General features: G+C 71.7%; 46 protein-coding genes (1 of these 46 only partly in view). 22 read left to right on the top strand and 24 right to left on the bottom strand.

Annotation, left to right across the window (positions count from 1 at the left end; all coding sequences use genetic code 11):
- A protein-coding gene (locus tag ACH4TP_RS02390) for an ABC transporter ATP-binding protein (protein WP_389231953.1) crosses the window boundary here: on the bottom strand, positions 1-528 show its 5' portion. Its footprint begins 156 nt before the window's first position; 528 of the gene's 684 nt are visible here — the first part of the coding sequence; it begins with the start codon at positions 526-528; the stop codon falls past the left edge of the window.
- The gene (locus tag ACH4TP_RS02385) at positions 525-1049 is read right to left on the bottom strand and encodes a PadR family transcriptional regulator (RefSeq protein ID WP_389231950.1); all 525 of its coding nucleotides are present in this window, start codon (positions 1047-1049) and stop codon (positions 525-527) included. The genes ACH4TP_RS02390 and ACH4TP_RS02385 overlap by 4 nt, the downstream gene beginning before the upstream one ends.
- A 275-nt stretch (positions 1050-1324) precedes the next feature.
- Here ACH4TP_RS02385 and ACH4TP_RS02380 point away from each other — a divergent pair, with 275 nt between their 5' ends.
- Positions 1325-3547, top strand: coding sequence for a transglycosylase domain-containing protein (locus tag ACH4TP_RS02380; protein WP_398435308.1), 2223 nt, complete (start codon positions 1325-1327; stop codon positions 3545-3547).
- A 63-nt stretch (positions 3548-3610) separates the two neighbouring features.
- Here ACH4TP_RS02380 and ACH4TP_RS02375 read toward each other — a convergent pair whose 3' ends face one another.
- The 3 genes from ACH4TP_RS02375 to ACH4TP_RS02365 form a co-directional block, all read right to left on the bottom strand.
- Positions 3611-5665, bottom strand: coding sequence for a SpoIIE family protein phosphatase (locus ACH4TP_RS02375; protein ID WP_398435306.1), 2055 nt, complete (start codon positions 5663-5665; stop codon positions 3611-3613).
- Between the two features lie 311 nt (positions 5666-5976).
- A complete protein-coding gene (locus tag ACH4TP_RS02370; RefSeq protein ID WP_398435304.1) occupies positions 5977-6642 on the bottom strand; it encodes a DUF402 domain-containing protein in 666 nt (221 codons plus the stop codon).
- Between the two features lie 102 nt (positions 6643-6744).
- Positions 6745-8145 (bottom strand): class II fumarate hydratase, encoded by a 1401-nt coding sequence (locus ACH4TP_RS02365; RefSeq protein ID WP_389231940.1) that lies wholly within the window; start codon positions 8143-8145, stop codon positions 6745-6747.
- A gap of 106 nt (positions 8146-8251) precedes the next feature.
- Between ACH4TP_RS02365 and ACH4TP_RS02360 the strand changes: the two genes are divergently transcribed.
- Together ACH4TP_RS02360 and ACH4TP_RS02355 are read left to right on the top strand one after the other, a co-directional pair.
- Positions 8252-9781 carry a ricin-type beta-trefoil lectin domain protein gene (locus tag ACH4TP_RS02360; RefSeq protein ID WP_398435303.1) on the top strand — a complete coding sequence of 510 codons (1530 nt, stop codon included), beginning with the start codon at positions 8252-8254 and terminating at the stop codon, positions 9779-9781.
- Positions 9782-9947: 166 nt separating this feature from the next.
- Entirely contained in the window at positions 9948-10454 is a 507-nt protein-coding gene (locus ACH4TP_RS02355; protein WP_389231934.1) for a dirigent protein, read from the top strand.
- Positions 10455-10459: 5 nt separating this feature from the next.
- Here the strand turns inward: ACH4TP_RS02355 and ACH4TP_RS02350 are convergent, their stop codons facing one another.
- Complete coding sequence (locus ACH4TP_RS02350; protein ID WP_389231931.1) at positions 10460-11080, bottom strand: HAD family acid phosphatase; 621 nt, start codon at positions 11078-11080, stop codon at positions 10460-10462.
- 168 nt (positions 11081-11248) lie between these two features.
- Positions 11249-12919, bottom strand: coding sequence for a fumarate hydratase (locus ACH4TP_RS02345; protein WP_389231928.1), 1671 nt, complete (start codon positions 12917-12919; stop codon positions 11249-11251).
- 291 nt (positions 12920-13210) lie between these two features.
- On the opposite strand from ACH4TP_RS02345, the gene ACH4TP_RS02340 reads away from it, so the two are divergent.
- The gene (locus ACH4TP_RS02340; RefSeq protein WP_398435300.1) at positions 13211-13930 is read left to right on the top strand and encodes a DUF1707 domain-containing protein; all 720 of its coding nucleotides are present in this window, start codon (positions 13211-13213) and stop codon (positions 13928-13930) included.
- 192 nt (positions 13931-14122) lie between these two features.
- Positions 14123-14494, top strand: a complete 372-nt coding sequence (locus ACH4TP_RS02335; protein ID WP_389231922.1) for a WhiB family transcriptional regulator — start codon at positions 14123-14125, stop codon at positions 14492-14494.
- Positions 14495-14596: 102 nt separating this feature from the next.
- On the opposite strand, the gene glpX is transcribed toward ACH4TP_RS02335, so the two are convergent.
- On the bottom strand, positions 14597-15631 hold the full coding sequence (glpX, locus tag ACH4TP_RS02330) for a class II fructose-bisphosphatase (protein ID WP_352023716.1): 1035 nt from the start codon (positions 15629-15631) through the stop codon (positions 14597-14599).
- 117 nt (positions 15632-15748) lie between these two features.
- Between glpX and ACH4TP_RS02325 the strand changes: the two genes are divergently transcribed.
- A complete protein-coding gene (locus ACH4TP_RS02325; RefSeq protein ID WP_389231919.1) occupies positions 15749-16282 on the top strand; it encodes a DUF4245 domain-containing protein in 534 nt (177 codons plus the stop codon).
- 99 nt (positions 16283-16381) lie between these two features.
- Here ACH4TP_RS02325 and ACH4TP_RS02320 read toward each other — a convergent pair whose 3' ends face one another.
- The 4 genes from ACH4TP_RS02320 to ACH4TP_RS02305 all read right to left on the bottom strand — a co-directional run bounded on the left by ACH4TP_RS02320 (position 16382) and on the right by ACH4TP_RS02305 (position 20160).
- Entirely contained in the window at positions 16382-16972 is a 591-nt protein-coding gene (locus ACH4TP_RS02320; protein ID WP_389231916.1) for a malonic semialdehyde reductase, read from the bottom strand.
- Positions 16973-17202: 230 nt separating this feature from the next.
- Positions 17203-17487, bottom strand: a complete 285-nt coding sequence (locus ACH4TP_RS02315; protein ID WP_398435298.1) for an exodeoxyribonuclease VII small subunit — start codon at positions 17485-17487, stop codon at positions 17203-17205.
- Positions 17488-17533: 46 nt separating this feature from the next.
- Positions 17534-18751: an exodeoxyribonuclease VII large subunit gene (gene xseA, locus ACH4TP_RS02310; RefSeq protein WP_398435297.1), complete on the bottom strand. Its 1218-nt coding sequence runs from the start codon at positions 18749-18751 to the stop codon at positions 17534-17536.
- Between the two features lie 56 nt (positions 18752-18807).
- Complete coding sequence (locus ACH4TP_RS02305) at positions 18808-20160, bottom strand: APC family permease (protein WP_398435295.1); 1353 nt, start codon at positions 20158-20160, stop codon at positions 18808-18810.
- A gap of 54 nt (positions 20161-20214) precedes the next feature.
- Here ACH4TP_RS02305 and ACH4TP_RS02300 point away from each other — a divergent pair, with 54 nt between their 5' ends.
- Both ACH4TP_RS02300 and ppgK read left to right on the top strand, forming a co-directional pair.
- Complete coding sequence (locus ACH4TP_RS02300; protein WP_398435293.1) at positions 20215-21246, top strand: 4-hydroxy-3-methylbut-2-enyl diphosphate reductase; 1032 nt, start codon at positions 20215-20217, stop codon at positions 21244-21246.
- Between the two features lie 30 nt (positions 21247-21276).
- On the top strand, positions 21277-22020 hold the full coding sequence (ppgK, locus tag ACH4TP_RS02295; protein WP_389231901.1) for a polyphosphate--glucose phosphotransferase: 744 nt from the start codon (positions 21277-21279) through the stop codon (positions 22018-22020).
- 231 nt (positions 22021-22251) lie between these two features.
- Here the strand turns inward: ppgK and ACH4TP_RS02290 are convergent, their stop codons facing one another.
- Entirely contained in the window at positions 22252-22989 is a 738-nt protein-coding gene (locus ACH4TP_RS02290; protein WP_398186754.1) for a DUF6542 domain-containing protein, read from the bottom strand.
- Positions 22990-23151: 162 nt separating this feature from the next.
- Here ACH4TP_RS02290 and ychF point away from each other — a divergent pair, with 162 nt between their 5' ends.
- Positions 23152-24240, top strand: a complete 1089-nt coding sequence (ychF, locus tag ACH4TP_RS02285; RefSeq protein ID WP_389231895.1) for a redox-regulated ATPase YchF — start codon at positions 23152-23154, stop codon at positions 24238-24240.
- Positions 24241-24335: 95 nt separating this feature from the next.
- On the opposite strand, the gene ACH4TP_RS02280 is transcribed toward ychF, so the two are convergent.
- The 4 genes from ACH4TP_RS02280 to ACH4TP_RS02265 form a co-directional block, all read right to left on the bottom strand.
- Positions 24336-27860 carry an NB-ARC domain-containing protein gene (locus tag ACH4TP_RS02280; protein WP_398435291.1) on the bottom strand — a complete coding sequence of 1175 codons (3525 nt, stop codon included), beginning with the start codon at positions 27858-27860 and terminating at the stop codon, positions 24336-24338.
- A 126-nt stretch (positions 27861-27986) separates the two neighbouring features.
- Positions 27987-28619, bottom strand: coding sequence for a DUF6000 family protein (locus ACH4TP_RS02275; protein WP_398435290.1), 633 nt, complete (start codon positions 28617-28619; stop codon positions 27987-27989).
- Between the two features lie 3 nt (positions 28620-28622).
- Positions 28623-29354: a HEAT repeat domain-containing protein gene (locus ACH4TP_RS02270; RefSeq protein ID WP_398435288.1), complete on the bottom strand. Its 732-nt coding sequence runs from the start codon at positions 29352-29354 to the stop codon at positions 28623-28625.
- Positions 29351-29737 carry a CPCC family cysteine-rich protein gene (locus ACH4TP_RS02265; RefSeq protein WP_398435286.1) on the bottom strand — a complete coding sequence of 129 codons (387 nt, stop codon included), beginning with the start codon at positions 29735-29737 and terminating at the stop codon, positions 29351-29353. The genes ACH4TP_RS02270 and ACH4TP_RS02265 overlap by 4 nt, the downstream gene beginning before the upstream one ends.
- Positions 29738-30055: 318 nt before the next feature.
- Between ACH4TP_RS02265 and ACH4TP_RS02260 the strand changes: the two genes are divergently transcribed.
- Positions 30056-32701, top strand: coding sequence for a BTAD domain-containing putative transcriptional regulator (locus ACH4TP_RS02260; protein WP_398435284.1), 2646 nt, complete (start codon positions 30056-30058; stop codon positions 32699-32701).
- 117 nt (positions 32702-32818) lie between these two features.
- Positions 32819-33598 (top strand): DUF4232 domain-containing protein, encoded by a 780-nt coding sequence (locus ACH4TP_RS02255; RefSeq protein WP_398186716.1) that lies wholly within the window; start codon positions 32819-32821, stop codon positions 33596-33598.
- Between the two features lie 10 nt (positions 33599-33608).
- Here the strand turns inward: ACH4TP_RS02255 and ACH4TP_RS02250 are convergent, their stop codons facing one another.
- On the bottom strand, positions 33609-34733 hold the full coding sequence (locus ACH4TP_RS02250; protein ID WP_398435282.1) for a threonine synthase: 1125 nt from the start codon (positions 34731-34733) through the stop codon (positions 33609-33611).
- 182 nt (positions 34734-34915) lie between these two features.
- Between ACH4TP_RS02250 and ACH4TP_RS02245 the strand changes: the two genes are divergently transcribed.
- From ACH4TP_RS02245 to ACH4TP_RS02210, 8 genes are all read left to right on the top strand, one after another.
- Positions 34916-36490, top strand: coding sequence for a S8 family peptidase (locus ACH4TP_RS02245; protein WP_389231840.1), 1575 nt, complete (start codon positions 34916-34918; stop codon positions 36488-36490).
- Positions 36491-36661: 171 nt separating this feature from the next.
- Positions 36662-37798: a septum formation family protein gene (locus ACH4TP_RS02240; RefSeq protein ID WP_398435280.1), complete on the top strand. Its 1137-nt coding sequence runs from the start codon at positions 36662-36664 to the stop codon at positions 37796-37798.
- Between the two features lie 133 nt (positions 37799-37931).
- Positions 37932-38684: a GntR family transcriptional regulator gene (locus ACH4TP_RS02235; protein WP_389231834.1), complete on the top strand. Its 753-nt coding sequence runs from the start codon at positions 37932-37934 to the stop codon at positions 38682-38684.
- Between the two features lie 178 nt (positions 38685-38862).
- Entirely contained in the window at positions 38863-40572 is a 1710-nt protein-coding gene (locus tag ACH4TP_RS02230) for a purine-cytosine permease family protein (protein ID WP_398435278.1), read from the top strand.
- A gap of 155 nt (positions 40573-40727) precedes the next feature.
- On the top strand, positions 40728-40907 hold the full coding sequence (locus ACH4TP_RS02225) for an SPOR domain-containing protein (RefSeq protein WP_388844658.1): 180 nt from the start codon (positions 40728-40730) through the stop codon (positions 40905-40907).
- Between the two features lie 40 nt (positions 40908-40947).
- Positions 40948-41433, top strand: a complete 486-nt coding sequence (locus ACH4TP_RS02220) for a (deoxy)nucleoside triphosphate pyrophosphohydrolase (protein WP_398435276.1) — start codon at positions 40948-40950, stop codon at positions 41431-41433.
- Between the two features lie 260 nt (positions 41434-41693).
- Positions 41694-42116, top strand: a complete 423-nt coding sequence (locus ACH4TP_RS02215) for an ATP-binding protein (RefSeq protein WP_389231825.1) — start codon at positions 41694-41696, stop codon at positions 42114-42116.
- A 144-nt stretch (positions 42117-42260) separates the two neighbouring features.
- A complete protein-coding gene (locus ACH4TP_RS02210) occupies positions 42261-44831 on the top strand; it encodes a SpoIIE family protein phosphatase (protein WP_389231822.1) in 2571 nt (856 codons plus the stop codon).
- Positions 44832-44848: 17 nt separating this feature from the next.
- Here the strand turns inward: ACH4TP_RS02210 and ACH4TP_RS02205 are convergent, their stop codons facing one another.
- The gene (locus ACH4TP_RS02205) at positions 44849-45559 is read right to left on the bottom strand and encodes a PspA/IM30 family protein (protein WP_398435274.1); all 711 of its coding nucleotides are present in this window, start codon (positions 45557-45559) and stop codon (positions 44849-44851) included.
- Positions 45560-45588: 29 nt separating this feature from the next.
- The gene (locus ACH4TP_RS02200; RefSeq protein WP_398435272.1) at positions 45589-47682 is read right to left on the bottom strand and encodes a TPM domain-containing protein; all 2094 of its coding nucleotides are present in this window, start codon (positions 47680-47682) and stop codon (positions 45589-45591) included.
- Between the two features lie 208 nt (positions 47683-47890).
- Between ACH4TP_RS02200 and ACH4TP_RS02195 the strand changes: the two genes are divergently transcribed.
- The gene (locus ACH4TP_RS02195) at positions 47891-48895 is read left to right on the top strand and encodes a hypothetical protein (protein WP_398435270.1); all 1005 of its coding nucleotides are present in this window, start codon (positions 47891-47893) and stop codon (positions 48893-48895) included.
- Between the two features lie 2 nt (positions 48896-48897).
- On the opposite strand, the gene ACH4TP_RS02190 is transcribed toward ACH4TP_RS02195, so the two are convergent.
- Genes ACH4TP_RS02190 through ACH4TP_RS02175 form a run of 4 tightly spaced genes read right to left on the bottom strand, consistent with a single transcriptional unit; the run spans position 48898 to position 52642 of the window.
- Positions 48898-49668 carry a succinate dehydrogenase/fumarate reductase iron-sulfur subunit gene (locus tag ACH4TP_RS02190; protein ID WP_389231810.1) on the bottom strand — a complete coding sequence of 257 codons (771 nt, stop codon included), beginning with the start codon at positions 49666-49668 and terminating at the stop codon, positions 48898-48900.
- Positions 49665-51548, bottom strand: a complete 1884-nt coding sequence (locus ACH4TP_RS02185; protein ID WP_389231808.1) for a fumarate reductase/succinate dehydrogenase flavoprotein subunit — start codon at positions 51546-51548, stop codon at positions 49665-49667. The genes ACH4TP_RS02190 and ACH4TP_RS02185 overlap by 4 nt, the downstream gene beginning before the upstream one ends.
- A 1-nt stretch (position 51549) precedes the next feature.
- The gene (locus ACH4TP_RS02180; protein ID WP_398435267.1) at positions 51550-52374 is read right to left on the bottom strand and encodes a hypothetical protein; all 825 of its coding nucleotides are present in this window, start codon (positions 52372-52374) and stop codon (positions 51550-51552) included.
- A 40-nt stretch (positions 52375-52414) separates the two neighbouring features.
- Positions 52415-52642, bottom strand: a complete 228-nt coding sequence (locus tag ACH4TP_RS02175; RefSeq protein WP_389231804.1) for a hypothetical protein — start codon at positions 52640-52642, stop codon at positions 52415-52417.
- A 200-nt stretch (positions 52643-52842) separates the two neighbouring features.
- On the opposite strand from ACH4TP_RS02175, the gene ACH4TP_RS02170 reads away from it, so the two are divergent.
- The gene (locus ACH4TP_RS02170; RefSeq protein WP_389231801.1) at positions 52843-55200 is read left to right on the top strand and encodes an ABC transporter family substrate-binding protein; all 2358 of its coding nucleotides are present in this window, start codon (positions 52843-52845) and stop codon (positions 55198-55200) included.
- Positions 55201-55463: 263 nt separating this feature from the next.
- Positions 55464-57365: a translational GTPase TypA gene (gene typA / locus ACH4TP_RS02165; RefSeq protein ID WP_389231798.1), complete on the top strand. Its 1902-nt coding sequence runs from the start codon at positions 55464-55466 to the stop codon at positions 57363-57365.
- Positions 57366-57671: the final 306 nt, after the last annotated feature.

The following is a 57671-nucleotide window of genomic DNA, read 5'->3' as shown; positions in this document are numbered from 1 at the left end:
GAGGGAGTCGAGCGCGCCGGTCGGCTCGTCGGCGAAGATCACGCGCGGGGCGGTGACGAGGGCGCGGGCGACGGCGACGCGCTGGCCCTGGCCGCCGGATATCTCGCCGGGGCGCTTGCCCGCGACGGCGTCGACCTCCAGGCGGGCGAGCCACTCGGCGGCCCTGGCCTCGGCGGCCTTGCGCTTCTCGCCGTTCAGGCGGAGCGGGAGGGCGACGTTCTCGACGCAGGTCAGCTCGGGGACGAGCTGGCCGAACTGGAAGACGAAGCCGAAGTCGGTGCGGCGCAGGGAGCTGCGCGCGCCGTCGGAGAGCGCGGTGAGCTCGCGCCCGTCGTAGGTGATGGTGCCCGCGTCGGGGCGCACGATGCCGGCCAGGCAGTGCAGGAGCGTGGACTTGCCGGAGCCGGAGGGGCCCATGACGGCGACGACCTCGCCGGCCCGGAGGGCGAAGTCGGCGCCCGCGAGCGCCGGGGTCGGGCCGTAGGCCTTGTCGAGGCCGGTGGCGCGGAGCAGCGGGGCGGAGCTCATCGGCGGATCTCCTCGGCGAGGGCGTCGAGGCGGGCGGCGGTCAGCTCCAGCCAGCGCAGGTCCGCTTCCAGGTGGAAGAGGGCGTGGTCGCAGATGAGCTGGTCGGCGAGGTCGCCGTCGCGCTTGCGCCGGGTGAGCTCGCGCATCAGGCGCAGGTGCTCGGCGCGCTGGGTGTCGAGGATGTCGGCGGCCCCGCGGCCGGTGAGCAGGGCCAGGACGACCTTGGTGTAGAGCGTGGACTGGAGGTACGGCTCCGGCTTCTCGGGGGTGGCGAGCCACTGGGCGACATCGGTGATGCCGGCCTCGGTGATCGCGTACCGCTTCCGCTCCGGGCCGCCGCCGGCCTCGATGCCGTCGACGACGACCAGGCCGTTCTTCAGGAGCCGGGACATCGTCGAGTAGACCTGGCCGTAGTGGAGCGGCCGGTCCTGGCCGAACTTCTCGTCGAAGGCGCGCTTGAGGTCGTAGCCGTGGCGCGGTCCGGACTCCAGGAGTCCGAGGAGGGTGTGACCGATGGACATGCCCCTCACTGTACATGCGGTGTATACGCGCGATGTATAGCCGGGCCGGGCCGGTTCGAGCCGGGTCGGGCACCAAGAGGAACCAACCCTTCACGCAACCATCCGGTCTGCCCGAGCGTCGGTTCCTCTGGGCGTGGGTGCTGATTCTCACGTCCGGAAAAGACGTGATCGGTTGTCCTTTGTCCGTCTCGCCGGTGTTAGCTGTCTGAGCTGATCCGGCGCGAACGGGCTCAGCACCGAGGGCGCCGGACACACGACGAGGAGCGACTGGACACATGGGCCGACCGGACAAGGGCAAGGCGAAGAAGCGCGGCATACGCCGCCTCTTCACCTGGAAGAAGATCCTGGGCACCTTCTTCGTGTTCTGCCTGCTCGGCATGGGCGCCCTCTACGTCGTCTACCTGCTGGTCCCGGTGCCCTCGGCCAACGCCGAGGCGACGATGCAGAGCAACATCTACAAGTACTCCAACGGCAAGATCCTCGCCCGCACCGGCGAGATCAACCGCGAGATCGTCGGCCTGGAGAAGATCCCGCTGCCGGTCCAGAAGGCGTTCGTCGCCGCCGAGAACAAGACCTTCTACAAGGACCACGGCGTCGACATCAAGGGCACCACCCGCGCCGCCTGGAACACCATCACGGGCAAGGGCAAGCAGGGCGGCTCGACGATCACCCAGCAGTACGTCAAGAACTTCTACCTGAGCCAGGACCAGACCGCGACGCGCAAGCTCAAGGAGATGGTCATCGCCATCAAGGTCGACGAGAAGTCGACCAAGAGCGAGATCCTCGCCGGGTACATCAACACCAGCTACTACGGCCGCAGCGCCTACGGCATACAGGCCGCCGCCCGCTCGTACTACGGCGTCGACGCCACCAAGCTGACCACCGCCCAGGGCGCCTACCTCGCCTCGCTGCTCCAGGCCCCCAACCAGTACGACTGGACCTCCGCCAACGCCACCGGCCGCAAGCTCGTCGAGGACCGCTGGAACTACGTCCTCGACAACATGGTCGGCGAGGGCTGGCTCTCGCCGACCGAGCGCGCCGGCATGAAGTTCCCCGTGCCGCAGAAGCCCAAGCCCCTCCCCGGCATGGAGGGCCAGACCGGCTACATCGTCGAGGCCGCCAACCAGGAGCTGATGCGCCAGGGCGTCAGCGAGGAGGACATCAAGGCCGGCGGCTGGACGATCACCCTCAACATCGACGAGAAGAAGCAGAAGGACCTCGTCAAGGCGGTCGACAAGGAGCTGGAGGCCAAGCTCGACCGCAAGGGCAACGAGAAGCAGGCCACCGTCCAGGCCGGCGCCACCTCCGTCGACCCGAAGACCGGCGCGGTCGTCGCGCTGTACGGCGGCGTCGGCGCCACCGAGCACTGGATGTCCAACGCCACCCGCCGCGACTACCAGCCCGCCTCCACCTTCAAGCCGATCGTCCTCGCCTCCGCCGTCGACAACCACGCCCTCACCCAGGACGGCCGGCAGATCGGCCTCGGCACGATCTACGACGGCGACAGCCAGCGGCCGGTCGTCGGCAGCCCCATCGCCTTCGCCCCGGAGAACGAGGACGACCGCAGCTACGGTCCCGTCACCGTCCAGAGGGCCACCAACAGCTCGATCAACTCGGTCTTCGCCCAGATGATCGTCGACGTCACCCCGGCCAAGGCCAAGAAGACCGCCCTCGCCCTCGGCATGAAGGACGGCGCGGGCTTCCCCGAGACCCCCGCCATCTCCCTCGGCACCATGGGCGCCTCGACCATGGACATGGCCGGCGCCTACGCCACGCTCGACAACCACGGCAAGAAGGTCACCCCGACCCTGGTGAAGACCGCCGAGCACAAGGACCGCACGGTCAAGGGCGCCCAGCCGATCGGCGAGCAGGTCATCAGCCGCGAGGCCGCCGACACCGCCACCCAGGCCATGAGGGGCGTCGTGCGCAGCGGCTCCGGCACCCGCGCCGCCGGCGACTACGAGGCCGCCGGCAAGACCGGCACCTCCGAGAACAACCGCTCCGCCTGGTTCGTGGGCTACACCCCCGAGCTCGTCACCGCCGTCGGCCTCTTCGGCGAGGACGCCAAGGGCAACCAGGTCACCCTCACCAACACCATCAACGAGGGCCGCGCCAACGGTGGCAAGACGCCCGCCGAGATCTGGGGCGACTACACCGAGCGCGCCCTGAACGGCGGCTCGGACGCCGCCTTCGACCTGGAGACCGACGGCGCCGCCCCGGACGGCACGCTCCCGGACCCCACCGCGACCAGCGAGGCTCCGGCGACCGAGGAGCCGACCGAGGCGCCGACGACGGCCACCACGGCCCCGACCACCCCGCCGACCTCGCCGGCCACCACGCCGCCGCAGCCGACGGACCCCGTCACCACGCCGCCGGACCCCACCCAGGAGCCGACGACGCCCCCCACGTTCCCGACGGCCCCGCCCACCTCGGTCCAGCCCCCGGACGCCGGCGGCGACCCGAACGCGAACAGCACCGGCCGCCCGAACAACGGCTGACGCACACGACCGAAGGCCGGACCCCGCGCAGGGGTCCGGCCTTCGGCGTACTCGTACGGCGACTCAGGTACGGGTCGACAGCTCGAACCAGACGACCTTGCCGCCCGACAGACGGGTCGCCCCCCACCGCCGCGCGAGACGGTTCACCAGGAAGAGCCCGCGCCCGCCCTCGTCCGTGTCCCGCGCCCGCCGCTGCCGGGGCAGCTGCGGCGAGTCGTCGCCGACCTCGCAGCGCAGCACGTCCGTACGGAGCAGCCGCAGGGTCACCGGCCGCTCCGCGTACCGCACGGCGTTCGTCACGACCTCGCTGATCAGCAGCTCGACCGAGTCCGTCAGCTCCTCCAGGTCCCAGCGGGCGAGCGCCCGCCGGGCCAGCCGCCGGGCCCGCCCCGGGGCCGCGTCCTCCGGCTCCAGGAACCAGTACGCCACGTCGCTCGGCGCGATCCCGTCGAACCGGGCCGCGAGCAGCGCGATGTCGTCGTCCCGGTCACCCGGACCCAGCATGTCCAGGACGTCGTCGCAGAGCGCCTCCAGGGGCGGCGAGTGGTCCGGGCCCGTCAGCTGCGCGGTCGCCGCGAGGCGCTCCCGCAGCTGCTCGATCCCCGTCCACACGTCCCGCAGCCGGGACTCGACCAGACCGTCCGTGTACAGCAGCAGCGTGGCGCCCGCCGGGGCGTCCAGCTCGACCGCCTCGAAGTCCACCCCGCCGACCCCGATCGGGGCGCCGGGCGGCACCCGCAGCACCTCGGCGCGGCCGCCCAGGTGGAGCAGTATCGGCGGCGGATGACCCGCGTTGGCGACCGTGATCCGGTGCGAGACCGGGTCGTACACCGCGTACATGCAGGTCGCCATCCGGTCCTGGCCGAGCCGCTGCGCCTGCTCGTCCAGGTGGTGCAGGACCTCCTGCGGCGGCAGGTCGAGACCGGCCAGGGTCTGCGCGGTGGTGCGCAGCTGGCCCATGATCGCCGCCGAGGTCATGGAGTGGCCCATGACGTCGCCGACGACCAGGGCGACCCGGCTGCCGGGCAGCGGGATCGCGTCGTACCAGTCGCCGCCGACCCGCGCCGTCTCCGCCGCCGGCAGATAGCGCGAGGCCAGCCGGACGCCGGTCGGCTGCGGCAGCGAGTCCGGCAGCATCGTCCGCTGGAGCTCGTCCGCGATGTACGCCTCGCGGCCGTACAGCACGGCCTTGTCGATGCCGAGCGCGGTGTGCGTGGCCAGCTGCGCCGCGACGAGCAGGTCGTTCGGTTCGAAGCCGGGCTGCTCGGGGCGGCGCAGGAACACGGCGGCGCCGATCACCCGGCGCCGGCCGCGCAGCGGCGCCAGCACCGCGCGCAGCCCGCCGGGCAGCGGGTGCTCGGGGCCGAGCAGCTCGGTCAGCGCCGCCTTGGCGGCCGCGGAGTCGCCGAAGACCGGCCGCACCCCGCGCAGCACCTCGGCGAGCGCCCCGCCGTTCCGTACCTCGCAGAGTTCGGCCGCGGGGGTCGGATCCGGATCGGGTACGAGGACCAGCTCCTCGCCCTCCAGATCGCTTAACCGGAGCCGGTCGGTGCGCCGCAGCCGCAGCACGAAGGGCGCCACCGGGCGCTCGTCGCCCACCGGGAGCGGGTCGCGGAGGTAGACCAGGATCTCGTCGGAGAAGGTCGGCACGGTGGCCCGGCACAGGCCGAGCACGATCTCGTCCAGGTCGATGCCGCGCGCGATCCGCCGCGTCGCCGCCCCGACGAACCGCAGCCGGTCCCCCTCCCGCCGCGCGGTGACGTCCCCGCCGCGCGCCCCGCCACCGGGGTGCTGCGGGGAGACGGCGACGGCCACGGCACCGGGACCCCCGGGGTGACCGACACCGCTCGGGTGGTCCGTACCGCCGAGGACGCCCGGGCGGTCGGTGACCTCGGGTGCGGCCGGGTGGTCGGTGCCGCCCGTGGTGCCGGGGTGGCCGGGGGCGTCCGGGCCCGTCGGCTGGGCGGGCACTTCCGGTGCCGGGGACGCGGGGGCCGCCGGGCCGCCGGGCAGCTCGGCGGGCAGGCCGGCCGCCGCCTCCTGGCGAGGGCGCGCGCGTTCCTGCGACCGGGCAGCCAGGGGCTGCCGGCCTTCGTGGGAGGTGGGATGCTCCGTCACGCGTGGGATTCCGTCCGTCCGGGCCGGTGGTGCGATGCACTCGCTCTTCTCGCCGATGCCGCGCCTTCGGCGGGGGTAAACCCCTCGTATGCAGCGGATGTGGACGTTCCGCGAGCCGCGGCAACGGCAGGGGTCGGAACACCCGGGCGCACGTCCGGCACTGCTCTCCCCCTCGTGGATGACTTCTGGTCAGGTCCTGCGCTGTGCTGAGTCGTTGACGTGCTGTTCCGTCGGTCTGACGTGGTGTCCGATCCGTCGCTGTCGTGCGGAGGACGATCCTACGTTTGAACCCCTGGGGCGCATCAAGGGTCTCACGGCGCCGTGTGCGCCGGAGTGCGATCCCAGTCCGCCGGAAGTTCGGGAACTCGCCATTCCGGATCGGGCCGCCAGTCCTCCCAGCCGTCCGCGAACGGCGTCCCCCACGCCTTGATCCGCTCCACCGCCCGCTCCCCGGCCGCCCGCACCCGCTCGGCCTGCTCCGGGCCCATCAGACCGGACCGCTGGGCCTGCGCGAACTCGTCCTCGTCCCGCCACAGCCAGCTGCGGTCGGGGTAGACGGAGATGTCGAGGAAGTGGTCCTCGGAGTCGAGGCCGCCGGACCACCGGGTCCGCGGCTCCTCCAGGTTCACGTACCAGCTGCGGAAGCGCCAGCCGCGCTCCCAGAACAGCCAGACCGACCACGGCTCGCCGGGCCGGGCCAGCTTCAGCACCCCGCTGCCGGCCCAGCGCGCGCGCTCGGTGGTGCGCGGGGCGGTGTAGCGGGTGGCGAGCGGCTCGTCGTGGACGGGCGTGCCGTCGGCGAGCACGGGCCGGACGCACTCGGTGCCGGGCGCCATCCAGACCGCGAGCAGGTCCGGCGTGTCCTGCACGACCGTCACCGGTCGGCAGATGTGCACCGCGCCGGTGCCGTTGCCGCGGTAGCGCCAGAGGATGTGATCCCCCGGCGCCCAGTGCTGAGAGCCGTCCGATCCTGTCATGCGCAGATCTTAGGGGCGCGCTCCCACGACCGCTGCGGTACAGATCACGGAGGGGACGGCTACCGGCCGGTCGCTACCGGCCGGTCACCTGGGGCCGTCCCCCTACGGGTGCGTCATGCGCAGCACGTCCAGCGCCTCGTCCAGCTGCTCGACCGTCAGGTCGCCCCGCTCGACGTAGCCGGAGTCGAGGACCACCTCGCGGATGGTCCTCCGCTCGGCGAGGGACCTCTTCGCGACCTTGGCGGCCTCCTCGTACCCGATGTACTTGTTCAGCGGGGTGACGACGGACGGCGAGGACTCGGCGTACTCGCGGGCGCGCTCCACGTTCGCGGTGATCCCGTCGACCGTGCGGTCGGCGAGCAGCCGGGAGGCGTTGGCGAGGAGCCGTACGGACTCCAGGAGGTTCTTGGCCATCACCGGCAGCATCACGTTGAGCTCGAAGTTCCCGGCCGCGCCCGCCACCGCCACGGTGGTGTCGTTTCCGGTCACCTGCGCGGCGACCATCAGGACCGCCTCGGGGATCACCGGGTTGACCTTGCCGGGCATGATCGAGGAGCCGGGCTGGAGGTCGGGGAGGTTGATCTCGGCGAGGCCGGTGCGCGGGCCGCTGGCCATCCAGCGCAGATCGTTGGCGATCTTGGTGAGGGAGACGGCGACGGTCCTGAGCTGCCCGGACGTCTCCACCAGGGCATCGCGGGCGCCCTGGGCCTCGAAGTGGTCGCGGGCCTCGGTCAGCGGCAGTCCGGTGGCCCGGGCGACCTCGGCGATGACGGCCGCGGAGAAGCCGGCCGGGGTGTTGATGCCGGTGCCCACCGCCGTACCGCCGAGGGGGAGTTCGGCGAGCCGGGGGAGTGCCGCGCGCAGCCGCTCGGCGCCGTACCTCACCTGGGCCGCGTAGCCGCCGAACTCCTGGCCGAGGGTGACCGGGGTGGCGTCCATCAGATGCGTACGGCCGGACTTCACCACCGTCGAGAATTCGGCTGATTTTCGCTCCAGCGCGGTGGCCAGATGGTCGAGCGCGGGGATCAGGTCGCGGGTGACGGCGGCGGTGGCCGCGATGTGGATGGAGGAGGGGAAGACGTCGTTCGAGGACTGCGAGGCGTTGACGTGGTCGTTGGGGTGGACCTCGCGCCCCTCGGGGAGCCGCTCGGTGGCGAGGGTGGCGATGACCTCGTTGGTGTTCATGTTGGACGAGGTGCCCGAGCCGGTCTGGAAGACGTCCACGGGGAAGTGCTCGTCCCAGCGGCCCTCCGCGACCTCCTCGGCGGCCGATTCGATCGCCTCCGCGCGGTCCTCGTCGATCACCCCGAGCTCGGCGTTGACCTTGGCGGCCGCGGCCTTGATCCGGGCCAGGGCCTCGATGTGGGCGCGCTCCAGGCGCTGCCCGGAGACCGGGAAGTTCTCCACGGCCCGCTGGGTCTGGGCCCGCCACTTGGCGTGGGCGGGAACCCGCACCTCACCCATGGAGTCGTGCTCGACGCGGTAGCCGCCGTCCTCGTTCATGTCTCTCAACCTCCTGAAAAAGATGAGCACTTCTCTTGTTCGACGTATTCCCAAGACGCCTACCGGCCAGTAAAAACCGTGGGTAACCCCACTTCCAGGAGGCGCAGTGAAGCGCACCAGGTACAGACTCCGCTGGCCACTCGCGGTCGCGGCCGCCGCCGCGGCGGCCCTCGGCAGCATGACCGCCGCGGCCCCCGCCGGCGCGGCCGACACGAGCACGACGGCCGGAATCACCTCCGTACCGCTCTCTCCCGAGCTGGAGGCGATCCGGGCGGCCGAGGCCACCAAGATCTACGGCAGCCCCGAGGAGCGCCCGCTCGCCCAGCGCAGGACCGGCCTGATCTCCCTCGGTGACAGCGAGATCTCCGGCGAGGGCGTCGGCTCCTACGAGTCGCCGACCAACGGGCCCACCAACTGGTGCCACCGCTCGCCCGACGCCGCCATCCACCGCACCGGAATCCCCGCGGACCTCACGTTCAACGTGGCCTGCTCCGGCGCGTACACCGGCAACATCCGGATCGGCGGCGCCAAGCAGTACGCCGACGAGCTCGTCCAGAGCGACAACCTCGCGATCAAGGCGCGCAACACCCGCATCAAGATGGTGCTGCTCGTCGCCGGAGCCAACGACGACCTGCAGTTCGGGCCCGTCATGACCGACTGCGTCGAGCGGTACGTGCTCAGCCAGGGCACCTGCGAGCCCAAGTACGCCCCCGGCTGGCAGGCCCGCGTCGACGCGCTCGTCCCCAAGGTCGAGCAGACGGTCAGCGACCTCAAGACCGTCATGCGGGACGCCGGATACGCCGACGGCGACTACAAGCTCGTCGTCATGGGCTACCCCAGCCCTATCGGCCCCGACTTCTACGACAACCCGAACTTCCCCGGCAAGCTCGCCTGCGGCGGCATGGGCTACGACTCCGACACCAAGTGGGGCCGCAACACCGCCGTCCCCGCCTTCGAGCGGGGCATGCGCAAGGTCGCGGCCGACACCGGCGTCACCTTCCTCGACAACTCCCGCCTCTTCCACGGCCACGAGGTCTGCATGGAGGACACCTGGGCCCGGGGCCTCTACATCGACCTCTCCAAGCCCGGCGGCCTCGACGAGAACTCCGTACGCCAGTCCTTCCACCCCAACTACCGCGGCCACGGCGCCTTCGCCTCCTGCCTGACCCAGATCTACAACTCGGGCGCGCGCGAGGCGGGCTGCGCCGACGTCAACTCCTCCGGCACCCCGACGCTCTTCCCGCTCGCCTGGGACGACGCGTACCAGCCGCTGAGGAACCAGGCCACCGGCAACTGCCTGGACGTCAACGCCTCCGAGTCGGCCAACGGCACCGCCGTCCTCGGCTGGGACTGCCACGGCGGCCGCAACCAGAACTGGTGGTACGACTCCGCCCGGCAGACCCTCCACACCCAGCTCACCCAGGACCGCTGCCTGGACGTGCCGGGAGCCGCCTACCAGGCCGGCAAGGCCCTCATCATCTGGAACTGCAGCGGCGCGGCCAACCAGAAGTTCGTCCGTGACGGCGCCACCGTCCGGCCCGCGGCCGCGACCGGACTCTGCCTCACCCAGGGCGCGGCGAAGGAGCCGATCCGGCTCCAGAACTGCGACGGCTCCGCGAACCAGAAGTTCGCCTAGGGCCCCGGGAACGCCGCGGCCCCCGTCCGGTGCGGGACGGGGGCCGCGGTCATGCCCGGAGGGCGGTGGATTCCGGGGTGGACTCCTCCGAACGGGCGAAGTCGCGGTGATCGCCGGACAATGTGAAGCGTGCCGAGGGGGACCCCCATCCCACGGGAGGCAGGACATGACCCGCAGCTTCAGGAGGACCGGCGCGCTCGGCGTCTGCGCGGTCGCCGCCGTCGCGGCGACCACCTTCGCCGCCGTCCCCGTCTCCGCCCACAGCGGAGACGGCTTCGAGTTCACGCTCTACGCCAAGCAGGTCTCGCCCCCCGCGACGAACCAGAGCAGCCCACCGCCCAAGGTCGGGGACATGCCCGTCTTCGCCGACGACCTCTACAAGACCAAGGGCGGCGAGAAGGTCGGCCGCGACGGCGTGACCTGCGCCGTGGTGCGCGTCTCCGGCGACCAGGTCGACATGAACTGCGTCGGCACCATCGTCCTGAACGGCGGACCGGGCGGACAGCTCACCGCCCAGGCCCTCACCACCTTCGACACCTCGAACGAGGCCCCGTCCGCCTTCGACATCGCCGTCACCGGCGGAACCGGCGACTTCAAGCAGGCGCGTGGATACATCACCTCGACCCCTGACGGGGACTACGACCGGATGGAGTTCCACATCACCACGCGGTGAGCCCGTTACGACAGCTTGCCGCCGTAGTCCGGGAGCTTGAAGGCGCGCTCGGCGTGTCCGCCGACGAGGTCGGTCGTGTTGTTGCCGATGTTCGCGATGATCGTGTAGCCCTTGGCCTCGATCTCGGCGCGCTTCTCGGTCTTGTACGCGCTGACCTCGGCGAACAGGTCGGGCAGCGAGCGCACGTAAAGCCCGTCGACCGGGTAGCCGGCCTTCTTCAGGTTCCAGTCCGTCAGGGAGTAGATGATCCCGGGCCGGGCGGTGACGAAGAAGACGGCCACCCCGCGCGCGTGGGCGTCGGCGACGAGCGCGCGCACGTCCGCGATGGCCGGGGTCGGCAGCTCCCAGAACGGGTGGAAGTCCGTCTCCAGGGAGCTGTTGTCGATGTCGAGGACGATGGCCTGCTTCTCGCGGCCGGCGTTCTCGGCACGTGCCTCGATGTACGGCCGGGCCTCGGCGACCACGGCCGCCACGTCCCGCCGCCAGGTCGTGTAGTCGACGCCCGCGAGGGCCGCCGTCGAGGTGACGTGCGTGTCCGGGTCCGCGGCGGAGGCGGCGGGCGCCGCGCCGACGACGAGGACGGCGGTCAGGCCGAGGGCCGCGGCGGTGGTCTTGGCGGAGGGCATGGGGGCTCCCGAGGGGTCGAACCGGCTCAGTGGTTGACATGCTCGCGACCCATACTGGCCAGTAGGTGACGAGAGGGCTACCGGTCGGTAGCGACTTTCTGAGCGAAGATCGACGACGCCCCCCGGCCGGAAGGGCCGAGGGGCGTCGCGGGAGCCCGCGGGACCGGGTCAGGCGAGACCGGGACCCCGCACCGGGATGTGCGTGAAGGTCGGCTCGGGTGCCGGGTTCTGGAAGAAGTCGTTGCCCTTGTCGTCGACGACGACGAAGGCCGGGAAGTCCTCGACCTCGATCTTCCAGACGGCCTCCATGCCGTCCTCCTCGTTGTCCAGGACCTCGATCTTCTTGATGCAGTCCTGGGCGAGGCGGGCGGCCGGGCCGCCGATGGAGCCGAGGTAGAAGCCGCCGTGCGTGCCGCACGCGTCCGTGACCTGCTTGGAGCGGTTGCCCTTCGCGAGCATCACCATCGAGCCGCCCGCCGCCTGGAACTGCTCCACGTACGAGTCCATCCGGCCGGCCGTCGTCGGGCCGAAGGAACCCGACGCGTAGCCCTCGGGGGTCTTCGCCGGGCCGGCGTAGTAGACCGGGTGGTCCTTCATGTACTGCGGCATGTCCTCGCCGGCGTCGAGCCGCGCCTTGATCTTGGCATGCGCGATGTCGCGGGCCACCACCAGCGAACCGGTCAGCGAGAGCCGCGTCTTGACCGGGTACTTGGTCAGCTCGGCGAGGATCTCGTCCATCGGCTGGTTGAGGTCGATCTTCACGACGTCACCCGCCTCGTCCAGGTGGGAGTCCTCGGTCTCCGGCAGGAAGCGCGCCGGGTCGGTCTCCAGCTGCTCCAGGAAGACGCCCTCGGCGGTGATCTTCGCGACGGCCTGGCGGTCGGCCGAGCAGGAGACGGCGATCGCGACGGGCAGCGAGGCGCCGTGGCGGGGGAGGCGGACGACGCGGACGTCGTGGCAGAAGTACTTGCCGCCGAACTGCGCGCCGATGCCGATCTTCTGCGTCAGCTCGAAGACCTTCTCCTCCAGCTCCTTGTCGCGGAAGCCGTGGCCGGTGGCGGCGTCGCCCTCGGTGGGCAGCTCGTCCAGGTAGTGCGCGGAGGCGTACTTCGCGGTCTTCAGCGCGAACTCGGCGCTCGTGCCGCCGACGACGATCGCCAGGTGGTACGGCGGGCAGGCGGCCGTGCCGAGCGAACGGATCTTCTCCTCCAGGAACTTCATCATGGAGGCCTCGTTCAGGACCGCCTTGGTCTCCTGGTAGAGGAAGGACTTGTTGGCCGAGCCGCCGCCCTTGGCCATGAAGAGGAACTTGTACGCGCCGCCGTCGGTCGCGTACAGCTCGATCTGCGCGGGCAGGTTCGAGCCGGTGTTCTTCTCCTCCCACATGGTCACCGGGGCCATCTGCGAGTACCGCAGGTTCAGCTTGGTGTACGCGTCGTAGACGCCCTTGGACAGGGCCTCCTCGTCGCGGCCGGAGGTCAGCACGTTCTGGCCGCGCTTGCCCATGACGATCGCGGTGCCGGTGTCCTGGCACATGGGGAGCACGCCGGCGGCGGCGATGTTCGCGTTCTTCAGGAGGTCGAGCGCGACGAACTTGTCGTTGCTCGACGCCTCCGGGTCGTCGATGATCCGGCGCAGCTGGGCCAGGTGGGCCGGGCGCAGGAAGTGCTGGATGTCGTGGATGGCCTCGGCGGCCAGCTTGCGCAGCGCCTCCGGCTCGACCTTGAGGAACGTACGCCCGTCGGCCTCGAAGGTGGAGACACCTTCGGAGGTCACCAGGCGGTAGGGCGTGGTGTCCTCTCCCAGGGGGAGCAGATCGGAGTACGCAAACTCAGGCATGACGGCGGCCATTCCTCACTCGGCAGACAGCGGCGCGCCGCCTCCGTTGGCGGGCGCGCCCTCCAGCGTATGCCGAGGGCGCGGCCCCGATCCTGTGAGGTAAGGCTCAGTAGGGGCGCGGACCGCGCCGGAACGGCGTGTTTCCGGACGGGGCCGGGCGACGGGTCCGGTCGACCCGCCGGGTCGACGGGTCCGGGCGGGTCCGGCCCGGGGCCCCGGGGCATCCCCTAGGGGACAGGACCGGGGTTCCTCCTCTGGTCGCGATCTATCGCGTTTCGCTACGCTGACTTCGTGGACCTCGAAAAGCAGCCCGAACCCGAGAAGCAGCCGCAGCCGCAGCGGCCGGCCGCCCCCGCCGAGCCCGCACCCGCCGAGCCCGCCTTCGCCGATCCGCAGGGCGCGCTGCGGGCCTCGGACGCGGACCGGGACCGGATCGCGGACATCCTCAAGGACGCCCTTGCCGAGGGACGGATCGACGCCGAGGAGCACTCGGACCGGATCGACGCGGTCTACCGGGCCAAGACCGTCGGGGAGCTGGAGCCGATCGTCCGCGACCTGCCGCGCGCCCGCACCGCCCCGGCGCCCGAACCGGCCGTGGCCTACGGCCCGGAGGACCCCGAGGGCGCCGCGGACAACCTCGTGGCGATCTTCTCCAGCACGACCCGCAAGGGCCGCTGGCGGGTCAGCCGCCGGACGAACGCCTTCGCGCTCTTCGGGAACGTGGAGATCGACCTGACCGAGGCGATCTTCGCCCAGCGGCTGACCACCATCAACGCGACGTCCATTTTCGGCAACGTCGAGGTGCGCGTCCCGGAGAACATCAGCATGCGCGGCAGCGGCAGCGGCATCTTCGGGAACTTCGAGGTCGTGACCCTGGAAGGCGTCGACCCCCAGGCCCCCGTCGTCGTCATCAACGGCTACTCGGTCTTCGGGAACGTCGAGGCCAAGCCCAAGCGCGGCAAGTGGGTCACCGACCTCCAGGGCAAGCTCAGGAAGAACCCCGGGCGGTGACGAGGGGCGGGCGCCCGGGGTGACGCGGGGGCGACCGCCGGGGTGACGCGGGGCGGGCGGCGGAGGTGACCGGAATTCGCCCTCGGGTATCCGCAGTGCGGAACGGCAGGGCACGCAGTGCATAGGCGCGCGCACAGCGGGTAGGGCTGGTGCATCGCCGCTCGCTCGCGTAGCCGTCGTCAGGAGTAGACCGTGCTGCAACTGCCGCATCAGCCCCTCCAGGTCGCCGCCGTACCCCCTCAGCGCGCCCCTGCCCGGGAGGACGAGGCCGGCCCATGGCACGCGGAGGCGGTGTGCCGCCGGGACGAAGCAGGGCTCTTCTTCGCCCCCTCGAAGGAGCCGACCGCCGCGCGGCTCGCCCGCGAGGAGGCGGCGAAGCGGGTCTGCTCGCGCTGTCCGGTGATGGTCGAGTGCCGGGAGCACGCGCTGCTCCAGCCCGAGCCGTACGGAGTGTGGGGCGGACTCACGGCGGCCGAGCGGCGCGTCGTCCTCGCCCGGCGCCGGCGGCGCGAGGTGGAGCTGCGGAAGGCGGCCGCCACCGAGCGGATCGCCCAGGCGGGCTGACGGGATCGCGGAGACCTTCCCCCGTCCCGTACGAGAAGGGGCGCCCCCACCGCACATGGGGGCGCCCCTCTTCGTATGTCGTACCGTCGTCGCGACGAACCGTTACTTCGCGCGGTCGAAGTCGATCGCGCTGTACGCGCGGAGCTTCGAGAGGCGGTGCGTCGAGTCGATCTGGCGGATCGTGCCGGACTTCGAGCGCATGACCAGCGACTGCGTGGTCGCCGTCTCGGCGCGGTAGCGCACCCCGCGCAGCAGCTCGCCGTCGGTGATGCCGGTGGCGACGAAGAACACGTTGTCGCCGCTGACCAGGTCGTTCGTGGAGAGCACGCGGTCCAGGTCGTGGCCCGCGTCCAGCGCCTTCTGGCGCTCGGCGTCGTCCTTCGGCCACAGCTTGCCCTGGATCACGCCGCCGAGGCACTTGATCGCGCAGGCGGAGATGATGCCCTCGGGCGTGCCGCCGATGCCCATGAGCATGTCGACGCCGGTGCCCTCGCGGACGGCCATGATCGAGCCGGCGACGTCGCCGTCCGAGATGAACTTGATCCGGGCGCCCGTCTCGCGGATCTCCTTGACGATGCCCTCGTGGCGCGGGCGGTCCAGGATGACGACCGTGATGTCCTCGGGCGAGGAGTTCTTCGCCTTGGCGACCCGGCGGATGTTGACCGAGACGGGGGCGTTGATGTCGACGAAGTCGGCGGCCTCGGGGCCGGTGACCAGCTTGTCCATGTAGAAGACCGCGGACGGGTCGAACATGGTGCCGCGGTCGGCGGCGGCCAGGACGGCGATCGCGTTCGGCATGCCCTTGGCGTTGAGCGTGGTGCCGTCGATCGGGTCGACCGCGATGTCGACCTCGGCGCCGGTGCCGTCGCCGACCCGCTCGCCGTTGAAGAGCATCGGGGCTTCGTCCTTCTCGCCCTCGCCGATGACGACGACGCCGTTCATCGAGACGGTGGAGATCAGGGTCCGCATGGCGTTGACCGCCGCCCCGTCCGCGCCGATCTTGTCGCCGCGGCCGACCCAGCGGCCGGCGGCCATGGCGGCCGCCTCGGTGACGCGGACCAGCTCAAGGGCGAGGTTGCGGTCGGGGGCCTCGGGAGAAACGACAAGCTCGGGCGGAAGGTGGTGGTGCTCGGTCATCGGAGCGCACCTTTCTGTACGGCGACGGCCGGGAAAAAGAGGGTGCTGTGACTCTATCGGTACGTCGACAAAATGAGCAGAGGGGCCCACGTATGAGCACAACACCATGATGCGACCATGGTGGGCGTGGCAGGTATGCGAGGCAGGCAGACGGTACGCGGGATGTTCCAGTCCCTCGGGGTGATCATGGTCGCCGCGGGCGTGATGTATCTCTTCATCCCGCACGACGACAACGCGGAGCCGGTCAAGGCGAAGGACTACCGGGTCGAGCTCCTCACGGCCCAGCGGGCGGCGCCGTACCCGGTGCTGGCCCCCGAGGGCCTCGGCGAGGGCTGGAGGGCGACGGTGGTCTCGTACAAGCGCGAGAAGGCCGACGCCTGGCAGCTCGGCTTCCTCTCCCCGGACACCCAGTACGTGGCCGTGAACCAGTCGACGGCCGAGCCGGGCAAGTTCGTGCCCGAGGTGACCCAGAAGGCCAAGGACACCGGGAAGACCGAGACGGTGGCCGGCCGGGTCTGGCAGCGCTGGGAGGGCCCGAAGTACGACGCGCTCGTCCGCACGGAGAACGGTGCGACGACCGTGGTGACCGGCACGGCCTCCTTCGAGCGGCTGGCGGAGATGGCCGGCGCGCTCCAGTCGAAGAAGGTCTGAGCCGTACGGAACGGAACGTACGGAACGGGATGTACGGAAAGGGCCCCGCACTCGTGGAGTGCGGGGCCCTTTCGTGCCGTCGGGCTCGTGCCGTCAGGCTCAGACGGTGGTGACGACCGCGTCGTAGTCGAGGCGCGGGCTGCGCGGGAACCAGGCGTCCTCGCCCGGCTTGCCGATGTTGACGATCATCAGCGGGGTGTGGTCGTCGTCCAGGAACTCCTTCTGGATGCCGGCGAGGTCCGCACCGGTCATCGGGCCGGCGGCCAGGCCGGCGGCGCGGACGCCGATGATGAAGTACGCGGCCTGGAGGGCGGCGTTCAGCAGCGCGGAGCTCTCGCGGACCGGACGCTCGGAGAAGAACATGTCCTTGACCTGCGGGAAGTGCGGGAGCAGGGTCTCGAAGTCCTCGTGGAACTCGTTGTCGGCCGAGAGGATCGCGACCAGCGGGGCGGTCGAGGTCTTGGCGGCGTTGCCCTCGGCCATGTGCTTCACCAGGCGCTCGCGGGCCTCGGGGGAGCGGACCAGGGTGATGCGCAGCGGGGTCTGGTTGAAGGCGGTCGGGCCGTACTTCACCAGGTCGTAGATCGCCTGCATCTGCTCGTCGGTCACCGGCTCGTCGGTGAACGTGTTGGCGGTGCGGGCCTCGCGGAAGAGGAGGTCCTGGGCGACGGCGTCAAGGGCGAGAGACATGGTGCGTACCTTCCGGACTGCAAAGGGGGGTCGCTCGTACGGGGTTCGAGCGATGCCTCGACAGTACGCCGAGGATTGGTGAAAATTCAACTAATCCATCCGGATAGTGATCCGTTTCACTCTCATCCGGATAACGATCCGCTTCGGCCGGAAGTCTACGTCAGGCGGGCGCGAGCCCGCGAGACCCGAAGCGGCTCCACTCGTCCCCCGTTTCCGCCTCCGCCGCGGGGTTACTCGTCCCCGTCCTCCGCGTCGGCCTCCCCTTCGGCCGCGCGCTCCGCCGCCAGCGAGGCGTCGAGCCGGGCCCGGGCCCCCTCCAGACGGCGACGGCACACCTTCGCCAGCTCCTCGCCGCGCTCCCACAGCGCGAGGGACTCCTCCAGGGACGTCCCGCCGGCCTCAAGGCGCCGGACGACCTCGATCAGCTCGTCCCGCGCCTGCTCGTAGCCGAGGGCCGCCTCTTCCGTCTCCGCGCCCGCGCCCGCGCCCGCGCCCGTGTCCGTACCCGCTGCCATCTGCCGCTCCCTCTTCCGTATCGGTTCCTGTCGAATGCTCAGGTGCTCAGGCCGGGTCGGCCGCGCGCCGCACCGTGAACTCGCCCTCGGCGACCCTGGCCCGCAGCTCCTCGCCCTCCGCGACCTCCTCGGGGGAGCGGACCACCGCCCCGTCCGGCCGCTGGAGCACCGCGTACCCCCGCTCCAGCGTCGCGGCGGGCGACAGCGCCCGCACACGCGCCCGCGTGTGCGAGAGCTCCGAGTCCGCCCGGTCGAGCAGGTGCCCGAGGACCCGACGGCTCCGGGCGAGGAGCTGCGCGACCTCGTCCTCGCGGACCTCGACCATGCGCTGCGGATGCTCCATGACGGGCCGCGCGAGCGCGTTCGCCAGGCCGCGCTCCTCGCGCTCCAGGAGGCCGCGCACGGTCCGCAGCGCCCGGTCCCGGAGCCCGCGCACCCGGTCCAGCTCCTCGCCGACGTCCGGGACGACCTTCTTGGCCGCGTCCGTCGGCGTCGAGGCGCGCAGATCGGCCACCAGGTCGAGCAGCGGGGAGTCCGGCTCGTGCCCGATCGCGGACACCACCGGCGTACGGCACTCGGCCACCGTGCGGATCAGCTGCTCGTCCGAGAACGGCAGCAGGTCCTCGACGCTGCCGCCGCCCCGGGCCACGATGATCACGTCCACGTCCCCGTGCGCGTCCAGCTCCTTCACCGCCTGGACGACCTGCGGGACCGCCTTCACGCCCTGCACCGCCACGTTCCGCACCTCGAAGCGGACGGCCGGCCAGCGACGGCGCGCGTTCTCCAGGACGTCCCGCTCGGCCGCCGAGGCGCGGCCGCAGACCAGGCCGACGAGGTGCGGCAGGAACGGCAGCGGCTTCTTCCGGTCGGCCGCGAACAGGCCCTCCGAGGCCAGGCTCCGCTTCAGCTGCTCCAGGCGCGCCAGCAGCTCCCCGATCCCGACCGGCTTGATCTCCACCGCCCGCAGCGACAGCTGCCCGCGCGGCGCGTACCACTCGGGCTTGGCGTGCACGACGACCCTGGCGCCCTCCGAGACGACGTCCGCGACCGCGTCGAAGACCTGGCGGTAGCAGGTGACGCTGATGGAGACGTCGTACGAGGGATCCCGCAGCGTCAGGAAGACGACCCCGGCGCCGGGGCGCCGCGACAGCTGCGTGATCTGCCCCTCGACCCAGATCGCCCCGAGCCGGTCGATCCACCCCCCGATCAGCCGGGAGACCTCACCGACGGGAAGCGGCGCTTCTGCGGACGTAGTCAGAGCCATGGACCGAGCGTAACCGCGCGGTACGACAACGTCAGGGGCGCGGGCGGCGCAGGTCGCTACGCGCGCGGGGACGGCCTCGTCGCGCCCTGGACGGCGAGGACGACGAGGCCCACCCCCAGCCAGATCACGCCCACCACCTGCGCGGCGGCCGAGGCCTCGACGATCACGGCGATCAGGATGGCCGCGCCGACCACCGGGAGCACCACGTGCTTCAGCCAGTGCGGCGGCCCCTCCGCCCGTCGTACCGCGAACCAGCCCACCACGCTCGCGTGCAGCAGGACGAAGGCGGTGAGCGCGCCGACGTCGACCACCGAGACCAGGTGGTCGAGGCCGTCGTCCCGGCGGGCCGCCCACAGCGCGGCGATCATCGTGACCGTCGCCGCCACGAGCAGCGCCACGCGCGGGACGCCGCCGTCGGTGCGGGCGAGCAGGTGCGGCAGGCGCCGGTCGCGGCCCATCGCGAACAGCAGCCGCCCGCCCGCCGCCTGCCCCGCGAGCGCCGCGAAGGCCGCGCCGATCGCCTTGGAGACGGCCACCAGGTCGTGCAGCCAGGTGCCGACCGACGCCTCCACGGCGTCGTAGAAGGCCGAGCCCTGCTTGGCCGGGTCGGCGGCGAGCTCGGCGGAGGAGACCGGTTCGAGGAGCGCCACCAGCCAGGTCTGGGCCACGAACAGGACGCCCGCCAGCGCCAGGCAGAACAGCACGGCCCGCGCCACCTTCCGCGAACCGCCCGTCACCTCCTCCGCGAAGGAGGCGATCGCGTCGAAGCCCAGGTACGACAGGACGGCCACCGAGACCGCGCCCACCACCGCGGACAGCGAGAAGGAGACGTCGCCGGTGAGCGGCGACCACCAGTCGCGCTGCGCCCCGTCCCGTACGAGCACCACCACCGCGGACACGGCGAAGACCAGCAGGACGACGATCTCCATCGCGAGCACCGCGAAGCCGACCCGGGCCGCCGCCCGTACGCCCCACAGGTTCAGCAGGGTGGTGACCACCACGGCGATCCCCGTCCACACCCACCGGTCCACCTCCGGGACCAGCGCCTCCATCGCGATGCCCGCGAAGAGGTAGGCGACGGCCGGGATCAGCAGGTAGTCGAGCATCGCCATCCACCCGGCGACGAACCCGGGCCCTTCGCCGAGGCCCTTGCTCGCGTACGTGAAGACGGAGCCGGCCTGGGGCGCGACCCGCACCATCTGGGCGTAGCTGAACGCCGTGAACGCCATGGCGACGGTCGCCACGACGTACACCAGTGCGACGGCCCCGTGCGACTTCGCGTCGAGCGTGCCGAAGACGCCGACGGGCGCCATGGGGGCGATGAACAGCAGCCCGTACACGACAAGGTCACGGAATCCGAGATTCCGTCGCAGCCCCTCGTGGTCCGCCACCCGCGTCTCCTGAGCCATGGCGCCAGTTTCGGCCACGGCACCGCTCCAAGCGCTCACCGACGCGGCCTTACGATGGGACGCATGACTGCAACGCCCGCGCCGACGCCCGATTCCGCCTCCGCGACGAACCGCCCGAAGCGTGTCCTGCTCGCCGCCCCCCGCGGCTACTGCGCGGGCGTGGACCGTGCCGTGATCGCCGTGGAGAAGGCCCTGGAGCAGTACGGGGCGCCGATCTACGTCCGGCACGAGATCGTCCACAACAAGTACGTCGTCCAGACCCTGGAGCGGAAGGGCGCGATCTTCGTCGACCAGGCGACCGAGGTGCCGCCGGGCAACATCGTGATGTTCTCCGCGCACGGCGTCGCCCCGACCGTCCACGAGGAGGCCCGCGTGGGCCGGCTCGCGACCATCGACGCCACCTGCCCGCTGGTCACCAAGGTCCACAAGGAGGCCGTCCGCTTCGCCAAGGACGACTTCGACATCCTCCTCATCGGCCACGAGGGCCACGAGGAGGTCATCGGCACCTCCGGCGAGGCCCCCGACCACATCCAGCTGGTCGACGGCCCGGCGGACGTGGCCAAGGTCGAGGTCCGCGACCCCTCCCGGGTCGTCTGGCTCTCCCAGACCACGCTCTCGGTCGACGAGACGATGGAGACGGTCGACGCGCTGAAGGAGAAGTTCCCGCAGCTGATCTCCCCGCCGTCCGACGACATCTGCTACGCCACGCAGAACCGCCAGACCGCGATCAAGGAGCTCGCCGGCCAGGCCGAGCTGGTGATCGTCGTCGGCTCGAAGAACTCCTCCAACTCGATCCGCATGGTCGAGGTCGCCAAGCAGGCCGGCGTCCCCGCCGCGTACCTGGTCGACTTCGCCAGCGAGATCGACGAGGCCTGGCTGGAGGGCGTGACCAGCGTCGGCCTCTCCTCCGGCGCCTCCGTCCCGGACGTCCTGGTGCAGGAGGTCCTGGAGTGGCTCGCCGAGCGCGGCTACGCGGACGTGGAGATCGTCAAGACGGCCGACGAGTCCCTGACCTTCTCGCTGCCCAAGGAGCTCCGCAACAAGGACCTGCGGGCCGAGGCGGCGGCCCTGCTCGAAAACGAGTGACGCAGCGCCCCGGCCCGTAACGTTGGGTCCATGAACGTCTTCGGAGTGGACATCGGCGGCTCGGGCATCAAGGGCGCCCCCGTGGACCTGGAACGCGGCACGCTCGCCGAGGAGCGTCACAAGGTACTGACCCCGCAGCCCGCCACACCCGACGGTGTGGCGGGCTGCGTCGCGGAGGTCGTGGCGCACTTCGGCTGGACGGGACCGGTGGGGGTCACCTTCCCGGGCGTCGTGACGGGCTCCACCGTCCGTACGGCCGCCAACGTCGACAGGTCCTGGATCGGCGTCGACGCCGGCACCCTGCTGAGCGACCGCCTCGGCGGGCTCCCGGTGACCGTCATGAACGACGCGGACGCGGCCGGGATCGCCGAGATGACCTTCGGCGCGGGCCGGGGCCGCAAGGGCACGGTGATCCTGCTGACCCTCGGCACGGGCATCGGCTCCGCCCTCTTCGTCGACGGCCGCCTCGTCCCCAACACCGAACTCGGCCACCTCGAACTCAAGGGCCACGACGCGGAGACCCGCGCCTCCACGAAGGCCAAGGAGGACGAGGACCTCACCTGGGAGCACTGGGCGACCAAGCGGCTGACCAAGTACCTCGCCCACGTGGAGATGCTCTTCTCCCCGGAACTCTTCATCATCGGCGGCGGCGTCAGCCGCAAGGCGGACAGGTTCCTCCCGCTGATCAAGGGCATCCGCGCCGAGATCGTCCCGGCAGAGCTCCAGAACAACGCGGGGATCGTGGGGGCGGGGATGGCGGCGGGGGCGGCCTGAGAGGAACAGGGGCCCGGCCCGGGCCTCTGGCGGGACGGCCTGAGAGCCCGAGCCCCTGGCGGGGCGGCCCTGGCGGGGCGGCCTGAGAGCCCGAGCCCCTGGCCCTGAGATACGAGCCCCTGGCGGGGCGGTCTGAGAGGAAGAAGGCCCCGGCCCGGGCCCCGGCGGGGGCGGCCTGAGAGGGGCCCGCCCCTGGGTGTCCCGGGCGGCGGCCCCGGTTACGCCACCCGGTCAAGCCACCGGCCTGCGCCGCGCCGTACGGGGGCGTCCGCCCGGGCCCTCGCCCGTCGTCCCGGTGCCGGAGGCGGTCCGGGCGGTGGTGCGGGACTGATGGCGGCGCCCCATGTCCCGCAGCTTGCGGACGCTCGTGATGAGGCCGGCGACGAGGGTGCCGCCGTAGAGCCAGCCGGCGTGCACGGCGAGGGCGGTCACGACGGCCATGGCCTGGCCGCCGAAGCCGCCGGTGCCGCCCGCGATGGGGATGACGCCGACGGCGAAGGCGATGGGGACGCCGATCGGAGCGGTGACGAGGTCGGCGGTCCGGACCCAGAGCGCGGTCAGGGCGCTGACCGGCAGGAACAGCAGCCCGTACACGGCGGGGGAGCCGTCGAGGAGCAGCTGGTCGAGGAGGCCGAGGGTGAGCATGACGGCCGAGGCGAACAGCCCGGCGCCGAGCCCGGTGAGGCGGGGCGAGGGAAGCCGGCGCAGGGCGAGGACGACGGGCGGCACGGGCCGGCGCCCGGCGGGCCGCGCGGAGGGGCGACCGGCCGGGGCGGTCCCGGCGGCACCCGGGGCGGCGCCCGTCCCGGCCCGCTCCACGCGCGCGCGACCGGCCGCGCCACCGGCCCCGCCGGTCACGCGGTAGACGGCCGCGCCCTCCACGAGCGCGCCGGGCGGTGCGACCGGCGGCGTGGCGGTGGTCTGCGGCCTTCGGCGGCGTTGCGGCTGACTTGTCCTGTGCTGCTCCACACGACCAACGTAGGTCGGAAGGGGGCGGGAACCGGGTCCGGGACACGCCCTTTGGGTGACCTTGCCCCCGAGATCGGCCGAAGGTCGGCGTCACCGGCCGGTTCGGCCCGCCCGTAAACTGGGGGATCGGCCCACCATCCACACCTTCAGGAAGTCGCCACCGTGTCGCTCACGATCGGAATCGTCGGTCTGCCGAATGTCGGCAAGTCGACCCTGTTCAACGCCCTGACCAAGAACGACGTGCTGGCGGCCAACTACCCGTTCGCCACGATCGAGCCCAACGTCGGCGTCGTCGGTGTCCCCGACGCCCGCCTGGCCAAGCTCGCCGAGGTCTTCGGCTCCCAGCGCATCCTCCCGGCGACGGTCGACTTCGTCGACATCGCGGGCATCGTGCGCGGCGCGAGCGAGGGCGAGGGCCTGGGCAACAAGTTCCTCGCGAACATCCGCGAGTCGGACGCGATCTGCCAGGTCATCCGCGCCTTCAAGGACGAGAACGTCGTCCACGTCGACGGCAAGGTCTCGCCGAAGGACGACATCGAGACGATCAACACGGAGCTGATCCTCGCGGACCTCCAGACGATCGAGAAGGTCCTGCCGCGCCTCCAGAAGGAGTCCCGGATCAAGAAGGACGTGGCCCCCAAGGTCGCCGCCGTCGAGGCCGCCCAGGCGATCCTGGAGAAGGGCGACACGCTCTTCTCGCAGGGCGTCGTCCAGGGCTCGGAGAAGGCGGAGCTCCTCCACGACCTCCACCTCCTCACCACCAAGCCCTTCCTGTACGTCTTCAACGTGGACGAGGACGAGCTGACGGACGAGGCCTTCAAGGCCGAGCAGAGCGCCCTGGTCGCCCCGGCCGAGGCGATCTTCCTCAACGCCAAGCTGGAGCAGGACCTCGCCGAGCTCGACGAGGAGGACGCCATGGAGCTCCTCGAGTCCGTCGGCGCCGAGGAGCCCGGCCTCGCCACCCTCGCCCGCGTCGGCTTCGCCACCCTCGGCCTCCAGACCTACCTGACGGCCGGCCCGAAGGAAGCCCGCGCCTGGACGATCAAGCAGGGCGCCACGGCCCCCGAGGCGGCCGGTGTCATCCACACCGACTTCCAGAAGGGCTTCATCAAGGCCGAGGTCATCTCCTTCGCCGACCTCGTCGAAACCGGCTCGGTCGCCGAAGCCCGCGCCGCCGGCAAGGCCCGCATGGAGGGCAAGGAGTACGTCATGCAGGACGGGGACGTGGTGGAGTTCCGCTTCAACGTCTGATCGCGTGCCTAGAGGCGGCCTGACCTGCGGCGATGCAGGTCAGGCCGTTGTGCTGTCCGCAGCAGTCCGCGGAACTTCAGCCTGGTGAGTCGTTCTCAGGCAGAGAGACCGGTGTCGGCGGCCAGGGCGGCGGAAGCGGCCAGTACTCGCGCAAAGCTGGCTACAGCCGCCTTGTCCAGGTGCTCAATCGCCCCACGGAGGTGCTCCTCCCAGTCGAGGCGGAACTCGTAAGCGAGTAGGTACCCCTCTCGGTGGGTGGCCGGGCTGATGCCGAGCAGGGCGTTCAGATCGGGCGCCGGAAAGACCACGGGGGACTGGAAGATCTCGCGCTCCGCAGCGTCCGGGGCGAGCCGGCTCTGGCCGATTAGTAGGGCCGGGTCTACCAACCGCGCTGCTTCCTCGCACCAGACGGTTACGTGCCCCCGGACTTCCCCGTTCTGCGTGACCACGGGCGGAAGCCCCCAGTCCGGCAGGTCGACCGATCCGCCGTCGCTCCGGGTCACCCGCAACTTGGTAGGGATCAGTCGGCATTCCAGTCCAAGGGAGCGCAGGGCCGTGGTGAATGCCAGCACGAGGAAGGCCGGAGAGGGTGCCGTCTGCCCACCTAGATGGTAAGAGGTGGCCCCAAGCAGGCTGTAAAGCGAGCGCGCGTCAAGTGGAACGGCCCGGGCGAGAGCTACGGCGTTGTGCCAGGGGTATTCGGCTATCGGATACGTTCCACTGCCTCCCGACGGCGGCAGCGGAAAGTGAGGAGGCCCCTCCAAGCTCACCATGTTGGAAGGCTTGTCCTGGAGATCCTCTTCACGCAGCTCCAGGAACTGGCGTGCTGTGACCGCAAGCGGTACGTGACTCTGCCCCGCGGCCTCGAACAGTTCGAGGCTCTCTCGCATCAGGGCGCGGCACAGTTCCAGGTCACCGTCTGGATGCCCCAGAAGGTGTCGGGTCCAGGCGAGCACAGCGCGTCGGTGCGGGACATGGGCCAGTACGTCCGGTCCGGCTTCGGTGTGTGCCACGAGCAGCGCCTCAGCCTGGTCGATCAACAACCCCGCGGCTTGCAGGATCCAGGCGTCAGTGGGTAGTCCCTTCTTCTGCCTGTGGAGGCTGCCCACCATCAGGGCATGGGCCGCGTCCACCATGTGGTCCGCGTGGTGGCGCATGATGTTCACGGCTTCCCGCTCGGCGGGCTCGGGGATTCCCGCGGTGACGGCAAGGGCCTCCTCCAGCCGACCCGTGGATGCTTTGACGATGGCGTCCAGGAAGCGCAGTTCCGCACTCGTCTCGGCGTCTGCCGGAGCTGCTGCCTTGGCCTGGCTGATGGCCATGGCCGCGTCGTCCCAGTTCTGGATCCACACGAGCGACTGCACTTGCTCCAATCGGATCCCCAAGGCTGTCGAGGGAGCCACATCCTCGCGCTGCAGAACCGCCTCGAGCCTGGCGTTGGCGCGGGCGATGTCAGCGAAGCGGTCCGTTGCCACTGCTGCGCGCATGTCGGCGACGTGGGCCAACAGCAGATGCTCGACGCCTTCGGCGTCGAGGGCGTCCATGCCTTCCAACAGAGTCCAGGCAATCTGTGCTGCCTGCGCGCCCTCATCGAACCGCGACTGATTGATCAGGCACTGGGCCAGTGTCGTCATCGTGGCGGCTCGCCGGTAGACGGGATCGTCGATTGCCTCTTCGCCGGCGTGCTCCGCGATCGTCAGAGCCTCACGCAACAGTCCCTCGCTGCGCGCCAGATCACCGTGGATGTTTGAGATCGCTCCCGCAACATTGGCCAGCAGGGCCACGGTGTTGGTGTCCGCATGGCCGCTGCTCGTCACGCGGTGCGCCACATGAACCGCATGCTCGATCAGGGTGGCGGCCTCGGCCCATGAGTGCTGTTTCTGGCAGTCCACCAGTCGCTTCACCAGCTCGTACTGGAAGCGTCCTTGCATCGCCTTGACGGCCTCGCTGTCCATCATCGCGCGGATGACTTCCTGGACGATGCGGTGGATTGCAAGAAATCCGTCTCGGGGGTCGATCAGGGAGAATCTGCGCAGCTCCGCCACAGCTCTGTAGACGGCGGATCCGGTCGGCAGGTCGAGTGTCGCGAGATGGAGCGGAATGAAGTCTGGGGCGAGCAGGGCACAGCGGGCGAGCAGCGCAGCGGGGAGATGCTGTTCCGAGCTGTCGGACGAGTGCAGCGCTTGGTCGAGTACCCGTTTCACGCTGAGGGTGACCGCTGCGGTCAGCGTCACGCCCTCCCGGTAGTCGAGCGGTACGAAGCCGCGGTCGTCGAGCAACTGGGCGCGGCAGTTGGCGAGTTCAGTCAGATAGACGCCGACCGGGCACTGGGTCGCCGCGATGTAGCCGATGGCCTGGGCGATGCCGAGCGGGATGCCCTCCACTGCGTTGACCAGTGCGGACGCCTCGGACTCGCAGATATGTGGCAGCCGTTCTCCAACCCAGACAGTGGCCTCCCCGGCCGTCATCCGTTCGACGACCAGCCCGCCGTCTGCCGCAGCCCAGGTCGAGTCGCGGGTGGTGACCAGCACATGCGCGCCCTCGCAGGTCGGCAGCAGACCTTGCAGCTGCTCCCGGTTCGCGACGTTGTCGTAGACGAGCAACAGCCTGGAGCCTAGGCGCGCCAGTCGAAGGCCGACCTGAGTGAGGATCTCCACGTCGGTGGCTGGCTCGGTGTCCTGCCGCTCCTCGGCGACCATCCGCCGATACGCGGCGATGACGTCCTCCCTGGTGTCGGACGGGATCCACCAGACGAAGTCGTACTGGTCTCGGTGTCGGTGGGCATACAGCCGCGCGATGCTCGATTTGCCGATCCCGCCGAGTCCGGACACGACCACCCGGGGTGTCCCGGCATCGGGCTCTTTGCTGAATCGTTCCCTGAGCGTCGCCAGCTCCCTGCTCCGGCCGCGCACACCGGCAGCCGAAGGGACCTCACGGAAGAGTGCGCGGCCGGGCCCGGGCAGCTTGACCGCCTCGGCCGCAGGCGTGCCGCGGCGTCCGCGCAGGAGGCTCGGAAGCTCGGCCAACCGGAACGTGCGCCTGGCGAGCAGGTGGTCCCCGGACCACTGGAACATCTTCACAAACAGCGCGTCGACCGTGCTGTCGATGTCCTCCGCCGCCATGGCGACGGGTGACAGGCGCAGCAGCTCCAACCGGGCCTGGTCGAGGATCTGCTCCCACGGTCCGATCCGGGTGTCGATCTCCAGTCGGCGGAGTAACGCGTGGTCGTTTGTGGACAGCCCGATCGAGGCCGGTACTTCGTCCTTGCACTCTGCCAGCCATGTGTCAGGGTCCGGCATGGCCCGGGCACGTGCCACCGCGTTCCGCAGGGCATGTCCCGACGAGTGCACGGGAGCGTCCGAGAGGAACCGCAGCACCGCCGTGCCTTCGGGATCTGCAGAGCCCCAGCGTCGAGCCAGCCGTATCAGTTCCGGACCTGACCATGAGCCCGGCTCGACGCGGGTCTTCGCCTGTGCCAGCAGCAGCGGCCGTCCCTGCGCGTCGCGTACTTCGAAGTCGATGGCCTCATCGGCGCCCTCGACCCGGAAGGTCTCGGCCTCCGGGTACTCCTCCGGAGTGCGGATGAGCTGCAGAATGGCGCATGCCGTCTGGAAACTCATGCCCCGTGCCGTGTCGACTCCGCCCATATGGCGATTCCCCCTTGGCCTCGGTTTCGCCCTCCAGCATGCAGGACACCACTGACAGCCCGTGTCGCAACCGTTCACAAACCGCCACGTAGCCGTCCCCTACGCACGGGACCAGCCGTTGGCGAAGTCGCACTGGAGGTCTGTCGAGCGGCGCCGCTCGACGGGGGTGTAGGCGGGGTGGTCGCGGAGGTGGGCCAGGGCATTGACCCACTGGTCCCAGAGACCGTCGGGCTGGGTGAAGCGGTCCGAATGGTGGGTGCCGAGGTGGGCGTCGAGGCGGAGGAGGGCGCCGAGGGCTGCGGGTTGGTCGTAGCGGAGGTCGGTGCGGGGGAGGTAATGGTCGAGGTAGGTGGTGAGGATCTCGGCGTCGGCGTGGGTGCCGAAGCGGGCCAGGGCGAAGCAGTAGGCGCTGCCGGAGAAGCAGACCTCGCTGGCCAGGAGCAGGTCGCCGATGCGTTCGCGGAACTGTTCGCGGCGGTCGACGCCGATCACCCATGCGGCGGTGAGGCGCGAGCGCCACTCGTAGCCGAGGAGGGCTTCCAACTCGGCATCGGTGATCGTGGCCGCGTCGTCGATGAGGTGATGGGCGAAACGTTCGCCGTGAGGCCACTCGGGCCGCAGGAATCGACCACTTTTCAGGACGAGGTAGCGCGCGTGGCCCGAGTCCTTCCTTGCCGCGTAGCGCTCGATCACGTAGCCGTAGCCGACCTCCTCGGGGTGCTGGAACGGCATCGGTCACCTCTCCGGGGGCAGGTCGGTACGGTCGATCCAGGTGGGGGCGACGAAGATGTTGTCGCCGATGGGGGCTTCTGAGGCTTCCAGCAGGGACCAGGTGCGGGACTCTTCGACCAGGTGCTGCCAGGGCGCGGTCCAGTCGAGTTCCCAGCCCGGGCCAGTGTCGGAGACGCCGTACGTGTGGCCGGCGTCCACCCGCCAGAACTGGGAGTAGAGGATCACCTGGGCGTGGTCGGCCAGGTCGTTGATGATCTCGGTGAAGTGGGTCGAGGGCCAGCCCGGGGCATCGTCCGCAGCGGTGGCTCGTAGGCGCGCGGTGAGCGGCGGGACGACAGGGGTGCATGCGCCGAGTTCGGTCAGGGCCCAGCGGATGCCTTCCGGCTCGCTCCAGTCGGGTGGCGTCGCCCGTTCCAGGCAGGCGCGGTAGGCGAGGCGCAGAGGCTCGATGGCGCCGTCGATTTCCAGGCTCGCCAGGGCCATGGCCGCCCATTCGCGGACGGTCGGGTTGTCGCTGTCCAGTAGGCCGATGAGAGCGGGGCCGCAACGGGGATCGCCCACCTCCTCGAAGACCTCGATGGCGGTCAGCTGGCCGAAGCCGCCGAGGGAAGGCAGGCCGTTGATGACGGCGGGTATGGCGTCGGCGCCGATCCAGATCAGCTCCGCGCGGGCGTCGTAGGACTCGTCGGCCTTGCCGTCGAGCTGCTGGACGAGTGTCTCGATGTGGGAGGTCATGACGCGGGGTGGTCCCGACGCCAGAAAGTGGGGAGCCACCAGCAGAGAACCGAGCTGTCGTCGGGCCACGGGGCGCGGTCCTCGGTCGCCCAGTCCTCGAAGGAGTCCCGTGTCAGATCGATGGGGCGCCAGGCGGGGTCGAGCGGCTCGTCCTCGGCCGGTGGGCGGACGAACCGGCGGCCGTGCTCGTCGCAGGCGCCGAAGTCCTGGTAGTTGCGCTGGGCCTCGATCAGGGAGACCTTGTTCGCCCCGCCGGCCATGGTGGGCCAGCGGAACTGGACCCCGTCGTCCTCCCAGAAGCAGACGGGGCAGATCTCGTACGAGCCGGGCATCGCTGCCAGTACGCGGTACCCACAGCACGGGCAGGGGTAGGAGTAGCTCACCTCCGCAGTTTCGCCGCCGGTCCCGCCGGTGTGCCAGGGATTTCGCCGCCTCGGAGCCTCCGGCCAGTCCGCAGCCAGTCCGCAGGACACCCCTAAACGGCCGTCGGGAGCCAACGCGTGCCAACGACGAAATCCCAGGTCACGGCCCTGGACGGGGCTCCGCCGCAGGTCAGGATCGGCCCACAGACATTCCGCTTCAACGTCTGATACGTCCCCTTCTTCGGGCCAGGGCCGGACCTTCGGGTCCGGCCCTGGGCTTTGCCCACGTATCCTCGACTGCTGGGGGAAATGGGGGAGAGGGATCGCGGAGGTATACAGGTGGAGTTCCGGCTGCTCGGCTCCGTTGCGTTGGTGACGGAGGACAGGGACGTAGCCTTGGGGCCCGCCAAGCGGTCCAGTCTGCTCGCGATGCTTCTGCTGCGGCCGAACAGCGCGGTGAACGTCGGGCAGTTGATAGACGCGCTGTGGGAGGAGGAGCCGCCCACGCATGCCAAGACCGTCCTGCAGGGGCATGTGTCGCGGCTGAGGGCGCTGCTTGCCGAGCACGGGGCCGAGGCGTACGGGGTCGAGCTCGCGACGCAGGGGTCCGCGTATGTGCTGAGGATGCCGGAGTCGCTGGTGGACGCGCACCGGTTCGAGGAGCTCGTGGGGCTCGCCGGGGTGCAGCGGCAGCCGGCCGACGCGGTGCGGATGCTGCGGGAGGCGCTGTCGTACTGGCAGGGGCCGGCGCTCACCGGGACGGTGCACAGCAGGCCGATGGAGGCCGCCGCCGGGGGGCTTGAGGAGATGCGGCTCGCCTCGGTGGAGGCGTTGGCGGAGGCGTACGGGCAGCTCGGCGAGCATGGTCGGGCCGCGGCTGTGCTGCGTACCGAGGCGGTGGCGCACCCGTTGCGCGAGTCGTTGGCCGCCGCGCTGATGCTGGCGCTGGCGCGCTCGGGCCGTCAGTCGGACGCGATCGACTGGTACCACCGGACGCGGCGGCTGCTCGCCGAGGAGCTGGGCGTCGACCCCGGCGAGACGCTCAGTGAGGCGTACGCGACGCTGCTCCGTTCCGCCGAGCCCGTCTCCGTGCCCCGGCCCGCCGTCGAGGTCAGGACCCCGGCGCCCGAGGGCCTGCCGCGGGCCCCGCGCGGCTTCACCGGGCGCGGGGCCGAGCTGGCCGCGCTCGACCGCGCCGTCCGCGCCGGGGACGGCCCGGTCTGTCTCGTCACCGGGCCCGCCGGCGTCGGCAAGACCGCCTTCGCCGTGCACTGGGCCTACGAGCGGCGCGCCGACTTCCCCGACGGGCGGCTCTTCGCCGATCTGCGGGGCTTCAGCGACACCGCGGAGCCCGAGACCGCCGCGGTCCTGCGGGAGTTCCTGCTCGCCCTCGGCGTGCCGCCGCAGAAGGTCCCGGAGACCGTCGACGCGCGCGGTGCGCTGTTCCGCTCGCTCACCGGCGGCCGCCGGCTGCTCGTCGTCCTCGACAACGCCCGCTCCTCCGAGCAGGTCCGGCCGCTGCTGCCCGGCGGCGACCACTGCGCCACGCTCGTCACCAGCCGCGACCGGCTCGGCGGGCTCATCGCCTCCGACGCCGCCCGGCCCGTACCGCTCGGACTCCTCAAGCCGGCCGCCTCGGCGGCGCTCCTCACCACCGTGCTCGGCGAGGAGCGCGTCGCCGCCGAGCCCGCCGCCGCCACCCGGCTCGCCCGGCTCTGCGACGGTCTGCCGCTCGCCCTCCGGGTGACGGCGGCCAGGCTGGCCGAGCGGCCGCAGTGGACCCTCGACGCGATGGTCGGCGAACTCGCCGACGAGCAGGGGAGGTTGGCACTCCTCGACGTGGAGGACCGGGGCGTCTCGGCCGCCCTCCGGCTGACCGTGCAGCAGCTGCCCGAGTCCGCCGCCCGGATGTTCCGCGCGATCGGCCTGCACACGGGATCCGATGTGGACCGGTTCGCGGCGGGCGCGCTCGCCGGGACGACCCCCGGGCAGGCCTCCGCCGACCTGGACCGGCTCGCCGCAGCGCACCTGCTCACCGAGGCCGTCCCCGGCCGGTGGACGCCGCACGACCTGGTGCGCCTCTACGCGCGCCACCTCGCCCCGCAGGCCGACCCCGAGGGCCTGCCCCGGCTCCTCGACCACTACCTGTACACGGGCCTCGCGGCCGACGCCGCCGCCGAACCCGGCTCGCAGCCCTGCTACTCGCTGCCCGCCGACGCCCGGCGGCCCGCCGCGACGAGGGAGTTCGAGGACCGTTCGGCGGCGCTCGACTGGTACGCCGCCGAACGCCCCGCCCTGGAGGGCGCGGTCGCCGCCGCGGCCGCCCTCGGGATGCACGACCGGGCCTGGCGGCTCGCTCTCGTGCCGTGGCCGCTGATGCTCAGCCGGATCGGGGACGGCTGGACCCCGCTCCTGGAGGCCGGGCTCGCCTCGGCCGAGGCGATCGGCGACCTCGACGCGCAGTCGCGCGCGCGTGCCCTGCTCGGCTGGATCCTGCACGAGGAGGGCCGGAGCGCCGAGGCCCTGGTCCACCTGGAGAAGGCGCCCGGTCTGGCCGCCCGGGTCGGCGACCCGATCAGCGAGGCCATCGCGTACGTCAACTACGCCGCCGTCCTCGACGCGACCGGGGAGCACGAGCGGGCCGGGCTGCTCATGCTGCACGCCGTCGACCTCGCCGACCGCACCGGCCACCCCTCCACCCAGGTGCTGACCCTCCAGCACCTCGCGGGCCACTGCCTGAAGGCGGGGGAGTACGAGGCGGCGCTCGCGCACACCCTTCGCGCCGGGGAACTGGTCGCGCCCGACGCGGTGGTCGTCCGGGCCTCGCTGCAGATCACCCGGGGCGAGGCACTGGCCGGTATCGGCCGTCTCGAAGAGGCCGCTGACCAGTTGGAACGGGCGATCGTCGCGGCCGACGCGGCCGGTTTCACCGAGGGTTCGGCACGGGCCGCGGCGGGTCTTTCGAGGCTGTCAGCGAATCGTTAGCGCTACGCAAGCGGGACGGCAGCGCGGATCGGGAAGCTGGACGCAGCACCGAGTGAGGTGCAGCGGCGCACGTGGATCACGTGCGCCGGCCGACCGCGTCAACGGGGGAGAACCACCATGCGCAACCACCGCAAGAACACCGTCCTGGCCGCCGCCGCCATCGCCGCCCTCTCGCTGGGCCTGACCGCCTGCGGCGGCGGGGACGACACGGCCGCCAAGGACGCGGGGAGCGCGAGCTCCGCCGCCCAGTCCGCCACCGGTACGGGCGCCGACGGCACGGCCGGCGGCGGCACGGCCGACCAGACCGCCGCGAAGAGCGGCTCGGGCTCCTCCACGGGCGGCTCGTCCACCGGCGGTTCCACGACCGGCGGTTCGAAGGCCTCCACGGGCGGTTCGAAGGCGGGCTCCTCCACGGGTTCGACCGGCTCCACCGGCTCCTCCGCCGGCGGCAGCAGCTCCGCCAAGACCCCCGCCTGCGCCTACGGCGACATCAAGGTCACGGCGGCGAAGGCGGACGAGGTCCCGACCGAGCACATCGTCCTCACCGCCACCAACACCTCCGGCCGCACGTGCACCCTGCTGGAGTACCCGCTCATCGCCTTCGGCCCGATCCAGACCGCCAAGGACATCCCGTCCGTCGCGAAGAGCAAGCCGGGCACGCCGATCGTCCTGAAGGCCGGCGCGCCCGCCTACGCGAACGTGCGGATCGCGCTCGGCGGCGTCCACGAGGACAACAAGGTCGTGAAGGAGTTCAACGTGAACCTCTTCGCCCCCGAGGGCCCGGCCGAGGGCAGCATCGTCGTCAAGGCGCCCGCCGGCGGCCTCGCGGTCGACGAGGCCGCCGCGAAGACGGGCTACTGGACGTACGAGCTCCGCAACGGCGCCGACGAGTTCTGAGCCGTACGCGTCACGGTACGAGGCCCGTCTTCGCGCCCGCCCCGCACAGCGGCACCACCGTGAGCCCGGGGCGGGGCGGGGCCGCGTCCACCGCCGCCCAGCAGGCCGTGCCCGTCGCCTCGACGAAGAGGCCCCGGCGGGCCAGGTCCCGCTGGGCGGCGCGGATCTGCTCCTCCGTCACCGTCAGGAACGTGCCGCCGCTCGCGCGGACCGCACGCAGGATCTGGCGGGCGCGGGGCGGGGCCGGGATCGCGATGCCCTCGGCGAGGGTGGGGCGCGCGACGGCCGGCTCCGTCAGGTCCTCCGCGCCCGCGTGGAAGGCGGCGGCCAGCGGGGACACGGCCTCCGCCTGGACGGCGAGGAGCGCGGGCCGGCGCTCGACGAGCCCGTGGCCGTACAGCTCCTCGACGGCGAGGGCGGCGCCGAGGAGCAGGGTGCCGTTGCCGACGGGGACGACGATCGTGTCCGGGAGCCGTCCGCCGAGCTCCTCCCACAGCTCGTACACATAGGTCTTGGTGCCGTGCAGGAAGTACGGGTTGTAGACGTGCGAGGCGTAGAAGACGCCCGGCTCGTCGGCGGCCCCGCGCGCCGCCCGGGCCGTCGCCTCGCGGTCGCCGGGCACCTCGACGATCCGGGCCCCGTGCGCCCGGATCTGCTCCAGCTTCTTGGGGGACGTGCCCTCGGGGACGTACACGACGCAGTCGAGGCCGGCCCGCGCGCCGTACGCGGCGATCGCCGTGCCGGCGTTGCCGCTGCTGTCGGCGAGGACCGTCCGGGGTTCCAGACGGCGGGCGTGCGCGGCGAGCATCACGGCGCCCCGGTCCTTGAAGGACAGGGTCGGCATGAGGAAGTCGAGCTTGGCCGAAACAGAGCCGGTGGCCGACCCGGTGAGGTGGACGAGCGGTGTGCGGCCCTCGCCGAGGCTCACCTCGGGGCCGTACGGGAGCGGAGGAAGCGCCTCCGTGTAACGCCACAAGGAATTCACACGTGACGCGAGTGACGGGAGGGAGACCGGTGCACTCGCGAACGCGAGGTCCCAGGGGCCGCGGCACTTCGGACAGCACCAGGTGAGGGCGTCGACGGGGGACTGGATCCGGCAGCGCGGGCACTCGTAGGCGGTCATGAGGGCCAGCATGTCAGCGGTGTGGCGCGGGTGTTGCGGAGCTGTGCGGGCCCTTGTGCGATTCCTATGGATCAGCCAACCTTTCGCTCGGCAGCCGGACTTCGAGACGGCGCGGGCCTCCCGTGTCGTATTGACATGTCCATGTCGCATTCATGTCGTGCTCCTGCCTTACCCCCACGAGGAGGACCCCCCACATGTCAGTGATGCGCGCACCGCGCCGCCGGACGGCCACCGCCGCGGCCATCGCCGTCGCGGCCCTCGCCCTCGGCTCCCTCTCCGCCCTCCCGGCGGCCGCCGCGGCCGCCGCCCCCACGGGCGTCATCGAGAACGCCGGGGCCGAGGGAACCGTCCCGAACAGCTACATCGTCACCCTCGACGAGTCCGCGCCGGCGGAGACCGCCAAGGGCCGGGCCGTCGCCGCCAGGTTCGGCGCGAAGATCAAGCGGACGTACACCTCGGCGGTCAACGGCTACTCCGTCGAGCTCTCCGAGGCGCAGGCCCGGAAGCTGGCTGCCGACCCGGCCGTGACGAAGGTCGTCCAGAACCGCGTCTTCCACATCGACGCCACCCAGCCCTCCCCGCCCTCCTGGGGCCTGGACCGGATCGACCAGAAGGCCCTTCCGCTGAACCAGGGCTACACCTACCCGGACTCCGCGGGCCAGGGTGTCACCGCGTACATCATCGACACCGGCGTACGCATCACCCACACCGAGTTCGGCGGCCGCGCCTTCGACGGCTACGACGCCATCGACAACGACAACACCGCCCAGGACGGCCACGGCCACGGCACCCATGTCGCCGGCACCGTCGCGGGCTCCTCGTACGGCGTCGCCAAGAAGGCGAAGATCGTCGGCGTCCGCGTCCTCGACAACTCCGGCTCCGGCACGACCGAGCAGGTCGTCGCGGGCATCGACTGGGTGACGCGCAACGCCGTGAAGCCGGCCGTCGCCAACATGAGCCTCGGCGGCGGCGTCGACACCGTCCTCGACGACGCCGTCCGCAACTCGATCGCCTCCGGCGTCACGTACGCGGTCGCCGCCGGCAACGAGACCGACAACGCCGCCAACCACTCGCCCGCGCGCGTGGCCGAGGCCATCACGGTCGGCGCCACCACGTCGAGCGACGCCAAGGCGAGCTACTCCAACTACGGCAGCGGCCTCGACCTCTTCGCCCCGGGCTCCTCCATCACCTCCTCCTGGGGTACCGGCGACACCGCCACCAACACCATCTCCGGTACGTCGATGGCGACCCCGCACGTGGCCGGCGCCGCAGCCCTCTACCTGGCGGACCACCCGACGGCGACCCCGGCGCAGGTCTCCTCGGCCCTGACGGCGGCCGCCACCCCGAACGTCGTCACCAGCCCCGGCACCGGCTCCCCGAACAAGCTGCTCTACGTCGGCGGCGGCACCACCCCGCCGCCCACCGGGCCGAAGTTCGAGAACACCGCGGACTACGCGATCAACGACAACGCGACCGTCGAGTCCCCGGTCACCGTCACCGGTGTCTCGGGCAACGCCCCGGCCGCACTCCAGGTGCCTGTGAACATCGTTCACACCTACATCGGTGATCTCCAGGTCCAGCTGATCGCCCCCGACGGCACGGCGTACACGCTGAAGGCCTTCGGCACCGGCGGCAGCGCGGACAACATCAACACCACGTACACCGTGAACGCCTCCTCGGAGGTCGCCAACGGCACGTGGAAGCTGCGGGTCACCGACAACGCGGCCTACGACACCGGGAAGATCGACTCCTGGGCCCTGCAGTTCTGATCCACTCCGATCCGCTCCGATCCAGAGCGGTCCACTCTGATCCACGTCCGACGTGCCTGACGCGCCTGGCGGGAAAGAGGGGGGCGGTCGCCTGCGGGCGGCCGCCTCTTTCGTACGATGCGCGACCGATCGTTTGTTCGCGTCGACCGCCGCAACAGGAGCCCCGCACCCGTGGATCCGAACCAGCCGAGCCAGCCGACCCCGCCGCCCGGGGGATGGCCCGCCCCGGGCCCGTACACCTCCCCGGGGATGCCGTACACCCCGTACGGCGCGCCCGGCGCCGCCCCCTACGGGCCGCCGCGCACCACCAACGGTCTCGCGATCGGCTCCCTCGTCTCCGGCATCGTCTGCTGCCTCCCGCCCCTCGGACTGATCCTGGGCCTCGTCGCCCTCCCGCAGATCAAGAAGAGGGGCCAGGCGGGCAAGGGGCTCGCGATCGCGGGCATCGCGCTCTCCGCCGTCAGCTGCCTGCTGCTCGTCGTCGGGCTCGTGACGGGCGGCTTCAGCTCGGCCTGGAACAGCTTCAACAAGGGCATGGAGGAGGCCTCCCGCTCCAAGTCCCCGTCCTCGCTGCGCACCGGCCAGTGCTTCGACGACGAGGGCAGCTCGAAGAAGTACACGACGGAGGTCACGGTCGTCGACTGCGCCCGCCCGCACGACGGCGAGGTCACCGGCGTCTTCAAGATGACCGGCTTCGAGGCGTGGCCGGGCGAGGAGGCGGCCGACGAGCTCGCCCAGAAGCGCTGCGAGACGATCAACTCGGCGTACGCGATGGACACCTGGGCGATCCCGAAGGACGTCTGGATCCACTACTACCTGCCCAGCGAGGACACCTGGCGGCTCGGCGACCGTTCGGTGATCTGCGGGTTCGGCAGCGCGAAGGACCCGTTCTCGGGCTCGGTGCGCTCCGACAGGTCCACCCTGACCGCCGACCAGAGCTCCTTCCTGGCGATCGTGAACCCGATCGAGACGGTCGGCTACCGGGAGCCGGAGGACGACCCGGACGAGGACTTCGCCGCGAACAAGGCATGGGCCGGGGAGCTCCTGGCGGCGATCGACGCGGCCCGCGCGGACCTGGGGAAGCGCTCCTGGCCGGGCGACTCCGCGGGTCCGGTCGCGGAGCTCCGCAAGGACCTCGAAGCGGCCTCGAAGCGCTGGCGCGCGCTGGCCGGGGCGGCCGACGCGGACGCCTACTGGGAGGGGTACGACTCCGCCTGGAACGCCCTGCCCGAGGACCTCGGCGCGGAGGCGCGGACCGCGCTCGGCCTGACGGACACGCCGCCTGCGGGCGAGGGCACCCAGACCTGAGGCGGCCGCCCTCAGGGGTGACCGCGGGTAGCCCCGAGTTTCATCACTTCGAGTGAAACTCTGGCCCATGCTTGCGGATCGCGACCGTCGGTTGTCAGTCTGTAGCTGTCAGTCAACCTGAGGGGAGTGTCCAGTGACGTTCGGTGAGCAGCCCGCCTACCTCCGCGTGGCGAGCGATCTGCGGGAGAAGATCGCCAACGGCTCGCTTCCGCCGCATACCCGCCTCCCCTCGCAGGCACGCATCCGCGAGGAGTACGGGGTGTCGGACACCGTCGCGCTGGAGGCCCGCAAGGTGCTCATGGCCGAGGGGCTCGTGGAGGGGCGCTCGGGCTCGGGGACCTATGTGCGCGAGCGGCCCGTGCCGCGCCGGATCGCCCGCTCCGGCTACCGCCCCGCGTCCGGCGCCAGCCCCTTCCGTCAGGAGCAGGCCGCCGAAGGGGCCCGCGGCACCTGGGAGTCGAGCAGCGGGCAGGAGCCGGCGGGCGCCGAGGTGGCCGAGCGGCTCGGCATCGAGCCGGGGGAGCGGGTGATGCGCACGCGGTACGTGTACCGGGACGGGGGCGAGCCCATGATGGTCGCCACCTCCTGGGAGCCCCTCGCCGTCACCGGCCGGACACCGGTCATGCTCCCCGAGGAGGGCCCCCTCGGCGGCTGCGGCGTCGTCGAGCGCATGGCGGCCATCGACGTGGTCGTCGACAACGTGGTGGAGGAGGTCGGGGCCCGGCCCGGGCTCGCCGAGGAACTCCTGGCCCTCGGCGGGGTGCCGGGCCATGTGGTCATGGTCGTGGAGCGGACGTACTACGCCTCGGGCCGCGCCGTCGAGACGGCCGACGTCGTCGTCCCGGCCGACCGGTACCGCCTCACGTACCACCTGCCGGTGAGATGACACCGGGCGGCCGCCGCTGACCGTTCAGCGGATCCGGGCGTCCGGGCGCCGTGACCGGGAGTTAACGGGGCGTCAGCCCGTGTAACCGCGCGGCAACCGCGCGTCGTCCGCCACCGTCACGCACGGCTCCTACCTTCCTGCTCCGTACCCGCGACCCGGTCGGACGACAGGAGCCCCCATGACGGAGACGGTCACCCCACCCACCCCGGACCAAGAAGCGCCCGCCGGGCCCCGCCGCAGCTACGCCAGGCTGGCCGCGGACGAGAGCCGCGAGGACTACTCCCTGCGGTACGCCCCGCACTCCTTCCGGCGCTGGTCGCCCGGGACCGTCGCCGGGACCGCGCTCGGCGGCATCGCGTACCTCGCCGACTTCGCGATCGGCGCCTCGATCGTCTTCACCTACGGCTTCGGCAGCGGCCTCGCCTCGATCCTCACCGCCGCCACGCTCATCTTCCTCACCGGCATCCCCATCGCCCGCGCCTGCGCCACGTACGGCCTGGACATGGACCTCATCACCCGCGGCGCCGGCTTCGGCTACTTCGGCTCCACGCTCACCTCGCTCATCTACGCCTCCTTCACCTTCATCTTCTTCGCCCTCGAAGGCTCGATCATGGCCCAGGCCATGCACCAGGCCGTGGGCCTCCCGGTGCAGATCGGCTACCTCGTCACCACCCTGATCGTCATCCCGATCGTCTTCCGCGGCATGGGCGCCCTCGCCAAGGTGCAGGCCTGGACCCAGCCGATCTGGCTCGTCGGCCTGGTGCTGCCCTTCGTCGTGCTCGCCTTCGAAGCACCCGACGCCTGGGGCGCCTTCGCGGACTTCGGCGGCACGGAGGGCGCCGGCGCGGGCTTCTCGTGGATCGGCTTCGGCCTCGGCACCGGCGTCGCGCTCTCCCTCATCGCCCAGATAGGCGAGCAGGCCGACTACCTGCGCTTCATGCCCGCCAGGACCGAGGCCGACAAGCGCCGCTGGAACCTCGCCGTGCTGGCCGCCGGGCCCGGCTGGGTGATCATCGGCGCGGCCAAGCAGCTCGGCGGGGCCTTCCTCGCCTTCGTCGCCCTGGAGGCCGTCGGCAAGACCCACGCCCTGGAGCCGATCGCCCCGCAGATCGAGGCGCTCAGGCCCTGGCTCGGCACGTTCGCGCTGCCCGCCGCCGCGCTCTTCGTGATCGTCTCCCAGATCAAGATCAACGTCACCAACGCCTACAGCGGCTCGCTGTCCTGGTCGAACTTCTTCTCCCGCGTCACCCACCGGCACCCCGGGCGCGTCTGGTACATCTTCCTCAACCTCGCCATCGCGCTGACGCTGATGGAGATGAACATGTTCGCGGCCCTGAACAAGCTGCTCGGGTTCTACTCCAACGTCGGCATCGCCTGGATCGCGGCCGTCGCCGCCGACCTCGTCATCAACAAGCGGGCCGGCTGGAGCCCCCCGTACATCGAGTTCAAGCGCGCCTACCTGTACGCCGTGAACCCGGCCGGTTTCGGCGCCATGGTCATCGCCTCCGTCGTCTCGATCCTCGCCTTCTTCGGCCTCTTCGGCGACTACGCGGAGGCCTTCTCCACCTTCATCGCCGCCGGGCTCGCCGTCGTCCTCTGTCCGCTCATCGCCTGGGCCACCAAGGGCCGCTACTACCTGGCCCGCCCCAACACCGTGAACGGCCCCGGCGCCGAGGTCGCCGACGAGCGCGCCACCCACACCTGCGCGGAGTGCGAGACGGCCTACGAACTGCCGGACATCGCCGACTGCCCGGTGCGGTCGGGACCGGTCTGCTCCCTGTGCTGCTCGCTCGACGCCACGTGCGGGGACGCCTGCCGCAAGGAACCCGGGGCCGGCCCCGTCCTGATGCCGGTGCCGACCGTCCCCGCGGCGGCGCCCGGGAAGTGACCTTCGGCCTCCCTCCGTCGGTTCCCGGCCGATCCGTGCCTCTTTGTGAAAACCCGTATCCGCTGCGTGAAGGTCAGGCGTAAGCTCCGGCATATGCGGATTGCGGTTTCCCGGAGATCCCCAGAGGCACCCGGACCGGCGGAGGGAGAAGCCTGATGACCGACAGCGGCCCCGTCCTTCCCTGGCTCGTCATACGGCAGGACGACAACGGCAACCGCTACCGGGTGGGGCGGTACGCGACCAGGGAAGAGGCGCAGAAGATCGCGGACAGTCTCGACGACCGCGGCCACAAGCAGCTCTACTGGGTCGAGCGCATCGGCACCCCCGCCCTCTGACCCCGGCGGGCGCCGACCGGGCCGGGCTACGCTCGCGCCCATGACGGAACGCATCACCGGCCCCGCCGCGCCCCACGAGCACCCCCACGACGCCGGCCCCGGACACGGGGCCGGCGTCGTGGTCGTCGTCGCGGGCGCCCTGTACGACCGGGGGCGGCTGCTCGCCGCGCGCCGCAGCGCCCCCGCCGAGCTCGCCGGCCGCTGGGAGCTGCCCGGCGGCAAGCTCGAACCGGGCGAGACCGGGGAAGAGGCCCTGGTCCGCGAGCTCCGGGAGGAGCTCGGCGTGGAGGTCGAGCCGGGCGAGCGCATCCCCGGCGAGTGGCCGCTGAAGCCCGGATATGTCCTGCGCGTGTGGACCGCCCGGCTGCTCTCCGGCGAGCCCCGCCCCCTGGAGGACCACGACGAACTCCGCTGGCTCGCCCGCCACGAACTGGACTCGGTCGACTGGCTCGACCAGGACCGCCCCGCCGTCGCCGAAGCCGCCCTGAGGCTGCCGCCGGCCCCTGCCGGGGGAGCGCGCGACTGAGACCTCCGGTTCCCCGCCGACGAAGCGCGCGACTGAGACCTCCCGCCTTCCCCGTCAGGGGAGCGCGCGGCTGAGGCCGCCCGTCGTCTGTCCCCTCGCGGCGGAGCGCGCGGTGGGGAGGCCTACGCCGTTCGTGCCACCGTGCGCCCGCTGACGCTCCGGCGGGATATCACGCCCCAAATATCGGGTATGTCCAGAATGACCCCTTGGGAGGGGGCATGGACCTTCCTGCTGACGCACGGCTGGGGAAGTGATCGGGTGTGATCGACACCGACGGCGAGCGCGCGGAGTGGAACTTCCCGGCGGAGGCGAACGCCGTGCGCACGGCCCGCCACGCGGTGCGCGAGACCCTGCGCGCCTGGGAGCTCGACAAGAGCCTCGGTGACGTGACCGTCCTGCTGGTCAGCGAGCTGGTGACCAACTCCCTGCGGTACGCCTCCGGCCCCATCGGGGTCCGGCTCGTCCGTCCCCACTTCGAGGGCGCCGACCCGGCGCATCCGCCGGCGCTCCTGGTGGAGGTCTCCGATCCGCTTCCGGATCCGCCGACCGAGCGGGCCCCCGGACCCGAGGACGAAGGGGGTCGCGGCCTCGGCCTCGTGGCCTGTTCCGCCCGCCGCTGGGGAACACGTAGAGGAACGACGGGCAAAACCGTATGGTTCGAGCTGGCTCTCCCTGGTGAGTAAACAGGGTGGGACAACGATCACCGGTACTCGGCGAGGGACGAACGAGACCACCCTGTGATCGTGAACGTCGTGCCGTCGGGGCCTGCCGTATTGAATACTGCGGGCATGGCCGGTCCGGTGCGGTGAGCTGGAGGGGACGGTCGCGTGAGCGAGATACCTGGGACGACGAGCGGCGGCGTCGTGTGGCAGAGCAGCCCGCCCGGATCCCTCTATGACTACATCCGGGTGGCGTCCTTCTCGATCGGGCCCGACGGCCTCGTCGAGCAGTGGAGCCGACGGGCCGTGGACCTCTTCGGGGTGACCGCCGAGGAGGCCGTGGGCAAGGACCCCGTCGAGGCCTTCATGCCCGCCGACCTGCGCGACCGCGGCCGCCGACGGGTCAAGGAGATCCTCGACGGCAAGGAGTGGACGGGCCTCGTCCCGTTCCGTATGCCCGGCGAGGACCGGCCCCGCGGCATCGCCGAGATGTACGTCATGCCGAGCGAGACCCCGGCCGGGGAGCGGGCCGCGCTGTGCATCGTCGTCGATGTGCGCGCCCTGCGCCGTATCGAGACCGACCTCGCCGCATCCCAGGCGATATTCGGCCAATCTCCCTTCGGCTTCCTCCTCTTCGGCACCGACCTCACCGTGAAGCGGGCCAACCGGCGCTTCGCCACCGTCTTCGGCGGCTCGGCCGACGACCACCGGGGCCGGACCGTCCACGACTACCTGGGCCGCGCCGAGGCCGACCGGATGACCGCCGCCCTCAAGCGGGTCCTGGAGACCGGCGAGTCCGTCACCGACTTCGAGATCGTCGGCGCCGCGCCCGGCGCCAGGGACCGCCGCCACTGGTCCATCAACCTCTACCGCGTGCACAGCGGCTCCGGCCGGCCGATCGGCGTCGCCGGCCTCGGCATCGACGTCACCCGCCGCCACAACGCCGCCCGGGAGGCCGCCAGCGCCCGCCGCAACCTCGCCCTCCTCAACGAGGCAGGCGCCCGCATCGGCAACTCCCTCGACCTGGAGGCCACCGCCCGCGAGCTCCTCGACGTCGCCGTCCCCGGCTTCTGCGACCTCGCCTCCGTCGACCTCTACCAGGGCCTCCTCACCGGCGACGAGGCACCGCCGGGCCGCTGGGGGAACTCCCACGACGTCGGCTACGGGGCGGGCAGCGCCGAACTCCGCAGGGTCGCCTTCGCGAGCGCCGTCTCCGACACCCCCCTCAGGACCGACGAGGGCCACGGCCCCGGCAGCGGCTGTTGCGGACCCGTCCCCATCGAGGTCGGCGCCGTCCACCGCTACCCCTTCAACTCGCCCTGCGCCGGAGCCCTGCGCACCGGACGCGTCCGCACGGTCCCCGGCTCCGACGGAGACCTCGTCCAGTCGACCCTGGTCGTCCCGATGGTCGCCCACGACACCGTCGTCGGCCTCGTCCAGTTCTCCCGTACGAAGGGCAGCGAGCCCTTCGGGGAGCGCGACCGGGCCCTCGCCGTCGAGCTCGCCGCCCGCGCCGCCGTCTGCATCGACAACGCCCGCCTCTACCGCCGCGAGCACGAGCGGGCCCTGATCCTCCAGCGCAGCCTGCTCCCGCCCGGCGACCCCGAGGCCGCCGGACTCGACATCGCCTGCCGCTACCTCCCCGGCACCGCCGCCACCGAGGTCGGCGGCGACTGGTTCGACGTCATCGAGCTCCCCGGCCACCGCACCGCCCTCGTCATCGGCGACGTCATGGGCCGCGGCCTGCGCGCCGCCGTCGCCATGGGCGAACTCCGCACCGCCGTCCGCACCCTCGCCCAGCTCGACCTGGAACCCGCCGAAGTCCTCTCCCACCTCGACGAGATCGCCCGCGGCCTGGGCGCCCCCATCGGCGCGCAGCAGTCCCGCAGCCACAAGAACCGGGGCCCCGAACTCTCCGAGGTCTACCTCGCCACCTGCGTCTACGCCGTCTACGACCCGGTCACCCGCCGCTGCACCTTCGCCAACGCCGGGCACCTCCCGCCGGTGCTCCTCGCGCCCGGCGAGGAGGCCCTGCTCCTCGACGTACCCCCCGGGATGCCGCTCGGCGTCGGCGGCGAACCCTTCGAGGAGGTCGAGGTCGAACTCCCCGAGGGCGCCCTCCTCGCCCTCTACACCGACGGCCTCGTCGAATCCCGCGACCACCCGCTCGACGAGGGCCTCCAGGCCTTCCGGCGGGCCCTCACCGACCCGGACCGCCCCCTGGAGGACGTCTGCGACCGCGTCCTCACCAGCCTGAACACCGGACACGGCGAGGACGACATCGCCCTCCTCATGGCCAGGATCCAGGGACTGCCCAGCGAGGCCGTCGGCGACTGGCAGCTGCCCAGGGAACCCCGCTCCGTCGGCCGGGCCCGCGAGCTCGCCCGCGCCCAGCTCACGGCCTGGGACCTCGAACCGCTCATCGACACCGTCGAACTCCTCGTCAGCGAACTCGTCACCAACGCCCTGCGCTACGGCGAGGGGGAGATCCGGCTGCGCCTGCTCCGCGACCGCACCCTCGTCTGCGAGGTCTGGGACGCCGGCCTCGTCCAGCCGCGGCGCCGCAGGGCCCGGGACACCGACGAGGGCGGCCGCGGCCTCCAGCTCGTCGGACTGCTCTCCGCGTCCTGGGGCTCGCGCCGCACCCCGCGCGGCAAGACCGTCTGGTTCGAACTGGACCTGCCGGACGGCGAGGGGACGGCGGAGCCCACGGTGGAGCAGCTCCTCAGCATGTTCTGACCGGAGCGGACGAGGCGTCAGCCCTTCAGCGCGGCCAGCCGGGCCTCGATCTCGGCGCTGTCGCCGAGCGCGTCCAGCTGCTCGAACTGGGCGTCGAGCGAGGAGGCGGCGAGCTCCTGCTCGCCCAGGGCCTTCGCCTCCTCCCGGCGCACCTTGTCCTCGAAGCGGTGCAGCTCGCTCGTCGGATCCAGTACGTCGACGCTCCGCACGGCGTCCATCATCCGGTTCTGCGCCTGGGCCGACTTCGCGCGGGCGACCAGCTCGTCGCGCTTCGCCCGCAGCTCGCCCAGCTTCGCCTTCATCTGGTCGAGCCCGGCCTTGAGCTTCTGCACGACCCCGGTCTGGGCGGCGATCGTCGGCTCGGCGGTCTTCGCCTCCTTCTCCGACTGGAGCTGGCGGCCCAGCGCCACCTTCGCCAGGTTGTCGAAACGGTCCGCCTCCGCCGTCTGCCCGCCGGCCCGCAGCTCGTCCGCCTTCCGGCTCGCGGCGAGCGCCTTGCCGCCCCACTCCTTCGCCGCGTCCACGTCCTCCTGGTGGTCCTGCTCCATCAGCCGGAGGTTGCCGATGGTCGCCGCCACCGCCTCCTCCGCCTCCGCGATGTTGTTCGCGTAGTCGCGGATCAGCTGGTCCAGCATCTTCTGCGGATCCTCCGCCTGGTCGAGGAGGGCGTTGATGTTCGCCTTCGCCAGCTGGGTGACCCGGCCGAGGACCGTCTGCTTGCTGCTCATCGCTCTGCTCCTTGGGGAACTCGTGGAACTCAGAAACGGCCTCCGCCGCCCAGCCGGCCGCGCGTGCCGCTGCCGCCGAAGCTGCCGGGCCCGCCGCCGAAACCTCCGCCCCCGAAACCGCCGTGACCGCCGCCCCTTCCCCCGCCTCCCCCGCCGAACAGCCCGCCGAGGACGATGCCGCCGAGCACCGCGCCACCCAGCCCGCCGCCACCGCTCCCGCCCACCCCCGTCGCACCGCCCAGGCCGTTCGGGTTCCCGTACGTGCGGACGTCCTGCTCGGCGAGGTCCTGGGCGCGCCGCGCCAGCGCGTCCGCCTCCCTGGCCTCCACCAGGGCCGTCTGCGGATCGCCGCCGTCGGCGAGCGCCCGCGCCTTCTCCCAGCGGCGCTGGGCCTCGGCGAGACGCGTACGGGCCTCGCTGCCCACCGCGCCCCGGTGCGTCGTGACGTAGTCCGAGGCCGCCCCGATCGCCGAACGGGCCGTCAGCATCACCTGGTCGAGGAGCGCCCGGGCCCGCCTGGCACCCGACTCGCGCTCCCGCGCGCCCTCCAGGGCCTCGTCGAGCGCCGCGTCGGCCTCCTCGACCCGGCGCAGGGCGTCGATCGGGTCGTACCGCCCGGCGTCCACCCCGCGCCGCACCTCGGCGATCACCGCGTCGGCACGGGCGATCCGACCCTGGAGACCGGCCGTGGACACCCCCTCGGCGGTCCCCTTCAGCAGCCCGCGGGCCTCCGCGAGGTCCGCGTCCGCCTCCGCGAGCGCGCCCGGCAGCTTCCCCACGGCCTCGGCCAGCTCCCGCGCCCGCCGGTCCACCGCCTCGATCAGCCGGGCCGCCTGGTCCACGGCGCCCTCGGCGGCCCGGATGTCCACGGCGGCCCCGCCGTTGTCACCGGAGCCGATCCGCCGGCGGGCCTCGTCGACACGGGCCGTCGCGAACACGAGCCGGTCCTTCGCCTGCTCGACGTCACCGGCGACGGGGGCGGCCGCCGTCTCCGCGTACCGCTCGCGCATCGCGGTCAGCGTCGCCTCGCCCGTCCCGATCCGCCCGGTCTGCTCCCGGAGCGCCCCCTCCACGGCGGCGAGGGCCGCGGGGGCCGTGCGCTCCAGGGCCCGGAGCCGGTCGAAGTCCTCCGTCTCGGCGTCCAGGCGCGCGTTCGCCTCGGCGCAGCGGCGGAGGATCTCGTCCAGCATGCTCCGGCGGGTCGCGTCGTCCTCGGGGAAGGAGTCGTCGAGCTTCTGCCGCAGCCGGAAGGAGGCCGTCAGCTGCTCCCCGGCGAAGTCGACCGCCTCGGTGAAGGGGCGTGCCGCCTCCTCGCCGAACTGGGCCGAGGCGAAGCCGAGTTCCTCCTTGCTGGTGCGGACGGCGTCGTCGGTGGCGACCAGCGTCCGCCGGGCCTCCGCGTCGAGCTGCTCCAGGGACGGCGGCGCGGTCTCCTTCGGCGGACCCCAGCCCTGCCCGCCTCCCGGGGTGGTGCGGGTCTCGGTCCTGCGGCGCCGTTTGGTGTACGCGTACGCCGCCACGGCCCCCGCGCCGCCGACGAGCACCAGGGGCAGGACGAGGTCGGTCGCCGAGGTGCCGCCGTCGGCCGCGGCGCCGGGGTCGGCGGGTCCGGGGGTGAGGGTCGGGGCGGGGACGGGGCGGCCGGCGAGGACGGCGTCGTAGCCGTTCGCGGCGCCGATGGCGGCGCCGGCCCAGTCGTTCTGCCGCAGGGCCGGCTCGATCGCGGTCCGCGCGACCTCGTCGAGCTGGGCCTGGGTGAGGCGGGAGCCGGGGTCGGCCGAGTAGCCGTACTGCCGGTCGTGGGTGGCGACGGCGAGCAGGACGTCGTCGAGGCCGAGGGCGTTGCGCTCCGCGGTGGCGTCGGCCCAGCTCCGGCCCGAGCGTCCGGAGAAGTCCCGTACGTAGACGACGAAGAGCTGGACGCGCCGGTCGTCGTAGAGCCGGTCGAGGGCCTGGGCCACGGAGGCGCGACGATCGCCGAGGGCGCCGACCCGGTCGGTGATCTGCCCGTCCCTGGACAGGGCGACAGGGTCGTCGGCGCGGGCACCGTGGACGGCGGGCACGAGGAGCCACCACGCCGCCACCAGCATCGCGAGGAGGGCTCGGGTGGCTATTCGCGTCACAAAGGCGAGGCTATGTCCGGGTATGTTCACCCGCGACCGGACCCGCGCCGCCCGCGACCGGACCCGCGCCGCCCGCGACCGGACCCGCGCCGCCCGAAACCGCCTCCCTCGCCCCATCGTCACTGTCAGTGACCACCGCTACGGTGGTTCGTGGTTCCAGTGACGCGACGGCTCTTGGGGGGCTCGGGTGGACGGACGGCTGAGGCGTGTGTGGAGGCGGGGGCGCTGGTGGGTCCTCGGGCTGGTCCTGCTGCTCGTGGTGCCCCCGCTCTTCGGCGCCCTGGCCCTGTGGGTCAGCTACACGGGCGACCTCAGGGACGACGCGAGGACCCGCGGCAAGGACGCCTTCTGGATCGGGCACGCCTGGGTCGACGGACGGAAGAAGGACGCCGACCTCGCGGCCCTCGCCGCACGCCTGAAGGGCAGCGGGATACGCGATCTGTACGTGCACGCCGGACCCCTGGAGCACGACGGGACCCTGTCGGCGGCGAAGCACCCCCGTGCCAGGTGGCTGATCGACGGGGTGCACCGGGCGATGCCCGGGATACGGGTCCAGGCCTGGCTGGGCGACGTCCTGGCGACGGAGGGGCCCGTGGGGCTGCGCCTGGAGGACGCCGGATCACGCCGGGCCGTCGTGGGCTCGGCCCGCCGGGTCCTCGACGCCGGCTTCGACGGGGTCCACTTCGACCTGGAGCCGCTGCACTCCGACGACCGGGACTACCTCTCCCTCCTGGACGACCTGGGGAAGCTGACCCGGCCCCGGAAGGCCCGGCTCTCCGTCGCCGCCCACCAGATCGACCCGCTGCCGGGCGCCCACGCGGTCCTTGCCGCGGTCAGCGCCGACGGCAGCGAGAAGTGGTGGTCGCAGGAGTTCTTCGGCGAGGTCGCCCGGCGCGTCGACCAGATCGCCGTCATGTCGTACGACACCTGGATGCCGCTGGAGAGCCTCTACGGCGGGTACGTCGCCCAGCAGACGGCCCTCGCGCTCGAAGCGACCCCCGAAACCACCGACCTGCTCATCGGCCTCCCCTTCTTCCACGAGGACGACCTCGGGCACCACGAGGACGCGGAGACGGTCGCCGCGGCCGTCGAGGGCGCGAGACTCGGCCTGGGCCGCACGGACCCGGGCCGGAAGAGGTTCGGCCTCGCGCTGTACGTCGACTTCGCGGCGGAGGAGGGGGACTGGGCGGCCTACCGCGCGGGCTGGCTCTGACCTCAGCCCTTCCGCCGCCGGATCGTCTTCCCGAGCCAGACCAGCGGGTCGTACTTCCGGTCCACGACCCGCTCCTTCAGCGGGATCAGGGCGTTGTCGGTGATCCGGATGGACTCCGGGCACACCTCCGTGCAGCACTTGGTGACGTTGCAGTAGCCGAGGCCGTGCTCCTCCTGCGCCGTCTTCCGGCGGTCGAGGCCGACCTCCTCGGCCGCGTCCAGGGGGTGCATGTCGAGCTCCGCGACCCGCATGAGGAAGCGGGGCCCGGCGAAGGCGGGCTTGTTCTCCTCGTGGTCGCGCACCACATGGCAGGTGTCCTGGCAGAGGAAGCACTCGATGCACTTCCTGAACTCCTGCGAGCGGTCCACGTCCTCCTGCTTCATCCGGTACTCGCCGGGCCCGAGCCCGGCGGGCGGGACGAAGGCGGGGATCTCCCGGGCCTTCGCGTAGTTGAAGGAGACGTCCGTGACGAGGTCGCGGACGACGGGGAAGGCCCGCATCGGGGTGATGGTGACGACCTCGTCGCGCGCGAAGACCGACATGCGGGTCATGCACATCAGCCGGGGCCGGCCGTTGACCTCGGCCGAGCAGGACCCGCACTTGCCCGCCTTGCAGTTCCAGCGCACGGCCAGGTCGGGGGTCTGGGTGGCCTGGAGCCGGTGCACGATGTCGAGGACCACCTCGCCGTCGTGCACCTCCACGGTGTAGTCGGTCAGCTCCCCGCCCTCGGAGTCGCCGCGCCAGATCCGGAAGCGGGCCTGATACGTGCTCATGCGTCCAGCTCCTCCTCCGCCAGGTACTTCGCCAGCTCCTCCTTCTCGAAGAGCGCGAGCAGATCGGGCCTGATGGGCTCGGTCCGCACCCGTTCCAGGGCGACCCCGCCGTCCCCGGCCCGGCACAGCAGGTTCACCGGCCGCCAGGACCGCTCCATCGCCGGCCGGTCCTCGCGGGTGTGCCCGCCCCGGGACTCGGTGCGCTCCAGGGCGGCCCGGGCCACGCACTCGCTCACCAGGAGCATGTTCCGCAGGTCGAGGGCGAGGTGCCAGCCGGGGTTGAACTGCCGGTGCCCCTCGACCACGATCCGCCCGGCCCGCTCCCGCAGGGCGGCGATCCGCTCCAGGGCCTCGGCCATCTCGCCCTCCCGCCGGATGATCCCGACGAGGTCGTTCATGGTCTGCTGGAGCTCCTGGTGGAGCGTGTACGGGTTCTCCGGGGGGCCCGCGGAGGCGGGCTCGAACGGGGCGAGCGCCTCCGCCCGCGCGGCGGCCACGTCCTCCTCGGCGGCCTCGGAAGGCGTCGCCCCCGCCGCGTACCCGGCCGCGTGGAGCCCGGCCCGCCGCCCGAAGACGAGCAGGTCGGAGAGCGAGTTCCCGCCGAGCCGGTTGGAGCCGTGCATGCCGCCCGCGACCTCACCGGCCGCGAAGAGCCCGGGCACCCCGACCGTGGCCGCCGTCTCCGAGTCGACGGCGACACCGCCCATGACGTAGTGGCAGGTCGGCCCGACCTCCATCGCCTCGGCCGTGATGTCCACGTCCGCCAGCTCCTTGAACTGGTGGTACATCGAGGGCAGCCGGCGCCGGATCGTCTCCGCCGGCATCCGGGTCGACACGTCCAGGAACACCCCGCCGTGCGGGGAGCCGCGCCCCGCCTTCACCTCCGCGTTGATGGCCCGCGCCACCTCGTCGCGCGGCAGCAGCTCGGGCGGGCGCCGGTTGTTCTCCGGGTCCTCGTACCAGCGGTCGCCCTCCTCCTCCGACTCCGCGTACTTCTCCTTGAAGACCTCGGGGACGTAGTCGAACATGAACCGCTTGCCCTCGGAGTTCCGCAGGACCCCGCCGTCACCGCGTACGGACTCGGTGACCAGGATCCCCTTCACCGACGGCGGCCAGACCATGCCGGTCGGGTGGAACTGCACGAACTCCATGTTCACCAGGGGCGCCCCGGCGAGCAGGGCCAGCGCGTGGCCGTCGCCCGTGTACTCCCAGGAGTTCGAGGTCACCTTGAAGGACTTGCCGATGCCGCCGGTCGCGAGGACGACCGCGGGCGCCTCCAGGACGAGGAAGCGCCCGCTCTCCCGCTCGTAGCAGAAGACCCCCGCGACCCGGCCCCCGCCGTCCTTGAGGATCCGGGTGACGGTGAACTCCTGGAAGACCTTCAGGCGCGCCTCGTGGTCGCCGGTCTCGCGGTGGTCCTCCTGCTGGAGGCCGACCGCCTTCTGCTGGAGGGTCCGCAGGAGTTCGAGACCGGTGCGGTCGCCGACGTGCGCGAGCCGCGGGTACTCGTGGCCGCCGAAGTTCCGCTGGGAGATCCGGCCGTCCGCCGTCCGGTCGAAGAGCGCGCCCCAGGTCTCCAGCTCCCAGACCCGCTCGGGGGCCTCCTGGGCGTGCAGCTCGGCCATCCGCCACTGGTTGAGGAACTTCCCGCCGCGCATGGTGTCCCGGAAGTGCGTCTTCCAGTCGTCGTGCGGATTGGCGTTGGCCATCGAGGCGGCGATGCCGCCCTCCGCCATCACGGTGTGCGCCTTGCCGAACAGGGACTTGCAGATCACGGCCGTACGGGCGCCCCGCTGCCGCGCCTCGATCGCCGCCCGCAGCCCGGCGCCCCCGGCACCGACCACGATCACGTCCCACTGCTGCCGTTCCACAGGACTCATGTCAGAAGAACCTCGGGTCGTCGAAGGCGCCGGTGGAGAGCAGGTACACGTACAGGTCGCAGACGGCGACGCTGATCAGCGACGCCCAGGCGAGTTGCATGTGACGCCGGTTCAGGCGCCCCACCCAGGTCCACAGCCGGTAGCGGACGGGGTGCTTCGAGAAGTGCTTCAGCCGTCCGCCGACGATGTGCCGGCAGGAGTGGCAGGAGAGGGTGTACGACCAGATGAGGACGATGTTGACGAGGAAGACCAGCGTCCCGAGCCCGGCGTGGCCCCAGGCGTAGTGCCCGTCCCGGAAGGTCAGGACGGTGTCGTACGTGAGGATGCCGGCGACCGGCACCGCCGCGTAGAAGAAGTACCGGTGGAGGTTCTGCAGGAGCAGCGGGAAGCGGGTCTCGCCCGTGTACGCGCGGTGGGGCTCGGCCACCGCGCAGGCCGGGGGAGCCGCCCAGAACCCCCGGTAGTACGCCTTGCGGTAGTAGTAGCAGGTCAGCCGGAACCCCAGGGGGAAGACCAGGATCAGCAGGGCGGGGGAGAGCCCCCACCAGCTCCCGAAGAGCGCCCAGTTCGGGCCGCCGCGCATGGGGACGCAGTTCTCCGCGAGGCAGGGCGAGTAGAACGGGGAGACGTACGGCGCGGCGTAGTAGTGGGCGTTGGCGAAGGCCCGCCACGTCGAGTACGCGACGAAGGCGAGCAGTCCGGCGGCGGTGGCGGCGGGGGAGAGCCACCAGCGGTCGGTGCGCAGATGGCGGGCGGCGATGGAGGCGCGCCCCGGGGAGCGCACCCCCGTCGCCGCCCCCGCGGGGGGTTCCGTACCTGTGGCCAACAGGGCCTCCTCGGCTCCTCGGCGCTACGGCTTCACGGCTCTACGGTGCGTGGTGGTCGCGGGCTCCCAGGCCCTCGTCGTCGACGTCGGTCCACATTCCGGCGTCGTACGGGGCCTCGGGGATGGTCACCATGCTCTCCGCACGGCCGGGGGCCGGCGCGGGAGACGCGCCGCGCTCCGTCCCGACGCGGCGTTCCAGCTCTTCGACCGTGTGCTCCAGGTCCTGCAAGCGGCGCTTGACGGCCGCCAGATCGTCCTGAACGGACATGGTTGCCCTCACCTTCGTGAGTGTCGCGCGTCACATCCCGCTTGGGAAGTCGTGTGCACGAGCGGTTGGGCCGCACGAGTGGGGTTTGCCGGCCGTGCCGCCGTGTCGCCGTGGCCGCATCCGGTCCGTGCTTTTCAGTGTATGAGCAATAGGTCTGATCATCTCCAAATGGAATAAATCTGGACGAAGGGGTACAAGTCATGTCCCAGATCGGCGCCCCTCGCGGGAGGACATGCTCCAGGAGCCCCCGCTCCCGCACGCTCCGCTCCGTCGCCGCCCTGACCAGCGCGGTCCTCGCCGTCACCGTCCTCGCCGGCTGCAGCTCCGGCGACGAGGCCGACGAGGCCCCGGCCGCGGCCCAGGACAACGCGCCCGCGGCACGGGACAAGGTCGCCGACGGGGGCACCCTGCGCTGGGCCGTCGACGCGCTGCCCACCACGCTCAACGCCTTCCAGGCCGACGCCGACGGCACCACCTCGCGCATCGCCGGGGCCGTGCTCCCCGCCCTCTACACGATGGACGAGCGGGGCCGCCCCAAGCTGAACCCCGACTACCTGGAATCCGCCCAGGTCGTCGAGACCGAGCCCCGGCAGGTCGTCCTCTACAAGCTCAACCAGCAGGCGGTGTGGAGCGACGGACGCGAGATCGGGGCCGCCGACTTCGTGGCCCAGTGGCGCGCGCTGAGCGGCCGCGACACCGCGTACTGGACCGCCCGCAACTCCGGCTACGAGCGGATCGAGAAGATCGAGCGGGGCAAGGACGACCTGGAGGTCCGGGTCACCTTCGCCAAGCCGTACGCCGACTGGCAGTCCCTCTTCACCCCGCTCTACCCCAAGCAGGTGATGGGCTCCCCGAACTCCTTCAACGACGGGGCGCGCACCACCCTCAAGGCCACTGCAGGACCGTTCCTGCTCAAGGAGGTCGACCGGAAGGGCGGCGACGTCACCCTCGTCCGCAACCCCCGCTGGTGGGGACAGCAGCCCAAGCTCGACAGCCTCGTCCTCAAGGCCGTCCCCCGGGCCGACCGGGGCGCCGCCCTCGCCGCCGGCGACCTCGACCTGGCCGAGATCGACCGGCCCGTGGCCGAGCGGATCTCCCTCGCCCTCCGCGACGCCCGGGCCGGGCGGAGCGGCGCCCAGGCCGCCCTCGCCCACGGCCCCGGCTCCGCGATCACCCCCTCCAAGGCCCTGAAGTCCTGGGCCCTCGCCCACGGCTCCGACGACGAGAAGGCGGCCGAGGTCACCGCCGCCCGCAAGAAGAACCAGGAGGCCGTCGCCGCGTACGCGAGCGCCCAGGACACCCTGGCGAAGTACGTGGTCCGCAAGTCCCTGGAGCCCGCCTACACCCAGCTCTCGCTGAACGGCGAGTCCGGCCCGCTGGCCGACGAGCGGGTGCGGCGCGCGGTGGCCCGCGCCATCGACCGCCAGGAGCTGGCCGAATCCGTACTGAAGCCCCTCGGCCTCCCCGCCCGGCCCCCCGGCAGCCACCTCGCCCTCGCGGGCCAGGCCGCCTACGCGGACGGCAGCGACGCGCTCGGCGGCCAGGACACCAAGGAGGCGCGGGCGCTCCTCGCCGACGCGGGCTGGGTCCCCGGCGGCGCGCTCCGGAAGCCCGCCGGCACGAAGGCGGGTAGCGAGGCGGAGAAGGAGGCGGAGAAGAAGGCCGCGGAGAAGGCCAAGAAGACCGGGGGCTCCACCGACGCCAAGAAGAAGAGCGACACCGCCTCCGACGAGGGCCTCTACATCGTCGGCGACGACAAGCCCGGCGACCGCCCCGCCACCGTCGGCGCGAACGGCCCCGACCACGGCACCGACGCCCTCACCCCCACCGCCGTCCGCCAGAGCGCCGCCCTCCTCGCCCGCGCCGAGGCGCTCGACACCGGCGCCCACGCCGCCCAGCAGGCCGCCAAGCCGGACCGGGGCGTGGCCGGGGCCTACGCCCCGCGCGGCACCGCCGCCCCCGTGACGGCCCCCGACGCCGCCCGGGCCCAGGCCCTCGGCAAGGACGGCAAGGCGCTCAGCCTCCGCTTCGTCCTGCCGTCCGGGCCGGGCTCGGAGTCGCTGCGGTCGGTCGGGGACAGGATCGTCCGGATGCTCGACGCCGTGGGCATCCGCACCGAGGTCACCAAGGTCTCCGACGACAGCTTCTTCAAGGACCACATCGCCTCGGGCGACTACGACCTGGCCCTCTACTCCTGGCCGGCCTCCGCCTTCCCGGCGACCGACGCCCGGCCGATCTTCGCCAAGCCCGAGCCGGCCTCGGACGGCTCGCTCCTGGTCGAGCAGAACTACTCCCGGGTCGGCACCGACCGCATCGACCAGCTCTTCGACCAGGCGGCGGGGACGCTCGACGAGGAGGAGGCCCGTGACCTCGTGCGCCAGGCCGACGCCCGGATCTGGGCCGCGGCCGGCTCCATCCCCCTCTACCAGCGCCCGCAGCTCGTCGCCGCCAGGGCCGACCTGGTGAACGCCGGGGCCTGGGGCCTCGCCGCGCCCCGCTACCAGGACATCGGGTTCAAGAAGCCCGAAACGACCCATGGTAGCGAGCGCAACCACTGAAAGTGCAGGTCGCAACCTCAGAAGCAGCTCAAGTTCCTTGCCCGCCGGAGACCCCGGCGGGCAGGATCGCGTCGGCCCCTTGACCCGGTCCGCATGACTTTCCCCACACCCTGAAACCCCCTAGTAGACCCTCTCGGATCCAGCCGGGGAAGCCCCTTGCGCGGCAGCCCCGTACCATAGGACATAGCCGTGGCGCGTCCGCCCGGCGGGCGTAAGAGGAACTGACGCCGATTCCCACGATCCGAGAGAAGCGCAAGCCACCCATGCCCACGCGCCACGACATCCGTAACGTCGCCATCGTCGCCCACGTCGACCACGGCAAGACGACCATCGTCGACGCCATGCTCAAGCAGGCCGGTGCCTTCGCCGCCCACCAGCAGCTCGACGACCGCATGATGGACTCGAACGACCTGGAGCGTGAGAAGGGCATCACGATCCTCGCCAAGAACACGGCGGTGAAGTACCACCCCAAGGACGGCGGGGCCCCGATCACGATCAACATCATCGACACCCCCGGCCACGCCGACTTCGGTGGCGAGGTCGAGCGCGGTCTGTCGATGGTCGACGCCGTCGTCCTCCTGGTGGACGCCTCCGAGGGTCCGCTCCCGCAGACCCGCTTCGTGCTGCGCAAGGCCCTCCAGCAGCGCAAGCCCGTCATCCTCTGCATCAACAAGACGGACCGCCCGGACTCCCGGATCGACGAGGTCGTCAACGAGACCTACGACCTCTTCCTCGACCTGGACGCCGACGAGGACCAGATCGAGTTCCCGATCGTCTACGCCTGCGGCCGCGACGGCATCGCCTCGCTGACCAAGCCGGAGGACGGCACGGTCCCGCAGGACTCCGACAACCTGGAGCCCTTCTTCTCCACCATCCTGGAGCACGTCCCGGCCCCGTCCTACGACGAGGAGGCCCCCCTCCAGGCCCACGTCACCAACCTCGACGCCGACAACTTCCTCGGCCGCATCGCGCTGCTCCGCGTCGAGCAGGGCGAGCTGCGCAAGGGCCAGACGGTCGCGTGGATCAAGCGTGACGGCAGCATCCAGAACGTCCGCATCACCGAGCTGATGATGACCGAGGCGCTCACCCGCAAGCCGGCCGAGGTCGCGGGCCCCGGTGACATCTGCGCCGTCGCCGGCATCCCGGACATCATGATCGGCGAGACCCTGGCCGACCCGGAGAACCCGATCGCGCTTCCGCTGATCACGGTCGACCAGCCGGCCATCTCCATGACCATCGGCACCAACACCTCGCCGCTCGTCGGCCGCGGCGGCACGGGCAAGGGCGCGGACGCCAAGGCGGCCGTCAAGGACCGCAAGGTCACCGCCCGCCAGGTCAAGGACCGTCTGGACCGCGAGCTCATCGGCAACGTCTCGCTCCGCGTCCTCGACACCGAGCGTCCGGACGCCTGGGAGGTCCAGGGCCGTGGTGAGCTCGCGCTCGCCATCCTGGTCGAGCAGATGCGCCGCGAGGGCTTCGAGCTCACCATCGGCAAGCCGCAGGTCGTCACCAAGGAGGTCGACGGCAAGATCCACGAGCCCGTCGAGCGCCTCACGGTCGACGTCCCCGAGGAGCACATGGGCGCGGTCACGCAGCTCATGGGCGTCCGCAAGGGCCGCATGGACAACATGTCGAACCACGGCTCCGGCTGGGTCCGCATGGAGTTCGTCGTTCCGTCCCGCGGCCTCATCGGCTTCCGTACGGAGTTCCTCACCAACACCCGCGGTACGGGCATCGCCCACTCGATCCACGAGGGCCACGAGCCGTGGTTCGGCCAGCTGGTCACCCGTAACAACGGCTCCCTGGTCGCCGACCGCGCCGGTGCGGTCACCGCCTTCGCGATGACCAACCTCCAGGAGCGCGGCGTCCTGTTCACCGAGCCCGGCACCGAGGTGTACGAGGGCATGATCGTCGGCGAGAACTCCCGCTCCGACGACATGGACGTGAACATCACCAAGGAGAAGAAGCTCACCAACATGCGCTCCTCCTCCGCCGACTCCTTCGAGGCGATCGTCCCGCCGCGGAAGCTCTCCCTGGAGCAGTCCCTGGAGTTCTGCCGCGACGACGAGTGCGTCGAGGTCACCCCGGAGGCCGTGCGCATCCGCAAGGTCGTCCTGGACCAGAAGGAGCGCGGTCGTTCCGCTTCCCGCGCCAAGAACGGCTGAGTAGGGTCGCATACGGCCGCTGACGGCGGGGTAGGTCACGGGCCTGTGATCTTCGCCGCTCTCGGCTGACGCGACGTCAGGACCGGAGCCCGGGCCCCCACGGACACTGTGGGGGCCCGGGCTTTTCGTCAAGTTTCGTCAAATCCATTTCGGGGGCCGGGCGTCCGCATATCGGGGATCGCTCTCCGGTACGTGTGTTAACGGTCCGTTTCGCGGGTGTCTGTCTGTGCTCAGTTTGTCCGGATTTCGGTCTTCAGGACCCCGCCGATGTTGTCAAAACGAGACCACTTAAGTGTGGTTTACAGC

Source organism: Streptomyces sp. NPDC021012, assembly GCF_044333355.1.
Lineage (GTDB): Bacteria > Actinomycetota > Actinomycetes > Streptomycetales > Streptomycetaceae > Streptomyces.
Note: the sequence above shows the minus strand (reverse complement) of the source record. Positions and strands in the feature narration are given on the sequence as shown.

Bases quoted from the DNA above. Each gene is read 5' to 3' on its own strand.
- ACH4TP_RS02385 (WP_389231950.1), bottom strand. From the start codon at position 1,049: ATGTCCATCGGTCACACCCTCCTCGGACTCCTGGAGTCCGGACCGCGC.
- ACH4TP_RS02380 (WP_398435308.1), top strand. From the start codon at position 1,325: ATGGGCCGACCGGACAAGGGCAAGGCGAAGAAGCGCGGCATACGCCGC.
- ACH4TP_RS02370 (WP_398435304.1), bottom strand. From the start codon at position 6,642: ATGACAGGATCGGACGGCTCTCAGCACTGGGCGCCGGGGGATCACATC.
- ACH4TP_RS02365 (WP_389231940.1), bottom strand. From the start codon at position 8,145: ATGAACGAGGACGGCGGCTACCGCGTCGAGCACGACTCCATGGGTGAG.
- ACH4TP_RS02355 (WP_389231934.1), top strand. From the start codon at position 9,948: ATGACCCGCAGCTTCAGGAGGACCGGCGCGCTCGGCGTCTGCGCGGTC.
- ACH4TP_RS02350 (WP_389231931.1), bottom strand. From the start codon at position 11,080: ATGCCCTCCGCCAAGACCACCGCCGCGGCCCTCGGCCTGACCGCCGTC.
- ACH4TP_RS02345 (WP_389231928.1), bottom strand. From the start codon at position 12,919: ATGCCTGAGTTTGCGTACTCCGATCTGCTCCCCCTGGGAGAGGACACC.
- glpX (WP_352023716.1), bottom strand. From the start codon at position 15,631: ATGACCGAGCACCACCACCTTCCGCCCGAGCTTGTCGTTTCTCCCGAG.
- ACH4TP_RS02325 (WP_389231919.1), top strand. From the start codon at position 15,749: ATGGTGGGCGTGGCAGGTATGCGAGGCAGGCAGACGGTACGCGGGATG.
- ACH4TP_RS02320 (WP_389231916.1), bottom strand. From the start codon at position 16,972: ATGTCTCTCGCCCTTGACGCCGTCGCCCAGGACCTCCTCTTCCGCGAG.
- ACH4TP_RS02315 (WP_398435298.1), bottom strand. From the start codon at position 17,487: ATGGCAGCGGGTACGGACACGGGCGCGGGCGCGGGCGCGGGCGCGGAG.
- xseA (WP_398435297.1), bottom strand. From the start codon at position 18,751: ATGGCTCTGACTACGTCCGCAGAAGCGCCGCTTCCCGTCGGTGAGGTC.
- ACH4TP_RS02305 (WP_398435295.1), bottom strand. From the start codon at position 20,160: ATGGCTCAGGAGACGCGGGTGGCGGACCACGAGGGGCTGCGACGGAAT.
- ACH4TP_RS02300 (WP_398435293.1), top strand. From the start codon at position 20,215: ATGGGACGCATGACTGCAACGCCCGCGCCGACGCCCGATTCCGCCTCC.
- ppgK (WP_389231901.1), top strand. From the start codon at position 21,277: ATGAACGTCTTCGGAGTGGACATCGGCGGCTCGGGCATCAAGGGCGCC.
- ACH4TP_RS02280 (WP_398435291.1), bottom strand. From the start codon at position 27,860: ATGAGTTTCCAGACGGCATGCGCCATTCTGCAGCTCATCCGCACTCCG.
- ACH4TP_RS02275 (WP_398435290.1), bottom strand. From the start codon at position 28,619: ATGCCGTTCCAGCACCCCGAGGAGGTCGGCTACGGCTACGTGATCGAG.
- ACH4TP_RS02270 (WP_398435288.1), bottom strand. From the start codon at position 29,354: ATGACCTCCCACATCGAGACACTCGTCCAGCAGCTCGACGGCAAGGCC.
- ACH4TP_RS02255 (WP_398186716.1), top strand. From the start codon at position 32,819: ATGCGCAACCACCGCAAGAACACCGTCCTGGCCGCCGCCGCCATCGCC.
- ACH4TP_RS02250 (WP_398435282.1), bottom strand. From the start codon at position 34,733: ATGCTGGCCCTCATGACCGCCTACGAGTGCCCGCGCTGCCGGATCCAG.
- ACH4TP_RS02245 (WP_389231840.1), top strand. From the start codon at position 34,916: ATGTCAGTGATGCGCGCACCGCGCCGCCGGACGGCCACCGCCGCGGCC.
- ACH4TP_RS02230 (WP_398435278.1), top strand. From the start codon at position 38,863: ATGACGGAGACGGTCACCCCACCCACCCCGGACCAAGAAGCGCCCGCC.
- ACH4TP_RS02225 (WP_388844658.1), top strand. From the start codon at position 40,728: ATGACCGACAGCGGCCCCGTCCTTCCCTGGCTCGTCATACGGCAGGAC.
- ACH4TP_RS02220 (WP_398435276.1), top strand. From the start codon at position 40,948: ATGACGGAACGCATCACCGGCCCCGCCGCGCCCCACGAGCACCCCCAC.
- ACH4TP_RS02205 (WP_398435274.1), bottom strand. From the start codon at position 45,559: ATGAGCAGCAAGCAGACGGTCCTCGGCCGGGTCACCCAGCTGGCGAAG.
- ACH4TP_RS02190 (WP_389231810.1), bottom strand. From the start codon at position 49,668: ATGAGCACGTATCAGGCCCGCTTCCGGATCTGGCGCGGCGACTCCGAG.
- ACH4TP_RS02185 (WP_389231808.1), bottom strand. From the start codon at position 51,548: ATGAGTCCTGTGGAACGGCAGCAGTGGGACGTGATCGTGGTCGGTGCC.
- ACH4TP_RS02175 (WP_389231804.1), bottom strand. From the start codon at position 52,642: ATGTCCGTTCAGGACGATCTGGCGGCCGTCAAGCGCCGCTTGCAGGAC.
- ACH4TP_RS02170 (WP_389231801.1), top strand. From the start codon at position 52,843: ATGTCCCAGATCGGCGCCCCTCGCGGGAGGACATGCTCCAGGAGCCCC.
- typA (WP_389231798.1), top strand. From the start codon at position 55,464: ATGCCCACGCGCCACGACATCCGTAACGTCGCCATCGTCGCCCACGTC.